Below are 57671 nucleotides of genomic sequence, written 5' to 3'. Positions count from 1 at the left end.
CCCACGGTGTCACCTCGAACTGTGTGAACCCCGGCTATGCGCGCACCCCGCTGGTCGAGCGGCAGATCGCCGACCAGGCCCGCGCGCACGGCATCCCCGAGGAGCAGGTCGTGGCCACGGTCATGCTGCGGGACAGCGCGGTCGAACGGCTCGTCGAACCGGAGGAGATCGCCGAGGCGGTGGCGTATCTGTGCGCCCCGCAGGCGTCCTTCGTGACCGGCACCTCGCTGGTGCTGGACGGTGGCTGGACCGCGCACTGAGCCACCGTCCGGCCCCACCGGCCGAGTTGTCCACAGGTCTGACGGGGCGGCCGCGGGATGAGGAATCCTGAGACCATGTCCCGCGATCACGTGCAGTCCACCGAGCCCCCGGTTCCCGGTCCGACAGTGCCGGACCGGGCCCGCCCTGACGACCGTTCTGCGCACGGCAGTGCCGAGACGCCGTTCCTGGAGCTCCTGGCCCGGGGCGCGTCCGCCGAGGCCTACGAGCAGCCGGTGCTCCTGGCCCGCGCCGAGGGACTGCCCGCCGAGCGGATCGCCGCCCTCGAACAGGCCAGGCGGCTCGCCCTGCGCGTCCGCTCCGACCTGGAGGGGCGGCGCCGCAGGGAGGCCGAGCTGTCCGCGCTCTTCGAGACCGCGCACGACCTGGCCGGACTGCGCGACCTGGACGCCGTGCTCCAGGCGATCGTGCAGCGCGCCCGCTCGCTGCTCGGCACCGACGTCGCCTACCTCAGCCTGAACGACCCCGCCCGGGGCGACACCTACATGCGGGTCACCGAGGGCTCGGTCGCGGCCCGCTTCCAGCAGCTGCGCCTCGGCATGGGCGAGGGCCTGGGCGGCCTGGTCGCCCAGACCGCCCGCCCCTATGTGACCGACGACTACTTCCGCGACGACCGCTTCGAACACACCCTCACCATCGACACCGGCGTGCGGGACGAGGGACTGGTGGCCATCCTCGGGGTGCCCCTCATGCTCGGGCACACCGTCATCGGCGTGCTGTTCGCCGCGGACCGGCGGGCCCGGGTCTTCGAGCGGGAACAGGTCGCCCTGGTCGGCTCCTTCGCCGCGCTCGCCGCGGCGGCCATCGACACCGCGAACCTGCTCGCCGAGACCCGCTCGGCCCTCGCCGACCTGGAGCGCGCCAACGAGATCATCCAGGACCGCAGCGGGGTCATCGAACGCGCCTCCGACGTCCACGACCGGCTCGCCGAACTCGTCCTGCGCGGCGGCGGAGTCCATGACGTGGCCGCCGCCGTCTCCCAGGTCCTGGACGGCACCGTCGAGTTCACCGAGGCCGCCACCGCCCCGGCCCAGGCCCTCGAGGCGTCCCGCGCGGAAGGACACGCGGTGCGGCACGGCCGCGACTGGATCGCCGCCGTGGCCGCGGGCGACGAACTCCTCGGTGCCCTCGTGCTGCGCGGCCACCCCGGTCTGGACCCCGTCGACCAGCGCACTCTGGAACGCGCCGCCATGGTCACCTCGCTCCTGCTGCTCGCCCGCCGCTCCGCCGCCGAGGCGGAACAGCGCGTCCGCGGCGAACTGCTCGACCACCTGCTCGACGCCCGTGACCGTGACCCGCGCCTGCTGCGCGAGCGCGCGGCCCGGCTGCACGCCGACCTCGACGCAACGCACGCCGTCCTCAGCGCCCGCCTGGAGGGCGCCGCCGCCGACGCCGACGAGGAGGCGGACGCCCGTCGGCGCCTGTGGGCCGCGGCGTCGCACCTCGCGGCGACCCGCCATGGTCTCGCCTCCGCGCGGGACGGCGGTACCGTCCTGCTGCTGCCCCTGGCCCCCGGTGACACCGCCACCGACCTGGCCCGTCGTACCGCCCGGCACCTGGGAACGGCCGTGCACGAGCCGGTCACCGTCGGCGCGTCCGCCCCGGTCGAGCACCTCACCGCCCGCCCCGACACCGTGGCGGCGGCCTACGCGGAGGCCCGGCGCTGCCTCGACGCCCTGCGCGTGCTGGGCCGCTCCGGCGACGGTGCCGCCGCCGAGGACTTCGGTTTCCTGGGGCTGCTCCTGGCCGGGGAGCGGGACATCGCGGGATTCGTCGACCGCACCCTCGGTCCGGTCGTCGCGTACGACGAACGACGCGGCACCGAACTGCTGCGCACCCTCGACACGTACTTCGCCTGCGGTATGAGCCCTGCCCGTACCAAGAACGACCTGCACGTGCACGTGAACACGGTCGCCCAGCGCCTGGAGCGCGTCGGCCGCCTTCTGGGCGACGACTGGCAGAGCCCGGCCCGCGCCCTGGAGATCCAGCTGGCCCTGCGCCTGTACCGGTTCTCGGCCCCGGCGGACCCGTCGGCACCCGGACGGAGCTGACGGGTGGACCTCTCGCGTGTTACTTGTCGGAACGGAAGGATGCCGGGCAACCATCCGTACGGCCGGGAGCTGAGGTAGCGGTGACGACTTTCGAGGAACACGGCACGGTGCACGCCTTCCGGGACGACGCCCTGGGGGAACACGACGCCGTCGGTCTCGCCGCGGCGATCCGGCGGGGAGAGGTGGGTGCCGCCGAGGCCGCCCGGGACGCGGCGGAGCGGGTGCGGTCGGTCGAGGCGAGACTCAACGCGGTCCAGACGCACGCCGACGTCCCGGCGCACGTCGGCGGGGCGGGGGGTGCCTTCGCCGGGGTGCCGACGTTCGTCAAGGACAACACCGACTACCGGGGACTGCCCACCGGCCACGGCAGCGCCGCTTTCACTCCGGCGGCCGCGCGGCGGCACGCGCCGTTCGCCCGGCAGTTCCTGAGCACCGGCGTCACGGTGCTGGGCAAGACCCGGCTGCCCGAGTTCGGGTTCAGCCCCACCACGGAGTACGAGGGCGCCGAGCCCGTTCGCAACCCGTGGAACACGGGCTACTCGGCGGGTGGTTCGTCGGGCGGCAGTGCGGCGCTCGTCGCCGCCGGGGCGGTGCCGATCGCCCACGCCAACGACGGCGGCGGATCGATCCGGATCCCCGCCGCCTGCTGCGGACTCGTCGGTCTCAAGCCCACCCGCGGACGGGTCGTGACCAATGCGCAGGGCCGTCAACTGCCTCTGGACATAGTCTCCGACGGCATCGTGAGCCGTTCCGTGCGCGACACCGCCGCGTTCCTCGCCGCCGCCGAGACGTACTGGCGCAACCCCAAGTTGCCGCCTCTGGGCCTGGTCGAAGGTCCTTCGGGACGGCGGATGCGCATCGGATTCCTGCTGGACTCGCCGAACGGTGTCCCCTCCGACACCACCACCCGGGAAGCCGTCACCGAGACCGTGGTGACACTCGAACGGCTGGGCCACACCGTGGAGCCCGTGGAGTTGGCCATCGACCCCCGCTTCACCGAGGACTTCCTCACCTACTGGGGGCTGCTGTCGTTTCTCCTCGGCGTCACGGGCCGGACCCTCGGCGCGGACTTCGACCGGCGTCGGATGGACGGCCTCAGCAAGGGGCTGCGCGAGGAATACGTCAAGTCCTGGCGGCGTACTCCGGGAGTGCTGCGGCGGCTGACACGTACCCGGGAGGCGTACGCGGCGGCGTTCCGCGGGTTCGATCTGCTCCTTTCCCCCGTGCTCGCCCACACCACGCCGCCGATCGGTCATCTCAGCCCGGCCGTCCCCTATCCGACACTGATCGAGCGGATTCTGGCGTACGTCGCGTTCACACCGGTCAACAATGTCGTCGGTACGCCGTCGATCTCGGTGCCCGCCCCGGGTGCGACGGAGGACGGGTTGCCCGTCGGCATCATGTTCTCCGGTCGTCCCGGCAGTGAACGGACGCTGCTGGAGGTGGCGTTCGCGCTGGAGGCGGACCACCCTTTCCGGCGTATCCAGGATGTGTGAGCGCAGTCGTCGTGCCTGATGCTTTGTCCGTTCCTGATCGATTGAAAGTAATTAGCTTTCCGGACGGGTGATTTACGTCCTGACTGTGTCGAATTCCCGAAATTCGGGATGATGTTCCCTCGTGCCGCGCTAATGTTGGCGGCCGTCGCGGTGTTCGTGGTCGCGACGCCGGGGTCGGGGGAATGCGAGAACGCGTGTGAAAACAATTCTGTTCGTTCACGGAACGGGCGTTCGGTCGAAGCGTGGGCAGGAAGCGCTCGACAGAATCGGGGACGGTTTCCGGAAGGTGCTGCCGGGCACCGTGGTGGAGACGTGCTCCTGGGGAGACGTCCTCGGCGTCGCGCCGGCGGACGGGACCGACGCGCCGGACGGTACGGAACCGGCATGGTCCCCCGACGGTTCCGGGGTCACCTGGTCGGACGCGGAGCGGGCGGTGTGGGCCCGGCTGTACGACGACCCGCTCTACGAGATCCGGACAGCGGTCCTGGGGGTACCCGGTGACGCGTCCGCCACCTTGCCGAGGGCGCTGAATCTGCTGAGGAGCCGCGTACGGGATCTGGCGGACGCCCCCGATGTCGGCGAATTGATTCCGGACGGCGAGCTGAGGGAGCAATTCCGTGAAGCCGTCGCGGAATTGCTGAGCGTCCAGGAGCTTGTCGCGGCCCTTCCCTTTCTCGCCGCAAGGACGTCGCACGACCTGGTCGCGCGGTCCGTCACCTCCGCCTACCGGGATTCATTCGCAGTGCATCGGGCTTCAGCCCGGTGGTGAAGCGAATCTGATGGTCGCGACGCGGAGCGGCGCCGCATCTGGTCCGGTGGAGCCGGACACGGCGGTTCACCGTCTGCGGCGCGGAGCGTCGTGATCGCTTCTCCTGGCGGAGCCGGGCTGTGCTCACACCGGCCGGTTCTGCTGTTCGATGTGCTGCCCGACCACGGTGAGGAGGTGCCGCTGATTTCCTCCATCCGCCTCAAGCGGGCACCAGCGAACACCTTGTGCCGGAACCCGGTCACGAAGACCAAATGCACATGCGTGACGAGAACACAGTGCCGACCAGTTCTGATCTTCTGCATCTCACCCGCAACTCAGGTACGTAGGGTGACGGTCATGCAGCTTCGGTACGGCTTCCGCCTGTACCCGGACACCGGCCAGCAGACCGCGTTGGCGAAGGCGTTCGGGTGCGCCCGCGTCGTGTTCAACGACGCGGTCCGCGCCCGCGAGGACGCCCGCACGGCAGGCGGGAGGTTCCCGAAGATCGGCGAGCTGTCCACGCGCCTGATCACCCAGGCCAAGCGGACAGCGGACCGGTCCTGGCTGGGCGAGGTCTCCGCGGTCGTCCTGCAGCAGTCCCTGCGGGACGCCGAGACCGCCTACCGCAACTTCTTCGCCTCCCTCAAGGGCACCCGCAAGGGCCCGAAGCTGGGCCCGCCCCGCTTCAAGTCCCGCAGGGATGCCCGGCAGTCGATCCGGTTCACCGCCAACGCCCGCTGGAAGATCACTGATGGCGGCCGCCTGCACCTGCCGAAGATCGGCGCGGTGAAGGTGAAGTGGTCCCGCACGCTGCCCGCCACCCCCACTTCCGTCACCGTCATCAAGGACGCGGCCGGCCGGTACTTCGCCTCCTTCGTCATCGACACCGACCCCGCCGTCGACGCTGCCCGGATGCCCGACACCGACCGCACCATCGGCATCGATCTCGGCCTGACCCACTTCGCCGTCCTGTCCGACGGCACGAAGATCGACTCCCCGAGGTTCCTGCGCCGCGCGGAGAAGAAGCTGAAGAAGGCCCAGCGGGAGCTGTCCCGCAAGCAGAAGGGAAGCAAGAACCGGGCCAAGGCCCGCCTCAAGGTCGCCCGCGCCCACGCCGAGGTCGCCGACGCGCGCCGCGAGTTCCATCACCGGCTCTCCACGAAGCTGATCTCCGAGAACCAAGGGATCGCGGTGGAGGACCTGTCGGTGGCGGGACTGGCCCGCACGAGGCTGGCCAAATCCGTGCACGATGCCGGATGGTCGTCGTTCATCAGCATGCTGGAGTACAAAGCGGAACGGTACGGGCGGACCCTGGTGAAGATCGGCCGGTTCGAGCCGACCTCCCAGACCTGCTCCACCTGCGGTGTCAAGGACGGACCCAAACCCCTGAATGTCCGGGAGTGGACCTGTACCGCCTGCGGCACCGTCCACGACCGGGACACCAACGCCGCGATCAACGTGAAGACGGCCGCCGGACTGGCGGCATCGGCCTGCGGAGCGCCGGTAAGACCAGAACCCGTTCTGGCACGGCGCGAAGAAACAGGAAGCCACGGATTCCCGACCGAACCCCGTGCCGCGTAGCGGCACGGCAACGATCGAGAAGGCCGGAATCCCCGGGCTTCAGCCCGAGGAGCAAGTCAAACGAAGGCGTCGTCACCACGGCGGCGTGTCGTGGACGAGGGGATCCCGCCCGAGCGCCTCTCCCCGACCGCCCGCACCCACCTGGCCCGGCTGCGGCTGCTGCAGCGGGAACTGGGCACCGACGGCATGCTGCGCGCCCTCGCCCTGCGCACCACCCCCGCCCCGTTCCCCGGCGACGACGGGCCACGAGACCGGCCGGGCCACCGGGCCGACACACACGGAGAGGTCTGACCGGTGCCCTCGATGGAGACACTGAGGCGTGAGGACCCCAGGCAGATGGGCAGGTTCAGGCTGCTGTCCCGGATCGGCGCGGGCGGATTCGGCGAGGTGTTCCTGGGCCGGGAGGAACCGGGAGGGCGGGAGCGGTTCGCCGCGGTCAAACTCATCCGCACCGACATCGCCGAGTCCGAGCGGCTCAGACCCCGTTTCCACAGCGAGATCGAGGCCGTCGACCGGGCCGGGGGAGAGGGCATCCCAGAACTCCTGGGTGCCGACCCGGACGCCCGCCGCCCCTGGCTGGCCACGCGGTACATCCCGGGCCCCTCACTGCAACAGCTGGTCGACGGCTCCGGCCCGCTGCCCGAGGACACGGTGCTCGTACTCGGCCGCCTTCTGGCGGGCACCCTGGCCGGCCTGCACGGTTCCCGGCTCTACCACCGGGACCTGAAACCGAGCAATGTGCTCGTCACCGCGACCCGTCCCTGGATCATCGACTTCAGCCTCGTACGGCTCGCCGCCAAACCCGGCGTGACCGTCACCGCGGACGCCATGGGCAGCTTCCAGTACGCCGCCCCCGAGCAGGCGAGCGGCCTCGGCCGCGCGCAGGGGCCCGCCGACGTCTTCGCCTTCGCCGCGACCCTGCTGTTCGCCGCCACGGGACATCCCCCCTACAACGGGCACAACCAGTTCGACATCCGGCTGCGGGCCCTGACGGAGCCACCGGACATCACCGGCCTGGAGGCCGGCCCGCTGCGTGAGATCGTCACCGCGTGCCTCCGGTTCACCGACACCGAGCGTCCGACGATGGACGACGTGCGCGCCGCGCTGGTCCGCGCGACGGACGCGGACCGTATCCCCTACCCGCCTGCGGCGCTGAGTGTGTTCAGGCGTCACCTGGACGCGCTGCGCTCCCTCATCGGGCCGTGCGCCGACCGCCTGGCACGGGAGGAGGCGGGAGAACGGGAGAGCGGGCGGGCACCGGACGGGACGAGGGAGCGGGTACGGTCGCGCCCCGGGAGCAGGGCGGACCACGGCCTCGCCCCGACAGCGCCCGCGCCCCCGACAGTGCCCGAGCCCGCGGCGGCACCCGCCACCGTCCCGGTACCCGCACCCGCTGCCGGTGAGCGATGGGTGTGGCACTGCCACGACTGGTTGCGCGTTCCTCCCTGGCTGATGGGGGACATGGTGCTGATCGCCACGGCCGGCGGGGTTCTCTACGGCGTAGAGCACCGGCGCGGGCGGCCCCTGTGGCGCCTGGACCTCGGCGCACCGGTGCGAGGAGGACTGGTTCCGGCACGGGACGCGGTGGTCCTGGGCGCCGCCGACGGAGCGGTGCACCATGTCCGGCTGGCCGAGGCCGGCCCCGCGCACGCACGGCACCGGTACACCGCGGCGGTCCACGCGGTCGGCTGGTCCGGGGCCCTCGGCGACGACCCGGACCGGCTCTTCGTGGCCGAGGGGACCCGCGTGCACGCCCTCGACCTCCGTTCCGGGGACCGCGGTTGGGCCGTCGAGAACGCCGGGGCGGTGACGGGACGGCCGGTGGTGGCCGTCGGCAGGGCGGTTTACTGCACCGACCGCGGCCAGGTGGTGTGCCGCCGGATGGACGACGGGAGCCGGCTGTGGAGTGTGCACCTGCGTGCCGCCGGCCCGGCCGGCGTGACGGCGCTCGACGAGGTCCTCGTCGTACCGGGGGCGGACGGGAGGGTGTACGCGCTCCACCGGGTGACGGGAGAGCACCTGTGGACCGCGCCGGTCGGCGGCACCGTGCACCTGGCCGCCGTCGGATGCGGCGGGGCTGTCGTGGTCGTGACCACGGAAGGGTCGGTGACCGCTCTGGACGCCGGGGACGGCCGCCCGCTGTGGACGACGTCGGTGTTCGGCGGGGCGGCCCCGTGTGCCCTGGACGTCCTCGTGGACGGTTCGGCCGTGTGCGTCGCCGACCAGGGCGGGATCCGGCTGCTCGGAACCCATGACGGCCGTCCGCTGGGGCGCTGGGAACTGCCCTACGTCTCAGGACTGCGTCCGGTCGGGGACGGTCTGATCGCGGTCGGCCTCGACGGCGCGGTGCGCAGGCTGTCCCTGGCCGGCGGGAGGTATCGGGCCGTGAACTGAACTCCGTCATACCCGTACACCATGTGATGTACATGCATATCAGGAACGAGAATGAGAGATTTTGTCTTTTCCTCTGACAGAGGGGTGAGAGTCCCACTACGATCGCTGACGCGTTCTCAGCTCACAGCCCGTGACCGGGGGTTCTGTGGTCCGGGGCGGTGGCGGGGACTGCGGTCCGAGGGGGGAACCGTGAACAGCGACAGGTGGCCGGAGTCCGGACCGGCAGCCGTGAGCGGCGACCCCGCCCCGGCCCGTGGACGCCGCGCGTGACGAGCGTCCGCCGCGACGGACCCGAGCACATCCGGCCACGGCCCCCGGACCTCGGGCACGGCGACGCCACGCAACCCGGCCACTGCCCCGTCTGCTGGTCGGGCGATGCCGGGCGGCGATGTACGGCCTGTGGCTGGGAGCGGACGACGGCGGCCGTCGGGCCGACGGAGCGGGACGCGGAGATCGCCGCCTGCTGGTCCTGGGACATGGCCGCGGCCGTCCTCGCGACCCGGCACCTGACGGCGAGCGGCCGGGCCCACGGTGTGCCGCCCGGTGGCACCGTCGACACCCGCCTGCGCCCCCTGATCCGCCGCGCCCCCGCGACGGTGCCCGGAGGCAGTCCGCGCTCCCCCCGCCCGCTCGGCTCCCTCGACCCCTTCGGCCCGGGTGAGCGGAAGGACGCCGACCCGGGCAGCCCCACCGGCGCTCTGTCCGTGCTCACCGCGCTCGCGGCCGGCGAGTACGACGCGGTCTGTGTCCTCGGGATCTCCGCCTCCGGGCTGGCCCTGCGGGAGCTGGGCCGCTGCCCGCAGGGGACCGGATGGACGCACGACCCCCCGGGCGGTGACGTACGGTGGCCGGACGCCGTGCCCTGGCTGCCCGCGTCGACGACGGAACGCGCCTTCCTGCTGGCCGGCGGCATCGGCGCCGCGCCCCCCTACGGGACCCACGAGGTGCCGCGGGCCACCGATGAGGCGTGGGAGCCCGCCGTCCACCGTGCGCTGGCGACGACGCTGGCCCCCCTGCACGCCGCGCGTGCCCAGGGCCGCGCGGTGCCGCTGATCCTCGTCGGCCAGGCCCACGGCTGGCGCTGGCCGGGCTATGCGGCACAGGCGCTGACGACCAGGGCGCCGGCGGCGGCCCGGATGCTGCTGGACGCCTCCGACACGCGCACCCTGGACGACATCGTGGCGAACGTCTGCCGGCGGGTTCCGCTGCGGCACGGCTACGCCCTGCTCACCCGTCCCGCCCGCGGCGGCCCGCCGGCCCGGCGGACGGCCGCCGAGGCCCGCATCCTCTTCCCGGGCGGTACGACCCTGCCCAGGGAAGGCGAACTGTTCGCCTCCGTCGAGCTGTTGGCGGACACGGACAGGGATGCGGCTACGGGTGCGGACACGGAAGCGGATCCGCGCATCGGTGCGGACACCGGCACCGGTGTCCCCGTCGGCCGGAAGGGGCAGGGCGTCTTCGCCCTGCCGCTGGTGGCGGCCAGGGAAGGAGTCCGGACCGAGGACTGGCCGGTGCTGCGCGCCGCACGCACGAGGGTGCGGCCGGGAGGCCGGACCACCGTCACGGTGGCCCTCGACAGCAACGGGCAACTCCGTTTCACAGAGCCGGAGTTGTTCATCGAGGACCACAACGGGCAGACGCCGTCGCGCTCCGCCGGGGCAGCGGGGCCCGCAGCCGCCGCGGCCGATGTGTTGCTGTTGCTCGAACTCGGCGGCACCGAGGACGAGTTCGAGCACCGCGTCCGCTTCCTGCGGTCGGTGCTCCGGCAACTCGGGAACGCCTTCCCCCCGGACTCCGAGCCCGGCCGCCACGACGCGAGAGGCGCAGCGGGGGCGGGCGGTCCGGAGGGCCGGGGCGAGCCGAAGGGCCTGCGGGTCGGACTCGTCGGGTACGAGGACCACAAGGTCCTTCCCGTGCGCGCGGAACGCGGCGGGGAGTCCGTCCTCAGCCTCTGGGGTCCCGGCTCCGCCGAGGCAGCGGCCGAGGCGGTCCGCCACTTCCCCGTGCGGCCCGTACGCCACGACTACGGTGCGCCGCTCGAGGACGCCCTGCACGAGGCCGCCCACTGGCGGCACTGGCGCGACGGGGCCCGGCACCTACTGCTCGTGCTGGCCCGCAGGCCGCCCCACCCCGCCCGTCAGCAGGCCGACCTCAGCCTGCCCTGCCCCGGCCGGCACGACTACGAGAAAGCCCTGGACCGGCTGCGTACGGTGACCTGCCCCGACCTGACCGTCATCGGCGTACGCGACACGGCGGGCGTGGACACCTCCGCAAGCTGGCGGCCCAGGACCCGTGAGCGGCTCCGGCAGATCTGGCGCGCCCTCGGCCGCGACCACCTGTTCACCCTCGGGACACACACACCCGACGACGTCGCCTCGTGCGTCAACGGTGCCCTGGGCCACCCCGCCGAAGCCCTCGGGTTGCTGACCGACCCGGCCACCGGACCGGCGGTCCGCGGACCCGCCCACCGCCACGGCGCGCGACTCGGTTCGCCGGCGGTACCACTCAGCCAGAAGGACAGTGAGCACGATGACTGAACAAGATCCGGACGAGACCCGGTTCCCACCGTCCCTGTCGTCGGCGGGCCGCTTCCGGGAAGCCGGGTCGGCGCCGATGGAACACCTCTGGCGATCCGAGATCCGTGCCGCACCGGTCGAGCAGGACGAGCGCGCGGAGAAACCCGATCAGCACGGGGAGATCGAGGAGGCCGAGAACGAGCCGGCCCACGCCGCACCCGTCGAGTTCGCCCCCGCCCCGCAGACCAGGGAGGTGTCGACCCGGATCGGCGTCTGGGGCTCCCCGGCCTCGGGCAAGACCACGTTCCTGGGCGCCCTCCGGCTCGCCGCGCTCGACCCGGCCGGGCCGTTCGGCCGCTGGCAGGTGGTGCCGTCCGACGACGTGTCGGAGAGGTTTCTGGTGGAGACGGCGCGGAAGCTGGCGATCGACAAGGTCTTCCCCCCGGCCACCCAGGCCGTGCGCCCGTACGCCTGGCGCTTTCGCGGCGACCTGAGCGGTACCGCCTTCGGCAGGCGCCGCCTGTGGCGCAGGCGGCCCGCGAACCGGCTGGAGTTCGAGCTGAGCGTGCTCGACGTGCCCGGCGGCGCCTACGAGGATCTCAGGAGCGACGGCATCGCCGCCCGGAGCATAGATCACCTGGCCAGGGCACAGGGGCTCGTCTATCTCTTCGACCCGCTGCGCGAGGCGCAGGACAGCGACTCGTTCGCCTACCTCAACGGCACCCTGACCCGGATCACCCGGCTCTGCATGCAGGAGAACCGGCTGGACGGACCCTATCTTCCGCACCATCTCGCCGTGTGCCTCACCAAGTTCGACGATCCGGAGGTCTTCGACCGGGCCCGGCGCGGAGGCTGGACCGACCTCGGCCCGAACGGCGTGCCCGTGGTGTCCGACCCCGCCGGTTTCTTCGACTGGCTCGCCGACGACCTGCACGGCAGCACCATGCGACTGGTGGGGCAGGCCCTGCGCGCCAACTTCCATCCCGCGCGCCTCCACTTCTTCACCACCTCGGCGATCGGGTTCGGCACCATGCCCGGCGGATCCATCGACCTGCGCCGCTTCGGGAACGTCAATGTCGTCGACGGGGGGTACCGCATCGTGGGCCCGCTCCGCCCGTACAACGTCATGGACCCGCTGGTGGCCCTGCTGCTCGGCATGCGGAACGGGGGCCGGCCGTGAACGACGCGTTCACCGTGAAGGCCTGGTGGGCCTGGTACAGCAAACAGGCCGGTTCGCTGGACGAGTACGACGTGCTGCGCTGCACCGGGGGAGCACGGCGCCGCGCCACGTTCTCCGACTACATCACCGACGCCAGTCTCGGCAACCCGCCCTCCGCGGCGGCCACGCGCGACCGGCTGCCCTGGGCCTCCGTGGTGGGCCTGTCCTTCACCGACCAGCAGTGGACGGGCGTCTCCGTGATGGAGTCCTCCCCCCTGCGCGACGGCGCGAACCGGGACATCACGCCGACGCGCTACGTGCTGCTCGAATCCGCCGAACTGGTGCGCCGACGGACGGAGTACGTCACTCTGTGGGATGCCGTGGCCTCCCTGCGTCTGCCGCCGGAGCACGACGAGACCATCCCGTTGGAGGTGCCCGCCCCGGCCGACAACGGCCTGCTGGAGGGCCTGGAGACCATCGCCGACCATGTGCCCGGCACCGCCGGCGACAGCGATCGGCGGCGGGCCGCGGCCGTGCACTGGGCCGCGGCCGTGGCCGCGCTCCTGCTGCAGGGCGGTCCCGTCGTCATCACCGGCGGCGGCTCCCTCGGCGCGCGGGCCCGGCTGGCCGTGTTCGACGCGATCGTCGGCTTCCTGCCGTACGGGGTGCGCAGCGGGCTGGCCGTGGGCAGCTGCGTCGACGGCGGTGACGAGCCGCACACCCACCTGGCCTTCGGACCGGCGCACACGCCGTCCGCCCGCTGCGTCGAACTGGGTGCCCTCCCGCAGGTTCCGGCCGGCGCCCCGGAGGAGTACCGGCGACGGCTCTCCCGCCTGGTCGAGGGCCTGGGATTCGACGCGGTCACCGTCGGTCTGCGCGAGTTCGACGCCTCCGTCGCACCGACCGACCCGGGGGCCGTCCTGGGCGTCCTCGACCGGCTCGACCCCTTCCGCGCCGCGGTGCACGCCGTGGAGGCCGGGGAGCAGTCCGTGCAGCTGGTGACCAGAGGACTGAACAGCCTGACGGACGGCGAGGAAACGGACTCCGAGGGCTTCCTACGGCTCGTCAGGTGCGGGATCGACTACGCCGTCGAACCCGGGGGCCGGGAGGTGCACGACGCGCTGAGCCGTCACTGGGTGCACGAGAAGACAGGACCGCGGGTCTCCGCGCTGATGGCGGAGGCCCTGCTGAACGTGGTGCTGAGCGGTGTTTCCGCCGCCGCGGACAGCACCTCGTGCCGCGCCAGGCTGGACGAGCTCTGGCGGCTGGTCGAACTGCGCCGCAAGGAGGCCGAGGTGCTGTGGCTGCTGCCCGGCAGCGGGGAACCGGCCGACGCCCAGCGCCTGCGGTACGCGGCCGACTGCCTGTGCCTGCTGGGCCCGGGCAGGGCGGCCGACGGCCGGGCCGACGCCGTGCGCGTGCTCCGGGACACGCGCCGGCTCACCCTCGCGGTGCTCCTGCGGGAATCGACCGACCCCATGCGGCTCGCGGGCTGGCTGGCCCTGCTCGAGCCCATCGCGCACGAGGCCCCCGCCTGGCTGCGGGCCTGGGCGGTGCTGGCGGTGGGCGAACGGAAGGAGGCGGCCCTCGTCGAACCGCGTCCCACTGCCGAGGACGCCCTCCACGTGCTCACCGCCACCGTCCGTTCGGGACAGCCCGACTGGACGGCCGAGGCCGTCCGGTGGCTGTGGCCGCAACTGTGTTCCGTCGCCGCCGGACGAGGGGAGAGCGGACCAACGGGCGACGACGGAGCCACCTCCAGGCTTTCCTTCCGGGGCCGGGGCGGATCTCGGAAACCCCCGGTCCAGACCCCGGCGCGCCCGGGCGACCCCGCGGGCCCGGGCCGGCCGGACGCGCGTGGCACCTTGCGGACCCTGCTCGCCACGGACATGGAGGTGTGGCAGCACTGCCGGGCGCGGGCCGACGTCCTGAACTGCCTGCTGGGTGCCCCGGCCGCCGGGCCGCCGTGGCGGGAGTCGGCGTGCCACGCCTACGCACAGAGCCTGCACGGCATCCTCCGGGGCGAGGAACTGGCGCCCTTCCTGGCACTGCTCGTGAGGGAGCTCGCCACGCCGGTACTCGGCGAACCCTGGGGCAAGGAGGGCGAGTCCACCGTGCTGACGGCCCTGCTGCGGGTGCCGGACGAGGCGGCCGCGGAGAAACTGCGCCGCCGCGTCGACGCCCGGAACGAGGCATGGCGGCGACGGCAGGCCGCCCTGGAGACGGACCGGGCCGTCCAGGCCCGGCGCCTCGCCGATCAGGAAGCCGCCCACAACGCCCGACTGCGGGCCGCCCGCCAGGCACAGGAGAACCAGGCCGTGCACCGGGCCGCCCGGGAACAGCACACCGGGACCGGGGCCGGCTCCGAGGCCGCCACCGGGACCGGCGCCGGTGGGGCGGCGGCCGCACCCCGCGAAGGCCGCGGGCGCCCGCCCGTCATCGGCACCGGCAACCGGACCGGCGACGCACCCGACCCACTGGACGTCCTCGCCGGGGCCGTCCGGCAACTCCGCTCCCCCCGGGACGTCGCGGTGGCGTGGGCGCCCCTCACCCTCGACCTGGCCTCCGGCGCGGGCCGCCGGGCACTCGAACTGACCGGCCGCTGGTGGGAGAGGGCCCCGGAGAAGGAACGTGACGCGCTCTTCGGCCACCTGGAACGCACGCTGCTCACCGATCACCAGTGCAGCGTCGACCTCACCGCGGACATCCTGCACGAGATCAGAAGCCTGATCATGGCCGGCCACGCCTCCGGCCACAGCGGCGGCGGATGGCTGGCCGGGCCGGTGTTCCGGGAGGCGAAGCGGGAGCTCAGGGACTGCCGCCACCGGGTGCGTGAGCTGCGGCGGATACGGCTGATGTCCGTCTTCAACCTGGCACCGAGAACGCCGCGCAAGCACAAGAAGTGGAACAGAGGGAGCAGCGACCGATGAACGACACCCTCACCCGGCCCGCCCGGCGCGCACTCGCCGCGGCACTGGCCACCTCCTTCCTCGCCCTGGGGCCCGCGCTGGGCCCGTCCGCCCCCGCGCGGGCCGCGGACGCCGGTGATCTGGAGCAGTTCCTGGACACGGTGGTGGGCACCCGCGGGGCCAGCTACGCGATCGCCGTCGACACCTCGCAGTCCATGGCGAACGGCGGCTCGTACGCGAAGGTCCGAGCGGTGCTCCCCACCTTCCTGAAGTCCCTGCACCCCGAGGACCTGGTCTGCCTGATCCCCTTCAGCGACGGTGCGCGCACCTGCGAGATGGTCTCCCGCGACGAGGCGCTCGCGGAACTCGACGAGGCGCTGCCCGCCACCCCCGACGGTTCCGCGTCGAACTTCGGGCGCGCCTTCGAACAGGCGCTGGACGGCCTGCAAAGAGCCGGCACCGACGTCGGCGGGGTACTGCTGCTGTCCGACGCGCAACTGCACGCACCCGACGACACCAGGTACCGGGACTTCTCCGCGAGCGGCTGGTCCGCCCTGCGCAAGCAGGCCTCGGGACTGCCCGCCGACCGCACCCTGACCGGCTACGGAATCGCCCTGGCCCCCGGCGCCGAGGTCGAGGACGTCCTGGCCAAGGTGTTCCCCGGCTACCGGATGCTGGACGAGTCGGGGTCCCGGACCCGGGCCGCGATGACGGCGGCTCAGGACGACACCCGCCTGCGGCAAGCCGCCCTCGCCGTGGCCGGGGACCAGGGCAAGGGAGTGTCCGTCTCGTGGCCGGACAGGCCGGAGAACGGGCCGGTGCCGGCCGGATCCGACCTCCGGGTACGGCTGACCGCCACCACCGACGCGCTGCCCGTGCACATCGGCGACCTGCGGATCGAAGGGCTCCCCGAGGGCGTCGAGCCGGTCGGTGAGCTGCCCCGCTCGGTCGACCTCAAGCCCGGGGAGTCCCGCGACATCGACCTCGCACTGAGCTCCGTCACCGCTCATCGCAAGGGGTGGGGGAGCGGCCCCCGGGCCGAGACCTGGCACCTGTCCGTCGACGGCCGGGTGAGCACGCCGGTGGCGCGGGCCGCCGAGCGGTTCGTCGACCGGCCGGCCCGGCTGGCCGCGTCCCCCACCGGGGGATCCCTGGCGGTGCGGAGGACGGCACAGGTCTCCGTCGACCCGGTGCGCTGGGCCGCCCTGCTGGGGGCCCTCCTGCTGGCCCTCGCCCTGGTGACCGTCCTGCTGTTGCGCCGGTACCGCCCGGTGCGGGGCCTGGTGTCCGCCGAAGGGGTCGACGCCCGGCACCAGGTGAAGATCCCCTTGCAGGGGCGCCGTGAGGTCACCGCGGACCTCTCACCGCTGCTGGAGAGCAACGGATCGGTGAGGATCAGGAGTGTCCCCGGACCGCTGCGCGAGCAACCGCCCATTCTCCTGCGCTGCCGTACCGCCGACCGGCCGGAACGCGAGATCGTCTGTTCCCCCGGCGGGACGGTGCTGTTGTGCGGCATCGAGTTCCACTACGTGCCCCCGCCCACGCAGCGCGGTTGAACGGAGCGCTTTCCCGGCGGCAGCCCTGGGCGAACTCCGCCGCCGGGCGGCCCACGCCGCTTCGCCGGGTGGTGTGGCACCACGGCTCATCCGGGTGATCCGCACACGGCTCAGCCCCGAGGCCGTCGGCTCCGCGACATGCGCGGCATCGGCGGCCTCGGGGCTGTTCGGTTCGCCCGCTCAGGAGCCGCCGTCGCGCTCCCAGTGGTAGAAGCACTGCGCCATGGCGTCCTTGGGACTGCGCCACGTCGCGGGGTCGTACGGGCTGACGTACGCCTCCAGCTGCTCACTGATGCCGCGGAACTCGGGATGCCCGGCCACCTTCGCGATGGCGGGTGCCGGGTCCTGCTCGGACTCGATGAGGTGCAGATACAGGTCGTCACCGAACTGGAAGAGCCTGCGGCGGTTCACTCCGATCAGGTGGGGGAGTTCGCCCCGGTCGGAGGCGGCGAACACGTCGGCGATCCGCGGCGCCGAACCGGGCGCCATACGGGCGACGATGAGTGCGTGGTGCATCGACGGTCCTTTCCGGGTGGGTCGACGGTCAGCCGGACGTGACGGACGCGCCCCTGTGGTCGCGGGCGGCCTGCTCGATCCGGTCCCGGATGAGCGCCATCTGCGTACGCGAGTTGCGGTTGATGTTGTCCGTCATCCAGTCGTCGTCGACCGGGGCGTCGGGCTTCATCGCGAAGTCCTGGGTCCAGCGCATCCGGACGCCGTCCGGGAGCTCCTCGTACTCCCACAGGATGTCCATGTGGGCGAAGGGCCCCGTTTCGACGCGACGGGCGCGCACACTCCGCGTGGCGCGGTCGGGGGTGCGCTCGGAGACCCAGCTCCACACCTTCCCGTTGTCGTCCGGGTGCATGGTCAGCCGGAACGTCGTGGTGTCCCCCTCGCGGGAGAGCACTTCGACGGAGGCGTACTCGCTGAACAGCTGCGGCCAGTTCTCGAGGTCGTTGGTCATCTCCCAGACGAGGTCGAAGGGAGCGTCGATGGTGATGCTGTTCTCGGTGTGTCCTGTCACTTCAGGCTCCAGCCTTGAGGGTGCTGTTGACGAGGTCGAGGAATTCCCGGGGCGTCCTGCAGCGCTCCGAGTCGGGGGGGAGCGACCCGCTGTACCGGTTCTCCAGCTCGCCGACGATGCCGAGCAGGCCGAGCGAGTCGAGGCCGAAGGAGTCGAAGGGGGACTCCGCCGCCTGCCTGAGTTCCGCGGGGTCCACGGTGATGCCTGCCGCCTTCTTCATCAGGGCGGCCAGTTCGTCGAAGGTCACTTCGGTGGTGATCATGGGTTGTCTGCTCCTTTCCCGCCCGGCACTACCGGACGGATTCGCCACCGCGACGCACGACCAGCGCCGCGTTGGAGCCCATCAGTCCCCTGCTGAGAACGAGGGCCGTGCGCAGCTCGGCGGGCCGAGCACGCGACATCACCAGGTCGAGGTCGTGGCAGATGTCGAACACGTTGGGTGTGGGAGGCACCTGACCGTGTTCCATGGCGAGCACCGCGGCCACCGTGTCCAGCACGGGCGCAGCGCAGTGGGCCCGGCCGAAACCGGTCTTGGGCGCCGTGACGGGCACCCGTGTGCCGTGCGTGCCGAGTGCGTCGGCGATCGCCAGCGCCTCGGCGCGGTCCGCCTCCGGGACCCCCATGGCGTCGGCGAACACCACGTCGATCTCCTCCGGGGCCGCGCCCGCCTCGTCCAGGGCGCCACGGATCGCACGGGCCAGCCCCTCCCGGGACTCCTCCCAGCGGGACGCACCGGTGAAGGTGGCGGCATGGCCGGCCACGGTGGCCCGTACCGGCGCCCCGCGTTCGCGGGCGCGTTCCTCGTCCTCGACGACGAGCAGGGCGCCACCCTCGGCGGGCACGAACCCGCAGGCGTCCGAGGTGAACGGACGGTAGGCCAGGTCCGGGTCCTCGGCGGTGCTGAGCTCGGGGTAGCCGAGCTGGCAGACCATCGAGTAGGGGGCGAGGGGTGCCTCCGCGGCGCCGACGATCATCGTGTCGGTGCCGCGCCGGACCGCCCCGGCGGCGTGCGCGAGGGAGTCGAGCCCGCCGGCCTCGTCGCTCGCCACCACCCCGCACGGGCCCTTGAAGCCGCCGCGGATGGAGATCTGGCCGGTGCTCGCGGCGTAGAACCAGGCGATGGACTGGTACGGACCGACGAACCGCGGGCCCTGCCCCCAGAGTTTCTGCAGTTCTCGCTGTCCGAACTCGCCGCCGCCGGAACCGGCCGCGGTGACCACGCCGATGGAGAACGGCTCCGCGGGATCTCCGCTGCCGAGCCCGGCGTCGTCGAGGGCGAGGGCGGCCGCCGCCATCGCGAAGTGGCTGAACCGGTCGGTCTGGACCAGGAAGCGGTCCTCGATGAGGGCCGCCGCGTCGAAGGCCCTGACCTCGCCCGCCACCCGCAGCGGCAGATGTCCGCAACCCTCGCGGGTGATCCGGTCCAGCACGCCGACGCCTTCGCTGACGGACTTCCAGTAGGCGTCGGTCCGCAGTCCGTTGGGCGCGATCACACCGATGCCGGTGACGGCCGCACGGCGGGGGCGCGGAGTGCGCTGAGTACGCTGAGTGCTCATCGGGTCCTCCCACCCGGCCCGGTCAGCAGCACCGCGGACTGGAAACCGCCGAATCCGCTGCCGACGGAGAGCACGTTCCTCAGCCTCCGCGGACGGGCGGTGCGCGGCACGTAGTCCAGGTCGCACTCGGGGTCGGGGGTCTCGTAGTTCGCCGTCGGCGGTACGACCTGGTGCTTGAGGGCGAGCACACAGGCGACCACCTCGATCGCGCCGATCGCGCCGAGCGAGTGCCCCACCATCGACTTGATGGAGCTCATGGGCGTCTCGTGGGCGTGGGCGCCGAGGGACCGCTTCACCGCGGCCGTCTCGTGCCGGTCGTTCTGCCGGGTGCCGGAGCCGTGCGCGTTGACGTAGTCGATCAGTGTGGGGTCGAGACGGGCCTGGTCGAGCGTGCTGTCGATGGCCCGCGCCATCTCCAGGCCCTCGGTGGTCAGACCGGTCATGTGGTAGGCGTTGCCGTACGTGGCGTACCCGCTGATCTCGCAGTGGATCTCCGCGCCGCGGGCCCGGGCGTGCTCGTACTCCTCGAGGACGAGCACCGCCGCGCCCTCGCCCATCACGAAGCCGTCGCGGCGGGCGTCGAACGGCCGGGAGGCGTGCTCCGGGTCGTCGTTGTTCGGCGAGGTCGCCTTGATGGCGTCGAAGCAGGCCATCGTGATCGGCGAGATCGGGGAGTCCGACGCCCCGGCGATGCAGACGTCGGCCCGGCCCTCGGCGATGGTGTGGAAGCCGTAACCGACCGCGTCGAGGCCGGAGGTGCAACCGGTGGAGACGGTCTGCACGGGGCCCCGCGCGCCGAACCGCTCGGCGACGACCGAGGCGAGGGTGCTCGGCTGGAACGCCATGTGCAGTTTCGGGTCGGCCTGCCGGTGGTCCACGTCCCAGCGCTTGCCGTGTTCGCTGACCTGCACGTAGTCGTGCTCCAGCCGGGTGGTGCCGCCCACCGCGCTGCCCAGCGACACCGCGGTGCGCCAGGGGTCGTCGGTGGCGACGTCGAGCCCGGAGTCGCGGACCGCCTCGGTGGCGGCCACCGCGGCGAACTGGATGTACCGGTCGGCGTGCTGGCACAGCTCCGGGTCGAGACCGTGGGCGAACGGGTCGAAGTCGCACTCGGCGGCTATGCGGGAGCGAAGACCGCTCGGATCGAACAGGGTGATGCCGCGGGTCGCGGTGCGGCCGGCTGCGAGCAGATCCCAGAACGCCGTTGCTCCGGTGCCGCCGGGAGCGACCACACCGATACCGGTGACGGCCACTCGCCGGGTCATTTTATGGCCCCACTGCGATCGGCCGGCCGGTCCTGACCCGGCCCGGACGCAACCGGCCCGCCCACGGTCAGCTGGGGACCGGCCGCGGAGCCGGCGTTCTCCTCGGTGTCGACGTGACCGAGACTCGGGTGCGGGGCGAGCGGACCCAGGTGGAACACCATGCGGGCCTCGGCGTCGGAGACGTTGCGGAAGCGGTGCCGCATGTCGATCGGGATCATCAGCCCCTGCTCGGCCCGGAGCGCGAACGGCTCCCCGTCCAGGTCGACTTCGAGGGCGCCGCTGACGACGTAGACGAACTCCTCGGAGTACGGGTGGTAGTGCTCGCCGATGCGCTCCCCGGGCTGGATGATGGCCAGCCCCATGAAACCGCTGGTGGAACCCACCGTGGCCGGGGTGAGCAGGGTTCTGAGGTCGCCCCCGCGCCGTCGGTTGGGCTCCGTCTCGCTCAGGTCCACGATGCGTGGATGCTGTTTGGACATGGTTGGTACCTCCGGGTGTGGCGGGGACGTCCGGGCGCGCGGGCTGCGGACGTCCCCACGGTTTGCCGTCAGGAATCCGCCGCGCTGCGGTCGGTGACGGGCAGCATGTCGGCGTGCGACAGCAGCCGGTTGATGTTGCGTTCCGAGTCCAGCGGGCCCTCGACGCCGACTGCGGCGCCGTCCAGGAGCCGCTCCAGCTCCGCCGCCTTCCCCGCTCCCTTGATGCCGAGCGCCGCGAGGGGGTCGAGGTCGAGGTCGCCGGTGACGTCGATCAGACGGACCACGACGTTGTCGCGATGGAAGAGGGTGCTCGAGTACACCGGGCCGTCCGGTTCGTCGGCCGCGGCCTCGTCCTGGTGGGAGAGGAACCGGGCCAGTTCCTCCCCGCGGCCCGCGACGGCCGGGTAGTACAGCGCATGCCGCCGCAGACCCGCGGGCCGGGGCCCCTCCCTGTCGACGTGGTGCACGGCGGGGAGCGCGGCCCTGGTGAAGAACACCCGCATGGAGCCGGGATCGCTGAGATCCCGGGCATGCTCCAGATAGGGGTTGATGGCTTCTTCGGTCGCTCGGGACTCGGGCTGGTCGGCCACGTGGCGCAGCGCCGTGGCCAGGTCGCCCTCCACCTCCATGGCCCGCACCACGCGGTTGCCGTGCATGAACACGGAGGTGCGGCGCAACCGCGTGTTGTTCTCCAGCGCGGCCTTGGGGAACGCGTATCCGGCCAGGTGCTCCGCGACCTTGGACTCGGTGCCCGGCTTGACGGTGAAGGTGAGGGCGTGCCGGGCCACGCTCTCACCGACGCGGGCCTGTGCCTGGAGGTCCTCGGCGGCCTGCCCGGTGAGCGGTCGGCCGTTCCGCATCTCGCGCAGGACGCTGTAGCGCATCGACCGGGTGTCGCGGACGCAACTGTGCAGCGGGCGGACGGTCTCGATGTGCTCCTCGCTGTTCACCCAGGCGAGGAAGGGCGGGGCGCTCTCCCACTCGCTGGTGATGAGCCACTGCGAGGGGTTCTCGATCGACTGGCAGAGCTGGTCACTGATGTGACCGGGGACGGACGCGATCATGCTGCTCATGTGCTCGTACGCGTCGAGGAACTGCTCCTGGGCCCCGTCGTACAGGTCGAGCATCAGGGTCACCCGCAGCCTGGAGCCGTCGAACGCCGACTGCGGTATGCGTCCCGCCATACGGCCCGTCGTGCGGTCCGTCGTGCGTCCCGTGGTGGTCATCCGGCGCACCTCTCCTCTTCTTCACGGAAGGTTCTTCACTGGAGGTCGGGAACGGCCGCGGCATCCGAAGGTCCGGGGTCGCCCTGCATCGATCGTCGACGCGTCCCGTGATGTGCGCGAGCGCCACGGGGCAGGTGGGTGAACCCCGCGTCAACCGGGTGCCGGCAGGACGCGGAACGGCCTGTACCGGGCATGGATCCAACATCCTTTTCCATGCCCGTCGCGGGCGACGCTGGAGGCAGTTCAATGAACCGTTCGGAAACGGCCGACGAGATCGGCCAGCGCACGCCCGTCCTGATCGTCGGCGGTTCCCTGGTGGGCCTGTCCATGTCCGTGTTCCTGGGACGTCTGGGGGTGCCGCACACGCTCGTCGAACGTCACCCGGGCACGTCGATCCACCCACGCGGGCGCGGGAACAACGTGCGCACCATGGAGCTGTACCGGGTGGCCGGAGTCGAGCAGCAGATCAGGGAGGTCGCGTCGGTCCTCGCGGACAACCACGGGATCATGCAGACGCCCAGCCTGGTGGACGGCGACGGCGAGTGGCTCTTCAAGGAGATCGACCCCGGCGGCGGACTGGCCCGGTTCAGCCCCGGCGGGTGGTGCCAGTGCAGCCAGAACGACCTCGAACCGGTGCTCCTCGCGCACGCCCGCGAACTCGGCGGCGATCTGCGCTTCGCGACCGAGATGATGTCGTTCGACCAGGACGGCGACGGTGTGACGGCACGGGTCAAGAGCCGGGAGACCGGCGAGCACACCACCATCCGGGCGGACTACCTGGTCGCCGCGGACGGCCCGCGCAGCCCTGTCCGGGAGCGGCTCGGCATCGGGCAGAACGGACCGGGCGACCTGTTCCACAACGTGAGCGTCACCTTCTCCTCCCGCGGCCTCGCGAGCATCGTCGGCGACCGGCGGTTCATCCTCTGCTACCTCACCAACCCGGAGGCCGACGGGGCGCTGCTCCCGGTCGACAACGCCGAGAACTGGGTGTTCCACGCCCCCTGGCACCCCGAACACGGCGAAACCTTCGAGGAGTTCACCGACGAGCGGTGCGTCGCCCACATCCGGCGGGCGATCGGAGCCCCCGACCTCGACGTCAAGATCACCGGCCGGGCCGCGTGGCACGCCGCCGAACGGGTCGCCGAACGCTACGCCGACGGCCGGGTGTTCCTCGCCGGTGACTCGGCCCACGAGATGTCGCCCACCGGGGCGTTCGGTTCCAACACCGGCATCCAGGACGCGCACAACCTGGCCTGGAAACTGGCCGCCGTCCTCGGCGGCTGGGCGGGACCCGGACTGCTGGACTCCTACGACGCCGAGCGTCGTCCGGTCGCGGAGGCGACCAGCGCCCGCGCCTCGAACCGCTCGGTCGAGCACAGTCACCCCGGCTACACGCCCGCGGCGGGCGCCGGCAGCAAAGGCCCGAAGGGCGGAATCCTCAACGTGGCGCTGGGCTACCGCTATCCGCGGGGCGCGGTCCTCGGCGGTGACCCGGCGGCGCCGGTCGTCCCCGACGGCCTGCAGCTGGCGGGGGAGCCCGGCAGCCGAGCCCCCCACCTGTGGCTGGACCGCGCCGGCGCCCGCGTCTCCACCCTCGACCTCTACGAGCGGTCACTGGTGCTGCTCAGCTCCGAGGACGGCGCCTGGCACACCGCCGCGGAGCAGGTGGCGAAGCGCCTGCCGGTTCCGCTCGACTCGTACCGGATCGGCAGCGGTCCGACCGCGGACCTGACACCGGACGCCGATGTGAACTGGGCACAGGCCCACGGCGTCACCGAGGAGGGCGCGGTTCTGGTCCGCCCCGACGGGTTCGTGGCGTGGCGCTCCGGAGGGGCCGTTCCGGACGCCGCGACGGCGCTGCACGACGCCGTCGCGGACATCCTGGCCCGGCCACGGGACTGACGAGGGGTGTGGAGCGGGGGCGTCAGGCTCCTCCGACGCCGCCCTGCCGCCCCCGCTCCGCCTTGGCCTGGTGCTGTTCGAACCGCTGGACCGCCGGACCGTCGTCGTTCCACGGCCACGGGGTCACCGTGCCCTGAAGCGCCTGGAACACCGGGTGCGCGTCGGCGGCCCGGCCGGCCGCGCACAGCGCGTACGCCAACACGTTCAGATCCGCCTGGGCCGCCGCGTGCTGGAAGAATCCCGGCTTCGCCCAGAGGGAGGCGGCCTGCTCCAGTGAGGCCGCGATCTGTCCGCCCTCCCACAGCTGACCTGCCGTCATGGCCCGGACACCGCCCTGCGCCACCAGTCCCTGGTACTGCCGCACGGCCGCGGTCACCTCGATCGCGACGCACGGCGCGTTGGCCGGTATACGGGCGCGCACCACATCGATGAAGTCGAGGACGGCCGCACTCGAACCGCCTTCCTCCGGCGACAGATGGGCGAGCATCTGCAGATACGCCTCGCGGTGCCAGCGGTCGCGTCCGGTGGCCTCCCGCCAGATGGCGTTGACCTCGCTCTGCGCGTACCGCTCGATCCGGGCCATGCCGAGCAGGGTCACCCAGGGCAACGGATCCGCCGGATTCAGCTCCGCGGCCCGATGGCACTGGGTCACCAACTGCCCCGCGTCCTCCAGGTGCCTGTCCCGCAGGCCGCGGACCAGGCCGACCCTGGAGTGGAACACCAGCGCGTCGGGGTTCTCCGGTTCCTTGGCCAGCCAGGCGGACGCCAGCTTTGACCCCGATTCGACCGTCGAGTCGGCCAGTACGGAGACACGGTGGCCGCGTCGGTCCCAGTCGTCCCCGGTCTCCTCGAGAAGCGTGGCGACGAGTGTCACCTCCGCCTGCTTGACGCTCCCACCGCGCTTGTTCAACTGCTTGAGGACGCGCGTGAGGTCGGCGTCGTCGAGGGCGGGGACGATTCGGGGACGTTTACTGGTACGACTGCTGAAGAGGGACATGCCCGCAGACTAGGAACTTTATTGGGCGGGGCAACCGGTACGAGGCGATCGTTACCGATCCGGCCCTCTGGGGCACACCGTGGTCCATCAGACGGGCACATGGGGTCCGAGCAGGGCGAACACCGGCGGGGCGGGGCCGGACCGCTCGCCGGCCCCGCCCCGCCCTGTCTGTTCGTCCGTCGGTCAGGGAGCCGGGGCCGGGAAGGTGGGGTACTCCACGCCGGAGACGTACTGGACGACCCGGACGACCTGGCAGGAGTAGCCGAACTCGTTGTCGTACCAGAGGTAGAGGATCGCGTTGTCGCCCTCGACCTTGAGGGCGCCGGCGTCGACGATCGACGCGTGCCGCGAGCCGATGAAGTCGCTGGAGACCGCGTCGGGGGCGCTGATGAAGTCGATCTGACGCTTCAGCGGCGAGGTGAGCGACACGTCGCGGAGGTGGTCGAGGACCTCGGCACGGTTGGTCGCGCGGCCCAGCTGGAGGTTGAGGATCGCGATGGACACGTCCGGTACGGGGACCCGGATCGAGCTGCCGGTGATCGTCGCCTCGAGGTCGGGCAGCGCCTTGGCGACGGCGGAGGCGGCACCGGTCTCGGTGATCACCATGTTCATCGGAGCGGAGCGGCCCCGGCGCTCGGACTTGTGGTAGTTGTCCAGCAGGTTCTGGTCGTTGGTGAACGAGTGGACGGTCTCCACGTGGCCGCGCAGCACGCCGTACTCGTCCGCCATCGCCTTCAGCGGCGGGACGATCGCGTTGGTGGTGCAGGACGCGCAGGACAGGATCTGCTCGTCCGGCTTGAGGGTGTCGTGGTTGACGCCGTGCACGATGTTGGGCACGTCGCCCTTGCCGGGGGCGGTCAGCACGACCTTGTCGATACCGGGGCGCAGGTGCTGCGAGAGACCCTCGCGGTCGCGCCACTTGCCGGTGTTGTCGATGAGGATGGCGTTCTTGATGCCGTACGCCGTGTAGTCCACCTGCGCCGGGTCGTCGGCGTAGATCATCTTGATCGTGTTGCCGTTGGCGACGATCGTTCCGGCCGCCTCGTCGACGGTGATCGTGCCCTGGAACTGGCCGTGCACCGAGTCGCGGCGCAGCAGCGAGGCCCGCTTGACGATGTCCTGCTCACCGCCTCGGCGGACCACGACGGCACGGAGCCTGAGGCCGTTGCCCGAGCCCGACTTCTCGATGAGCAGGCGGGCGAGGAGACGGCCGATGCGGCCGAAACCGTAGAGGACGACGTCGCGCGGCTCACGGCGGTCGATCTTGTTGGCGCCGGTGGCGCCTGCCACGGCCTCGGCGGTGAACTCCGCCACCGACAGTCCCCGCTCGTCGGTCCGGTAGGTCGCGGCGAGCAGGCCGAGGTCGATCTGGGACGGCCCGAGGTCGAGGGTGGTGAGGGCCTGGAGGAACGGCAGCGTCTCGGTGACGGAGAGTTCCTGGCCGGCGATCTGGCGGGCGAAGCGGTGGGTCTTGAGGATGGAGACCACCGACTTGTTCACCAAGGAGCGGCTGTGCAGCAGGACGGTGACGTCCCGCTCGCGGTGCAGCTTCCCGATGATCGGGATCATCGACTCCGCGATTTCCTCGCGGTGCTTCCAGTTGGTGAACGAGTCTTCGTTGACAGTCACAGGATTATCTTTCGAGCTAGGCGGCGCTCATATGATAACCATGCGGGTCAAGGGGCTCTCAGGGGGTGTCCTTCCGGCCTCTCGGGGTGTCCTTCCGGCAGGGTTGCGTCCCGCGCGATCGGGTACGCGTGCAGGACCGTGCCCGGAGCGGATCTTGTCCCGATCACCGATCCGGTCCGGTCCGTACGACCACCGCTACGAGGGAAACAGCCATGGAGACACCCGCGCACGAGAACAACGGACCCACGCCCGCCCAGCGGGCCCTGGACGCTCTCTCGGAGAACACCGAGGACACGGCGGCTCTGGACGCCCTCGCCAACAGTGACGTACTGATCCCCGTGCCCGACGACACGGGCGACGAGACGGCCGCCGACCCCGGCGCCGTCGCGCTGCCGGTGATGGAACAGCCGGACGGCATCCAGGTGGTGCCCGTGTTCACCTCGGAACTGGAGATGTCGGGCCTGCTCCCGTTCGTCTCCCGCTACCGTCTGGTACCGCTCGGCGCCCTGGCCGCGCAGTGGCCGGCCGACGAGCTGTCCCTCACCATCGACGGCAGCTCCGAGCACCGCCTCACGTTGACGTCCGAGGGAGTCCGCACCCTGCTGGCCCGCCCCTAGACGAGTCTTTCCGCGCACGTTCAGTGGCCGCAGGCGGTCAGTGAGCGGCTGACCGCCTGCCCGGTCCGGAAGTCGGGCCGGACCACGGCGGCGGCGCCAGGACCGGATACCCCAGGTTCAAGGGTGTCGGGCACTTCGACACCGTCACCTTCCCGAAAGACGGCGACGGCTGCCGCTGGGACTCCAGCCCGCACGATGCGCAGACCCGCGTCCGCCTCCAGGGTGTCGGCCACGTCCGCGTGCACCAGCACCGCCCGGTGCGCGGCCGGGTCAAGACGGCCGGCAGCAAGCGGGAAGGAGGGCGCAGGTACCTCGTCCGCGATCGCGACGTGATCGCCCATGAGCGGTCCAACGCAACGGGCATGACCCGCGCCCCGCAGCACCTCCCGCGCCTGCCCCTCCTGCGGGCACACCGCGCAGGAGAGCCGCGCCACCCGGGCGAAGTTCGCATGCACGGCGAAGCCCGCGCGTTCACGCGTGGGTGGAGTCACACCCCTGCCGGTATCAGCCATGGCTCCCGGCCCGAGGAGGCTTGTCTCTTCGATCAGGAGACAAACGACACTGAATTGCTTAAGTCGGATCAAAGTAGGATGGGGCGGTCGCGTCCGTACGCGCGTAGTCGCTTTCCCCGACCGAAGCACGGAACCCTCCTTCATGAGCAGGACCGCCGAGACAGAAGGCGCACTGGAAACCCGCGGCATCGAGCAGGTGCCCGATCGTGAGCGCACCGCCAGAACCCGCGAGCTGTTCCCCACCTGGGTCGGCGCCAACATCAGCGTGCTGCTGCTCACCATGGGCGCGAGCCTCGTCGTGGCGTATCACCTCAATCTCTGGCAGGCGCTCGTCGTCGCCCTCGTCGCCCCTGCCGTGTCGTACGGCCTGGTCGGGCTCATCGGCATCGCGGGAAAGCGCGGCGGGGCGCCCGGCATGGCGCTGTCCCGGGCGGTCTTCGGGCAGCGCGGCAACCTGCTGCCCGGCTCACTGATCTGGGTGGCCCGCTGGGGCTGGGAGACGATCAACGCGGTGGTCGGCGCCTACGCGATGCTCACCATCCTGCACATCCTGTTCGGCCTGAAGGCGAACAGCGCGCTGGACATGGTGATGCTGCTGGTGTTCGTCGTCGCGACCTTCGCGATCTCCGGGCTCGGCATCAACGCCGTGCAACGGTGCAACAAGTACGCGACCTACCTCTTCGGCCTGTTCTCGGTCCTGGTCCTCGCCCACCTGATCGTGGACACCGACTGGCCGAGGGTGTTCGCCCACTCCGCCGGATCGACGGCCGCGGTGATCACCGGTATCGGCATGATCGCGGCGGGTGGTGTCAGCTGGATCCCGTCGGCGCCGGACTTCACACGTTATCTGCCGCGTACGGCCTCCGCCAGGGCGATCGTGGGCACCTCGATCGGCGGCGCCGGCATCGTCGTCCTGCCGATGGTGCTCATGGGCGTGGTGATGGCGGCCTCCGTGCCGGACCTCGCCTCGGCCGCCGACCCGGTCTCCTTCCTCGGAGAGATCCTGCCGACCTGGATCGCGGTGCCGTATCTGCTGATGGCTCTGATCGGCATGCTGCTGATCAACGCGATGTCGATGTACTCGGCCGGCTTCACCGCGCAGACGCTCGGCTTCCGGGTGCCGCGCCACTGGGCGGTGTCGGTCAACGCCGTGATCTCGCTGGTCTTCGGCAGTGTGCTGATGCTGGTGGCGTCCGGCTTCATGGGTTCGTTCATCGCTTTCCTGTCGCTGCTCGCGGTCGCCTTCTCCGCCTGGGTCGGCGTCTTCGGCGCGGACATGCTGCGGCGTACGGAGTACGACGGGCGGGCCATGGCCGACACCACCCGCGCCAGCGCTTACTGGTACCGGGGCGGCTTCTCCCCTGCCGCGGTCACCGCTTGGGCGACCGGCCTCGCCGCGGGGCTGATGTTCACCACGTCCGCCTGGTTCACCGGCCCGCTGGCCCGGAACAACGTCATCGGCGAGTACGGCCTCGGCTGGATCGCGACGATTCTGATCTCCGGCCTGCTGTACCTGGCGCTGCCCAAGCCGCCGGTGCCGCCTCGAGCGGCGGCCGCAGCGGAGCCCGTCGAGCAGCCCGAGCCCCTGGGCGTCTGACGCGTCCCGACCGCTTCCCTCCACCGCGGGTGGAACTCCCTCAGCGAAAACGCCTGGCCCGCCCGGCCTCGGTACTGATCCTCTGTTCCCACCAGTCCGCCGGGTTCGAGTCCTGGCGTACGACAGTGGGGGATCGGTGCTGGTGCGCTCGCCGGGTGCCCGCTTCCTCCGCGTGCCGGCCGACAGAGATCCGGAGGGCGAGAGGCGGACCAGGTGCCGGCCTTCCTGCGCGAGATCGCCCTGCTGCGCCCATCTCGATCTGATCGCCTCCGGCGCCGAGCAGCCGCGGACGGCCGAGGAGCACCGGGAACAGATCCGGCTCCGGCTGCGGATCACCGAGGAAGCCGCTCTGCGAGTCCTGGGGATCGGCGGCGGGGACCCGGGCCCTTCCCTCGGCACCGCGCCGGGAGCTACCCCATCTCCTCCAGCGCCTTGCCCTTCGTCTCCTTGACGAACTTCAGGACGAACGGGATGGAGAGCGCCGCGAAGAACGTGTAGATCACGTAGGTGCCGGAGAGGTTCCAGTCGGCCAGCGACGGGAAGCTCGCGGTGATCATCCAGTTGGCGATCCACTGGGCGGAGGCGGCCACGCCCAGCGCGGCGGCGCGGATCTTGTTCGGGAACATCTCGCCGAGCAGCACCCAGACGACCACACCCCAGGACAGGGCGAAGAAGAGGACGAAGAGGTGGGCGGCGACCAGGGCGATCAGGCCCTGGGTGGCCGGCAGCTTGCCGTCGACCAGCGGGTGCGAGAACGCCCAGGCCTCCAGGGCCAGGCTGACGACCATGCCGGAGGAGCCGATGAGTGCGAGCGGCTTGCGGCCGATGCGGTCCACGAAGATCATCGCGATCACGGTGCCGACGATGTTGATGATCGATGTCGTGAACGAGTAGAGGAACGAGTCCGTCGGGTTGATGCCGACCGACTGCCACAGCGTCGCGGAGTAGTAGAACGCGACGTTGATGCCGACGAACTGCTGGAACGCGGACAAACCGATGCCGATCCAGACGATCCGCTTGAAGAGGAAGCTGCTGCCGAGCAGGTCCCTGAAGGTGGACTTGTGCTCGCGCTTCATGGCGTGCTCGATCTCGGCCACGCGGGCGTCGAGGTCGACGCCCTTGCCCTCGACCTCGGCGAGAACCTCGCGGGCGCGCTCGCGGCGGCCGACGGAGAGCAGGAAGCGCGGGGACTCGGGAATGACGAAGGAGAGCATCCCGTACAGCACGGCCGGGACGATCATCACGCCCAGCATGACCTGCCAGGTCTCCAGGCCGATCAGGTTGCCGCGCTGGTCGCCGCCGGCGGCGTGGAGCAGACCCCAGTTGACCAGCTGGGAGGTGGCGATGCCGACGACGATCGCGGCCTGCTGGAAGGAGCCGAGCCGGCCGCGGTAGGCGGGCGGGGCGACTTCGGCGATGTAGGCGGGACCGATGACCGAGGCCATGCCGATGGCGAAGCCGCCGACGATGCGCCAGAAGGCGAGGTCCCACAGGGCGAAGGGCAGGGCCGAGCCGACGGCGCTGATGGCGAACAGGGTCGCGGCGATCTGCATGCACCGGATGCGGCCGATGCGGTCGGCTATGCGGCCCGCGGTCGCGGCGCCGATGGCGCAGCCGATCAGGGCGATGGCGATGACCTGGGCCAGCTCCGCGGATCCGATGCCGTAGCGGCTCCGGATGGCCTCGACGGCGCCGTTGATCACGGAGCTGTCGTAACCGAAGAGGAAGCCGCCCATGGCGGCCGACGCCGCAATGAAGATGACGTGCCCGAGATGTTCGGGATGAGCCGTACCGGCTCCTGGCCTGGGGGCCTGCTCTGTGCTGGTCACGTGTGCTCCTCGGGCGCACCGGCAACGCTGCCGGAGTGGGGTCAGCCCTTCCAGGCGAAACCTGAAGGAAAAAGCAACGCTGCAGAGACCATGTCTTCATATATCGAAGTCAACATCCTTGCTGTTGCGAGATTTCACCGCCCGCCGAGTGGGCTTGCGTTCAAATGGTGCATTCAGTTATCGGACATGATCCGACTACCCCGAAGTCGCGGAGGCACGCGGGGTCCGTGGCACAGGAGTTCCCGGGCAGCGGGGCCCCGGCCCGGGCCCGTGCTTCGGCTGGACGAGTCGTTCCGAATGCCTGTGGGTGTGCAGGCGTACCGCCGCCGCGGCCGCCCTGTGTGGCGGCGGCTATCCGCCCAGCGCGCGGGTGAGGGCCGCGCGCTGCAGCGGCAGTACCTCGGCGTGCAGGTCGCGGCCCTTTCGGGTGAGCGTCACGTACACGCCCCGCCGGTCCTCCGCACAGACGCTCCGGGCGACCAGGCCGTCCTTCTCCAGCCGGGCGATGAGACGGGACAGCGCGCTCTGGCTGAGATGGATCCGTCCGGCCAGGTTCTGCACTCTGCACTGCTCGCCCTCCGCGGGCGGGGAGGCCACCAGGATGTCGAGCACCTCGAAGTCGGAGGCTCCCAGACCGTACGGATGCAGCGCGCGGTCGATCTCGCCGAGGGTGCGCGCGTGCACCGACAGGATCTCCCGCCACCGCTCCTCGAGCCGCGAGTCCACCGCCTCAGCTGCCATAGGTGAACGGTAGCACTCGTTGGTTTTTCAACGACCTTGTGCGTTCCCGCCGGTGGCCGGGGACGGCGTGCTACGTCGACTCGCGCTTCACCGGTTCCGTCGGGAGGATCACCGCGGCCGGGTCCTCGCCGCCGATCCGGGCCGGCAGGACCCGTACCGTCCCGGTGCTGATGCGGTCTCAGGGTCGGCGGATCGTGGTGAGGCCAGGGCCGGTGGCGACGGCGGCCGGGGAGTCGTCGAAGCCGCCGACCGCCACGTCCTCCGGTACCCGGCGCCCGCACGGCGCAGCGCCGTCAGCACCGCCTGCGCCGTCAGATCGGAGACGGTGAGCCGCTCGTCGGTCTCGATGCCGGCCTCGGCGAGCACCTCCTGGTACCCGGCGAGGCGCTCCACCCCGCCCGGGGTGCCGAGCGGTCCCGTCACCACGCTCACCCTGAGCCGGCCCCGGGCCGGCAGAGGACACACCATGTCACGGGCGCCGTCCCGGTCGTCCGCGGTCACGTAACTCACCTTGGAGCCCCACCCGATCGGCTTGCCGCACGCGACCAGCGGCACGCCGGTCGCTCGCAGCTCCGCGGCCACCGGATCGCCCGAGTGACTGGAGACCGGCAGTACCCCGTCGACGTGCCCCGCGGTGCTGTACCGCACGATGCGCCGCCGTTCGTCCTGTGTCCCGGCGATCACCAGCAGCAGCGGAACGTTGAAGTCGGGGTCCTCGAAGAACCGCTCCTGCGGCTCCGTCAGCAGGAAGCCCATCGAGTCCGACCGGCCGGTGATCAGTGAGCGGGCGTGCCGGTTCACCACGTATCCGGTTCTCCGGATCGCGGAGTCGACCGCTTCCGCGGCGGCCGGGCTGACGTAGTGGCCGCCGTTGAGCACGCGTGAGACGGTGCCGTGCGAGACCCCTGCCTCACGCGCCGCGTCGTGGATCGTCGGCGGCTTGCACCTGCCCCGGTGTCGCTCGTGGTCATGACTTCACGGCCCCGGACAGCAGCTCCAGGCTCCAGGACCGCTGAACGACCAGGAAGAGCGCGACCAGCGGGAACACCGCCAGGAACGCACCCGTGACCACCAGGGTGCACAGCGCCGGGGTCGGCTCCCTGCTCGAGGAGCGTGTACAGGCCGAGCGTGATCGGGAACTTCTCGTCGTCCCGGGCCGGCAGCAGGTACTGCGGGACGGTGAGGATCACCGGCGGCACCAGCACACCCGCGAGCAGCACCCTGGACAGCGTGGCACGGCCCCGGAAGCGGTAGACCGCCAGTGCGGAGCTGCCCATCCACTGCAGGTAGGCGCCGTCGCGGTACGCGCTGAGGTCGGACAGGTTCTCGGTGAAACCGGTGCCCGGCCAGAACGTGAACGTGGAGAACAGCTCACTGCCGGACTTGGTCGACGCGATGACCACCCGGGCGCCGACAGCAGGCAGTACAGCGCGCCGGGCAGCAGCGCCCGACCTGGGAACCGCGACCGCGGCGAGCACGCTCACCGACGGCGGCTTCGAGGCCGACGGTTCAGGCGCGGCCGTCCCCGACGGCTGGCCCGAGTACTCCGAGTACTCCGAGTACGGCGACACCGCCGCCTCGTACACCGAGCCCGGCGGCCGTGGCGGCGTGGTTCCGCCACCGGTGAGTTCGTGAGTCCCTGAGTCGCGGCGGGGCCCGGTCGCACGCACGGTGCCTGTGCGGCCGGGCCCTTTCCCTCGAGGCGATGTGCTGTTCGACCGCCTTGTGGCCAGGGGGCCGACTCTCGGACAAGGTGCCGGAGCGCATGACACGGGGGCTCCGGTCGCGGGACAGTGGACGTGCCCGGAGAGGACGCCGGGGCGGAGGTGGACGGCATGCTGAGGACTCCCGCCGACGGGACCCGACTGCGCATCCTGACATGGCTGAGAGAGCCCGGCCACGCCGCACACGGAGTCACCGCGGAAGCCGTCGCCGCCCGGTTCGGCATGCCCCACCCCGTGGCCCTCGGCCATCTCCGGCTGCTCACGGCCATCGGCCTGCTGCGCACCAGCCACGTCGCCGGCCGCCCGTACCACCGGCGCGACGAGGTACGGATCGCCGAGGTCGCGGCGGTGTTCGAGAAGGGCTGGCGGCGCACGCCACCGCGCGACGACCACGGCAGCGTGAAGTGACCCTCTCGCGCCCCAGGCGTTAGGGTGGCCTTCGGCCGCGAGCACGTCTCGTGGCGCGGCGGTGGGGCCCGCCGTACCCGAACCGCGGCACGCCGCCAACGGTCCCTACTTGTGGAGGCGCGCGCCCGCACGTCCGGGCCGCTCGACGAGTAGGAGACGTACGCCGTGACAGCCCCGCCCACCGAGGTTCTCCGCGGACGCCGCCCCGCCCGGCGTGCCACCGCTCCCGTCGTCGCGGTGGTCGCCCTCGGCGGGGGAGCAGGCGCCACCGCCCGGTACGCGGCCTCCCTGTGGTGGCCGACACCGGCGGACGGGTTCCCCTGGACGACCCTGGGGGTCAACATCACCGGCTGCGCCGTGATCGGCGTGTTCATGGTGATCATCACCGAGGTCCGTGCCGCCCACCCCCTGGTCCGCCCGTTCTTCGGCACCGGAGTCCTCGGCGGGTTCACGACCTTCTCGACCTACGCCGTCGACGGCCGGAACCTGTTCGACGGCGGCAGCCACGGCCTCGCCCTCACCTACCTCGCCGTCACCCCGCTCGCGGCACTCGGCGCCGTGTGGGCGGCCGCGTCCGCGACCCGTCGCGTTCTGAACAGGAGGCAGCCATGACAAGGCTGACCGGCGGTGTGCTGCGCCTGACCGTGTTCATCGGAGAGAACGACACCTGGCACCACCGGCCGCTCTACTCGGAGATCGTCCACCGGGCCCACGCGGCGGGACTGGCGGGCGCCAGCGTCTTCCGCGGCATCGAGGGATTCGGCGCCTCCTCGCTCGTCCACACCTCCCGGCTGCTGTCCCTGAGCGAGGACCTGCCGGTGGCGGTGGTCGTCGTCGACACCGAGGAGCGGGTACGGGCCTTCCTGCCCGAGCTCGACGCGCTCGTCACCGAGGGCCTGGTGACCCTCGACGCCTGCGAGGTGGTCCGGTACCCGGGCCACGAACGCCCTCCCGGCCCTCCCGCCGCTCCCGGGACGAAGGGCGAAAGGCCGTGAACTGGCTGCTGGTCGTCTTCGGCGCCGTCATCGGGGCACCCCTGCGCTACCTCACCGACCGCGCGGTGCAGTCCCGGTACGACTCGGTGTTCCCCTGGGGGACCTTCACGGTGAACGTGGTCGGCTGCCTGGCGCTCGGCCTGCTCACCGGCGCGGCGGCGGAGGGCGCCGCGAGTTCGCACCTCCAGCTGCTGCTCGGAACAGGTCTGTGCGGCGCCCTGACCACGTACTCCACCTTCTCCTACGAGACCCTCCGGCTCGCCGAGGCGGGGGCCGTCCGCCATGCCGCCGTGAACGTCGTGGCGAGCGTCGCGGTCGGCCTGGGCGCGGCGTTCGCCGGCGCGGCCCTGGCCGACGCGCTGTGGGCGTGACGGACGTCCCGGCCGCTTCCGCCGCCGCGCATGCGGACCGCAGCCCCCTCAGCGGGCCTCGCGCAGTGGTTCCCCCACGCTCCTGAGGTGGCGCAGCGCCGTGCCGTACGAGGCGAACAGCCCTGTCCGGCAGTACGGGATGCCCAGTTCCGCGCAGTACCGCTCGGTGATGACCTGGGCCCGGCCGAGGGCGGGCGTGGGCATGCTGGGGAAGAGATGGTGCTCGATCTGGTGGTTCAGCCCGCCCATGAAGGCGTCGACGAACACACCGCCCCTGACGTTGCGGGAGGTGAGGACCTGACGGCGCAGGAAGTCCAGGCGCGTCCCCTCCTCGATCATCGGCATGCCCTTGTGGTTGGGGGCGAACACCGAGCCGAGGTAGATCCCGAACAGACCCTGGTGGACGGCGAGGAAAGCGAGCGCCTTGCCGGGGGAGAGCACCGTGAACAGACCACCGAAGTACACGGCGAAGTGGGCGACGAGCAGCGTCCCCTCCAGCACCGGCCGCTTCACCGACGGGCTGCGCAGCGCCCTGAAGCTGCTGAAACTCAGATTGAGACCCTCCAACGTCAGCATCGGAAGGAACAACGCCGCCTGGTGCTTTCCGATGAACCGCGCGATGCCCTGGGCCCGGCTCGCCTGGCGTCGTGACCAGACCAGGAGGTCGGGGGCGACATCCGGGTCCTTCTGCTCGTGGTTGGGATTCGCGTGGTGGCGGGTGTGCTTGTTCATCCACCAGCCGTAGCTCATGCCCAGCAGCACGTCGGCCACCAGCAGACCACCGACTTCGCTGGGACGCCGACGGGAGAACACCTGGCGGTGCGCCAGGTCGTGCGCGGCGAGTGCGAGCTGCCCGAAGACCACGGACAGGGCCGCCGCGACGAGCAGCTGGCTCCAGCTGTCGCCCAGGAGGAGGAAGGCGGTCACACCTCCCGCGAGTGCGAGGGCCAGGGCCCCGAAGCGCAGGGTGTAGTAGAGCGGGCGGCGCCTGAGCAGCCCTTCTGCGGCTATGCGCCGCGACAGTTCGGCGAAGTCGCTCCCCTTCTCGCGGTCGCGTGTGGGCGGGGTTTCGGTGAGCACCGTTGGGTTGGCCATCACTTGAGTATGTGAACGGTTGCCCGGCCGCAGAATGATGTCGCCCCCCGGGACGAGGGGGTGGGTAGCCCCACCGCGAACACCGGGCCGCCCCCGCTTGACAGCCTCCGCGTTCGCCCGCACGATCACTTCCGTGAACCTGTCAGACAGCCAGACAGGTGGGGCGGGGCCGCGGCGCGTGAGCGCGATGGAAGCGGTTCTCTCCCACCTTCGCGACGCCATCGAGCGGGGCGCGTACGCGATCGGCGACAAACTTCCCTCCGAGGCGGAGCTGTGCCGCACCCTCGGGGTCTCCCGGCCGGCGCTGCGCGAGGCCCTGCGGGCACTGCAGACCATGGGCCTGACCGTGTCCAGGACCGGCAAGGGCACCTTCGTCGTGGCCGATGCGGTGGGAGAGCCCACGTTCGGCGACTACGCGGCCGGTGACCTGCTGGAAGTGCGCCGCCACGTCGAGCTCCCGGTCGCCCGGTACGCGGCCCGGCGGCGCACCCCCGAGAACCTCGACCTGCTGAACCACCTGCTGGACCGGATGGACCGGGAGACCGACACCACCGCGTGGGTCGCCATGGACACTCTTTTCCACCTCGCCGTGGCCGAGTCCACCCAGAACCCGGTGTTCCGCCGGGTCATCGAGGAGATCCGGGACGCGCTGGCCCGCCAATCCGCCTTCCTGAACCAGCTGGGGGACCGGCGCGAGCACTCCAACCGCGAGCACCGGGCGATCGTGGAGGCGCTGACCGACGGCTCCGAGGACGACGCCCTCGCGGCAATGTCCCACCATCTCGACCGCGTCGAGACGACTCTCGCAGCCATCGTCCGCCCGCCGGGCGCGCACACTTCCACGGACACCACCACGGAAGACCGATCCTGAACCACCACGGAAGACCGATCCTGATGAACATCCCTCCCCCCGCAGCCGCACCCCCGGTCCGCGAACCCCTCCACGCCCCCGTCGCCCACCTGGTCCGCGGCGGGGTCGTCGAGGGCGTCCACTACGGTTCCGTCGTCGTCCTCGGCGCCGACGGCGAGGTCCGGCTCCGGCTCGGCGACATCGAGGCCGCCTGCTACCCGCGCTCCGCGCTCAAGCCCGTCCAGACCGTCGCCATGGTGCGCGCCGGACTGCCGCTCGACGGCGAACTGCTCTCCCTCGCCGCGGCCAGCCACTCCGGCGAGGAACGCCACCTCGCCGGTGTCCGGCGGGTCCTCGCGGGCGCCGGACTCACCGAGGACCACCTGCGCAACGTCCCGGACCTGCCGCTCGGCCCGGCCGTGCGGGACGCCTGGGTGCGCGACGGTCGCCCGCCCTCCCGGCTCGCCCAGAACTGCTCCGGCAAGCACGCCGCCATGCTGCTCACCGCGAAGCTCAACGGCTGGTCCCTCGACGACTACCTCGAGCCCACCCACCCTCTCCAGCGGGCGATCGCCGCGAGCGTCGAGGAGCTCACCGGGCAGCGCGTCGCCCGGGTGACCGTCGACGGCTGCGGCGCGCCCCTGTTCGCCGTCTCCCTGCACGGACTCGCCCGTGCCGCCGCCCGCGTCATCACCGCCGCGCCCGGCACCCCCGAGGCCCGGGTCGCCGACGCGCTGCGAAAGCACCCCGAGATGGCCTCCGGTTCCGGCCGGGACGTCGCCGCCCTGATGCGGGCCGTTCCCGGGCTGCTCGCCAAGGACGGCTACGAGGGCGTCCAGGTCGCAGCCCTGCCCGACGGCCGTGCCGTGGCCGTGAAGATCTCCGACGGCGCGGGCCGGGCACGTGTCCCGGTGACCGCCGCCGCCCTCGCCCGGGCCGGTGTCGACCCGGCCCTGCTCACCGGATTCGCGGGCGAACCGCTGCTCGGCGGCGGCCGCCCGGTCGGCGACGTCCGCCTCACACCCGCGCTCGCCCCGCTCGCCCGGTCCGGTGCGCGGTGAGAGGTCCGCGCGGGCGGGGGATCACCCCGATACGGCCGGACCCCACCTGAGCCGCAGGAACAGTGCCACGCCCGCCGCGCCCAGCAGCGCGGTGCACGTGATCGTCCACGCCACCGGCCGCTCCGGCCCGGCGTCCCGTACCTCGGGTGCCGAAGCCGGGGTCGGACCGGCCGCGGGCCGGCCCCGGGGCCCCGGCAGCGACGTGGCCCGCAGGGCGTCCAGCGACCCCACCGGATCGACCCGGCCGGACGCCTCGAACCCCCAGTCCAGCAGCGCGCGTGCCTCCTCGTACACGGTGTGCCCGCCGCCCGACCGGGGGTTGAGGACCGTGGCCACGAGGGTGTGCCCGTTCCTGCGGGCGGCCGCCACGAGGGTGTTGCCGGCATTGCTGGTGTAGCCGTTCTTGATCCCGACGAGGCCGGGGTAGCGATCCACACCGTCGGCGCCGGTGAGCAGCCGGTTGGTGTTGAGGATTCCGTACGATCCGCCGTCACGGCCGGGGAACATCGCTTCCACGCGGGAGCAGTACCGTGCGAAGTCGGGGCTGTGCAGTCCCGCCCGGCCGAAGACGGCCAGGTCGAACGCCGAGGACACCTGGCCGGGAGCGTCGTAGCCGTCGGGCGACTTCACCCAGGTGTCGTGGGCACCCAGGGCGCGGGCCTTTTCCTGCATCCGCTCGGCGGTGACCCGCCAGCCGCCGTTGAGCGCGGCCAGGACGTGCACGGCGTCGTTGCCGGAGCTGAGGAAGACCCCGTTCCACAGGTCGGAGATCCGGTAGGTGTGGTCCTCGGCGACCCCGACGCGGCTGCTGCCGGGGCCGACGTCCGCGAGTTCCTCCTCGCTGACGGTGTGCCGGAGGCCGCCCGGCAGGACGGGCAGCACGGTGAGGGCGAACAGGGTCTTCAGCGTGCTGGCGGGCGGCAGCCTGCGGTGCGCGTCGTGTGCCGCGAGCACCTCGCCGGAGTCGGCGTCGGCCACCAGCCACGATCGGGCGGACAGCTCCGGGACCTCGGGTGCTTCGGCGCGCGGGCGCACCTGTGTGCCGGAGCGGTACAGCAGTGAGTCCGGCGCGGCGCGTGCTCCGGAGCCGGCCCGCGGCGCGGGGTTCGGACGCGTACCGGCGGTCGCCGCGGCGGGTGCGAGCGCCAGCAGGCCCACCGTGCAGAGGGCGCAGGTGGACACGGCAGCCCGCGAAGTAAATCCGATAGCCATACGGCAAACGTAGGAATGGAACCCTGGAGGGCCGTGGTGACCGGGCCGGAGGCCCTTCGCGAGCACCCGGATGCCGCACGCCGTCACGTCGGCCGGCCGCCGGGCAGGGTCGGCCGGACGCGCCGGAGGAAGGTCGCGTTGTCGGGGGTCTCCCGCATCCGCTCCAGCAGGGTTTCCAGGCCGGCCGCCTGCCCGTCCCGGGGCCGCAGAACCCGCCGCAGGCCGCGTGCGGCCGTCAACTCCTCCGGGGTGAGCAGCAGTTCCTCGCGACGAGTGCCGGACGGGACGATGTCGACGGCCGGGAACAGCCGGCGGGAGGCCGCTTCGCGGCTCAGCCGGAGCTCCATGTTGCCGGTGCCCTTGAGCTCCTCGAAGTAGAACTCGTCGGCGCGGGAGCCGGTCTCCACCAGGGCCGAGGCGAGAATCGTGAGCGAGCCGCCTTCCTCCGCCTTGCGGGCGGCGCCGAAGAACCGCTTCGGCCCGATCAGCGCGGACGTGTCGACCCCACCGCTCATGGTGCGGCCACCGGAGGGCGCGGCGTTGTTGTACGCCCGGCAGAGCCGGGTCAGCGAGTCGAGCAGGACGACGACGTCCTCGCCCGCCTCGACCAGTCGTTTGGCCCGCTCGATCACCAGCTCGGCGAGAGCGATGTGCTGTTGCGCGGGCCGGTCGAAGGTCGAGGCGTACACCTCGCCGCGCACCGAGCGCCGCATGTCGGTGACCTCCTCGGGACGCTCGTCGAGCAGTACGACCATCAGCCGGCACTCGGGGTGGTTGCCCGCCACGGCCGCCGCGAGCTGCTGGATCAGGACGGTCTTGCCGGTCTTCGGCGGGGCCACGAGCAGACCGCGCTGCCCCTTGCCGACGGGCGCGAGGAGATCGACGAGGCGCCCGGCCGGACCGGACGCGGGGTGCTCCAGGCGCAGCCGCTCCCGCGGGTGAAGCGGTGTCAGGTCCCCGAAGTGTGGTCGGTGGCGCAGCACGTCGGGCGTACGGCCGTTGACCCGGGCCACCTCGGTGAGACCGCACCGGTCGCCGCGCAGCCCCTCGACGTGATCGCCCTTGCGCAGGCCGTGTCGGCGGACCAGCACGGGGGAGACGGCGGGGTCGGACGGGGAGGGCAGGCAGGTGCCGGCCCGTAGCTGCGCCTTCCCGGCCGCGTCGATGTCGAGGACACCGCTGACGGGCCGGGGCTGCTGGTGGGCGGAGGGGCGGGGGAGTGCGGTGGTGGTCACGGAGGTCGGACCTTTCGTGGACGACGGGGGGGAAGCACATGCGGCGGAACGGACGTACGAAGAAAAAAGGGGGAACCGTGCCGGAGTGTGCGTCTGCAACCCCGGGCTGTGGGAAACAGCACCTCGGCCGTGGCGATGAAGCCCTGCTCACGAGGTGGTGTGGAAAGCCGGACGGCCGGTCGGAAACGACGGGCGGATCGGCGAACCGATGAACCGGTGGAAAGGAGAGAAGAACGAAAGAAGAAAGAGAGGAAAGGCACCGACGCCTGCGGTGTGCGTGGAGGCGCTGAACGGGTGCTGCCGTCAAGGTACCACGGGGCGCGAGAGCGCGGTCGAGGGCGACGGTGTACGGGCCGGAGAGCCGGAGAAGGGCCCGCCGGGACGGTCGGCGGGCCCCGGGGCGAAGCCGGTCGGGCGATTCGGCGGTGCTCCGCCCTTCCCGAGTGCGCTCAGACCAAGCGGTCCCGCTCCTCACGCGCGATTTTCTCGAACTGCGCGCCCATGGCGGCCGCGAGTGCCTGCGCGCCGGACAACGGGCGCACCATCACGGTGAATTCGTCGATACGGCCGTCGTCGTCGACATGGATGAAGTCGCAGCCCTCGATCTCGCGGTCACCCACCCGCGCGGAGAAGACGAGCGCGTGGTCGCGGCCGTTCACGTCGTTGATCTCCCGGAGGTACCGGAAGTCCTCGAAGACCTCCGCCACCGCGCGCAGGATCGTCGCCGTGATCGGCTTGCCGGTGTAGGGCTTGAAGACGACCGGGCTGGTGAAGACGACGTCCTCGGCCAGCAGCGCTTCGGCGGCGTCCATGTCGTGCGCCTCGACAGCCTCACGGAATGCCCGCATCACAGCTCCTCACATCAACGGATCGCACAGGTGCGCACGAGGCTAGCTCCTCGGCCCTTCGGGCAACGCCTGGGTCTAGGCTGATCCGATGTTCAGCCCCGAAGGCCCGCGTCTGCGGGAACTCGCCGTCCAGGCGTTGTCGTCCGTGGAGCGCGGCTACGACCTCCTCGCGCCGAAGTTCGACCACACCCCTTTCCGTACGCCCGACTCGGTGCTCGACGCCACCGCCGGGATGCTGCGGAGGCTGGGGCCGTTCGACACGGGGCTCGATCTGTGCTGCGGCACCGGTGCGGGCATGGACGTACTGGCGCGGGTGTGCCGTCGAAGCGTCACCGGCGTCGACTTCAGCGCGGGCATGCTCGCCGTCGCGCGCGAGCGGACCCGGCCCGGGGGACCGCCGGCCGGTCATGTGCGGGCGGACGCGCGGGCGCTGCCGTTCGGGCCCGCCTTCGATCTGGTGGTGAGCTTCGGGGCGTTCGGCCACTTCCTGCCGCGCGAGCTGCCGGAGCTGTTCGCCCAGGTCCACCGCGTGCTGCGGCCGGGGGGACGGTTCGCCTTCCCGGTGGTCGCTCCGCCCCGGCCGGGCTCACTCGCGTACTGGATGCTGACGGGCTTCGACGCGGTGATGCGGGTGCGCAACGCGGTGTGGCGCCCGCCGTTCGTCATGTACTACCGCGCCCTCCGCTTCGGCGACCTCCGGCGCGAGCTGGACCGGGCCGGATTCCGGGTCGAACTCCACCCGCTGCCCGATTTCGGGCAGCGGCCGGACGGCAGCCCCCGGGTCCGCCTGGTCGTCGCCCAGCGGCCCGAGGAGTAGCCGGGGCGTGCCCAGGTCGGCCTTGTCGAGCAGAAACGCTACGCCGACCAGGCAGCGGCCGAACCAGTGAACCTGAAACCACGTCACCCCGCCCTGACCAGCCATTCAGCCTCCCCCGCGGGGCGGGACAACTTAGGGTCGACATCATCGGCGATTCGGGATGTACCGGATGTTTCGGGCGCTGTGCCCCATGCTGGGTCGTGCTGTGTCCACCCCCACTCGAGGCCCTTTCGGGCAGGGGTGGGTGCGTGTGCGACCGACCGGAGGGCCATGTTCAGTCAGGAACGTAACCGTCAGACTTCTTCTCAACCCCGCCGCGCCGTACTCGGTGCCGGGATCGCCGCCGTGGGATCCGGCCTGCTCGCCGCCTGCTCGGACAGCGGCCACAACCGCACCGACGGTGCTCCGGGCGCCGAGCCCGCGCGTTCCGCCCCTCCGCGGGACGGCACGCAGGCACCGCCCGCAGAGACTCCGAGTTCCGAACGGCCGACACGGGGGCTGACCCTCACGGCCACTCCCAGCACGGTCGACCTGGGGGGCGGACAGACCGTCAGGACATGGACGTACAGTGACGAGCTGCCAGGCCGCGAGGTCCGCATCACCGCAGGGGAAACGCTCAAGCTGACCCTGAACAACCATCTGCCGGACGCCACCACGGTCCACTGGCACGGCATCGCCGTGCCCAACGACATGGACGGCGTGCCGCACGTGACGCAGCGGCCGATCGCCACGGGCAAATCGTTCACGTACCGGTTCCAGGTTCCGGACCCCGGCACATACTGGTTCCACCCGCACCTGGGCCTGCAAATCGACAGGGGCCTCTACGCGCCACTGATCGTGGACGACCCCCATGAGCCCCTCTCCTACGACCGGGAGTGGGTCATCATGCTCGACGACTGGCTCGACGGGGTGAACGGCTCGACCCCGGAGGAGGTGTTCGCGCAGCTCCGCAAGGGCAAACCCGCAATGGGGCACGGCCCGGGGCACGGCGAGCAAGAGCGTGACGCCCCGCCTTCCCGCCCCCGGGGAGGGATCGACGTCGGGCACGGGCCGCCCCTGGCCCATGCGCCGGGTCACGGGGACGACTCTTCGGAGCCACCGCAGGGAGGTAAGGGCACCTACCGGGTGATGAAGAGAGCCTTCAGCAGGCTGCTCGGCGGTCACGCGGGCAACGTCGACCACCCGTACTACCTGATCAACGGGCGGACTTCGGTCGACCCCACGCAGTTCAAGGCCAAGCCCGGCGAACGCATCCGGCTGCGCATCATCAACGCGGCCGCTGAGACGGCGTTCCGGGTGGCGCTCGGGGACCACCAGCTCACCGTCACCCACAGCGACGGCTTTCCCGTGCAGCACCACAAGGTCGATTCGCTGCTCCTGGGCATGGCCGAGCGGTACGACGTGCTCGTCACCGTGAAGAGCGGGGTCTTCCCGTTCACCGCGCTCGCCGAGGGGAAAGGCGGGTCGGCGATGGCCGTCCTGCGCGCGGGCAGCGGCGCTGCGCCGAAACCGTCCGCGCGTCCGAGGGAGCTGAACCGGAACGTGCTGGTTTCGGCCGGGCGGCTGCAGCCGCACGAATCCGTGGCCCTGGACCGGCGCGAACCCGACCGTCAGATCAAACTCATCCTGACCGGCAGTATGAAGAAATTCGACTGGGGCATCGACCACCGGCCCTATTCGCCGGACCGCATTCACAAGATCGAACGTGGTGAGCGGGTGCGGTTGGTCGTCTTCAACGGCACGGACATGTGGCATCCCGTCCATCTGCACGGCCACACCTACGGCCTGGCCGACACCGACTCCCCCGGCGCCCGCAAGGACACGTCCGTGGTGCTGCCGCACCACAAGCTGGTAGCCGATCTCGACGCGGAAAATCCAGGGCTGTGGATGCTGCACTGCCACAACATCTACCACTCGGAGTCCGGAATGATGACGACGCTCGGCTACCAGTAGCCGAGCGGCTGCCCCGTCGGGGAGGCCGCGTCACCGGGCGAAGCCCGTGGCGGAACCTGCCGACGGCGAAAGGGCCGGCTCGGAGGAGGGGCTTCTCCTCCGGGCCGGCCCTTTCGCCGTTCCGGGCGCCGTGCCACACGCATGCCCTCACGTCCGCTCGGCGTGAGGTTCCCCCGCTGGGCGGGAGAAGCCGACCAACCGGTCAGCAGGCGCCGGCCGGTTCGGAGGTCCGGCAGACGTTGTTGACGAACTTGTTGTCCTTCCCCTTCTCGTCGCGGGTGACCAGGTCCGCCGGGCCGTTGCCCAGTACGAGGTTGTCGCGGACGGTGTTCTGATCGTTGGAGACGCCGTCCATGCTGCCGAACACGACGATCCCGCCGGAGTACGGGGAGTCACCCACGTTGTCGTGGACCGCGTTCTGCGTCACCAGCACCTTCTCCGTACCGACGAGGACGATGCCGACCCCCTGGAGGTGGGGCAGGCGCGCGGAGGCGGGGCAGTACTCGTTGTTCTCGTAGACCGCGTTGCGGCGGACGGTCAGGTCGCCCACCGTGCGCGGCAGCACGACGAAGACACCCGCGCAGTTCCCGGTGACGACGTTGTGCTCGACGGTGAGGTTCCTGAGCCGACGGGTGGTCATGCCGATCCGGTTGCCCGTCAGGCGGTTGCCGCTGATCACCGTGCCACGGGAGTCGAGGGTCTTGCTCTCCGCGTCGGCCTCGAACACGTTGGCGGTGTAGAGCCCGGCGTCGCCGTTGCCGCTCGCGGTGTTGTAGCGGAACGAGGCGCGGGTGGAACGATCCTGCGCGATGCCCCACTGACCGTTGTCCCGGGCGGTCACCCGGCGGACCTCCAGCTGGTCGGTGCGCGTGGCCGAGACACCGTTCCTCTTGAACCCTTTGACGGTCAGCGACTGGATCCGTGCCCCGGCGACGGGGTTGTCGTCCGTGCCGGTGACACAGATGCCGTCCCCCGCCTTGGCGCACGCGCTTCCTGCCTCCTCGTCCTTTCCGGGCACGATCACGGTCTGCTCGCCCGCGCCCCGGAGGGTCAGCGGCTTGGTGAGCGTGACGCTTCCGCGGTAGGTGCCCCGCGTCAGGACGATGGTGGCTCCGGGGGCGGCCGCGTCAACGGCCTCCTGGATGGACTGGTCCGGACGGACCACTTGCTCGGATCCGCTGCGGGCGGAGGCGGCCGGCGCGAGGGCGCCCAGGCCGACGACGAGGGGCGCGATGGCGCAACTAAGGCACGTGACTTGGTATTTCCTCATGATCCCGACGTTATGGGCGCCCCCGCAGCGCCGCCACTCTTGGCGACCATATGGATACGGAAAGGAGCCGATCGGACCTGTTCCCCGGCTCCGTCGCCGACTGCCCGGCCGGAACAGGGGCACGGCGTGGACAGGGGCAGGGGCCGTGATCGAACGGCGCACCGGCCCCGCGCTTTCGCGAGGTCAGACGTACGAGCGCATCCAGCGGAGCTTGGCCGCCTCCTGGAAGGGGCCGCCGCCCTCGTGGTCGTTGAAGTCGTACACCTCGATGGACTTGTCGTCGTGCGTCCAGGCGTTGAAGGCCGCGAAGACCGTCGAGGGCGGGCAGGTCTGGTCCTCGAGGGCCGCCGAGAACAGCGCCGGGGCACGGCCGCGGGCGGCGAAGTGCACGCCGTCGAAGTAGGACAGGGTGCGCAGGGCGTCCTCGGTGCGGCCCCGGTGCGTCCTGAGGAAGAGACCGATCTCCCGGTACGGATGCCGGTCGGTGAGCGTCGCGGCACGCGGGAAGTCGCACAGGAACGGCACGTCCGGGGCGACGGCCGCCAGGTCCGGGACCAGACCGCCCACCGCGAGGGCGACTCCGCCGCCCTGGCTCGCGCCGACGGCCGCGGTACGGGCCGCGTCGGCCAGCGGGTGCGCACGGGCCGCCTCCACCGCGCGCACCGCGTCCGTGAACACCCGGCGGTAGTAGTAGTTCTCGGGTGCGTCGATGCCACGCGTCATGAACCCGGGGTACGCCGGCGCGCCGCCCACCGGGTCCGCCGTACCACCGCCGGCGCCCCAGGCGCTGCCCTGGCCGCGGGTGTCCATCACGAAGTGCGCCCGGCCCGTGGACGCCCACAGCAGATGCTCGTGGGGCAGACCGCGGCCCCCGCCGTAGCCGATGAACTGCACGACCAGCGGCAGCGGTTCCTCGGCCCCGGCGGGCAGCGTCAGCCAGCCCTTGACCGGGTGGCCCCCGAAACCGGCGAACGTCACATCGAGGACCCGCACCGTGGACAGGCCGGTGTCGACCGGCTCGAAGCGGACGTCCAGGTCGTGCTCGCGTGCCTCCGCGAGCGTCTTGGACCAGAACGCGTCGAAGTCCTCCGGGGCCGTGGACGCGCTCCGGTACTCGCGCAGTTCGTCGAGCGGTAGGTCGAACAGGGCCATGGGGGACCGCCTTTGTACGGAGACAGTACGAAGCGATCACACCGTACGTGGGCCGCGGGAACAGTCGCCAGAGCACGTGCGGGACTCCGTCCGTGCCCGACGCGAGGAAAGAGGCACACAGGTAAAGAGCGCGGAAAGCGCTTGTGCCCGCCGGGGCCGCCGCAGGACGGCGGCCCCGGCGGGGCACGGGTCAGCCGAAGCGCTCGATACGGATCCGGTCCACGGGCTGGCCGGCCGCGACAAGCAGCCTGGAGGCGTGCTCGGCAAAGGAGTTGGAACCGCACACATAGGCTTCCCACCCGTCCTCGGGAGCGTCGGCCAGGAGCGGTGCCACATGTGCGGCCGTCATGCGTCCCACGGCCACGCCCTCCGGCGCGCTCCGGGTGAACACGGGCAGGGTCTCCGCGCCGAACTCACCCCGGTAGATCAGCTCCTCGGGGCTGCGCGCCGACACCAGCAGCCGCAGGGGCAGTGACAGGTCCCGGGCCCTGTGGTGCCGCACCATCGACATCAGCGGGACCACACCCGAGCCGGCTCCCAGCAGCAGCGCGGGCCGGTCGCCCGGCCAGGCGAAGAAGCCGCTCAGCGGGCCGCGCACCTCGACCCGGTCGCCGGGCCGGGCCACCGAGTGGAACCAGCCCGAGACCTCGCCACCCGCCACATGGTCCAGGGTCACCTCGATGTGGCCGGAGTCGTCCGGTGCGGACGCGATCGAGTAGTGGCGCTGAGCCACATAGCCGTCCTCGGCGGTCAGCCGCAGCAGCAGGTGCTGACCCGGCACGTGTCCCGGCCAGCCGGGCACGGCGAAGCGGAAAGTCGCGGCGCGTGGGGTCTCGCGGCGGATCCCGGTCAGTGTCGCCGTCCGCCACACCGAGGCCGTCTGCTCGCTCACGCCGATGCGTCCGGGTACGGCGAACCGCGTCGGCGGGGTGAACCGGGCGGGCGGAGCCGGATCGTTCGGCCCTCGTGGCAGTGTCAGTCGCTCAGTCACCGGAGTACCGCTGTTCCTCCCAGGGATTGCCGCGCGCGTGGTAGCCGTTGCCCTCCCAGAAACCCGGCTCGTCGTGGTCGAGGATCCGCAGGCCCGCGATCCACTTGACGCTCTTCCAGAAGTACAGGTGCGGCACGATCAGCCGGGCCGGGCCGCCGTGCTCGGGCGGGATCGGCCGACCGTCGTACTCCCGGACGATCCAGGCCCGCCCGCCGGTCAGGTCGGCTAGCGGCAGGTTCGCCGTGTAGCCGGTGTGCGAGTAGGCGACGGCATGGGTGGCGGACCCGTCGGGCCGGACGAGATCCATGAAGGTGTCCAGGGAGACGCCGCCGAACCGCACCCCGAACTTCGACCAGCCCGTCACACAGTGGATCGCGCCCTCGTACGCCGAGGCCGGCAGGGCGTGCGCCTGCTCCCAGTCCCACGTACGGGGCTCGGCCACCAGCCCGTCGATCCGGAACGTCCAGTCGGCGGGCGCGAGGTCGGGGGTGACCTCGGCGGACAGCACGGGCCATTCGTCGCCCGCGTCGTACTGGCCGGGTGGCAGGCCGGGACGGTCCGCGCGGGGGCGGCCGGTGAAGCCGCGGGTGATGTTCACGTGATCGGCGATTCCGTTGCGAGTGGTGCTCAGATGGTTCTGGTGTTTCAAATGTTCTCCGGCTTCAACCGTACGGGGTGCCGGAGAACACCCGCACACCGATCTCGCCTGCCGGTCCCCGACCGTACCGCCGGTCTCGGTCCCGCCGCACCGTGTGCACCGCGCCGTACGGAAAACGCCGTACGACCGGCAGCGTCGTCGGGTAGTGTGGCGACCCGGCTGCGGACGGTCCCAGCCGTCGACGGCCCAGGGAGGTGGGACCCATTACCGCTGTGTCAGGTCGGGTGCTCCCACCTCGAAGCGACGCGGATCACCCGCAGTAGGTGACCGCGGGAGCGCCCTTCGGCTCTTGAAAGGCCCTTGCCGCCATGCCGTCCCCGTCTCCCTCGCCCGTCCCGCAGTCCTCCCCCCGGTTCTCTCCCGCCGGGCCGCCACCCGCCCCGCCTTCCGCGCCCGCCGCCCGGGACTCCGTCGTCGCCACGCTGCGCGCCGCGGGCTGTGTCTTCGCCGAGGACGAGGCCGAGCTGATCCTCACCGCCGCGCACACCCCGGACGAAGCGACCGCGATGGTCGAGCGCAGGGTGTGCGGGCTTCCGCTCGAACTCGTCGTCGGCTGGGCCGAGTTCAGAGGCCGACGGATCGCCGTGACCCCCGGTGTCTTCGTGCCCCGGCGCCGTACCGAGTTCCTCGTGACGCAGGCGCTCGCCCAGGCACCCGACGCGACCGTCGTCGTGGACCTGTGCTGCGGTTCGGGCGCCGTCGGCGCGGCGCTGGCCGACGGGCTCGGCGCGGTCGAACTGCACGCCGCCGACATCGACCCGGTAGCCGTGCGCTGTGCCCGCCGCAATGTCGCGGACGCCGGCGGCCAGGTGCACGTCGGAGACCTGTTCGAGCCGCTGCCCGCAGCGTTGCGCGGCCGGGTCGACATCCTCGCGGCCAATGTGCCGTACGTGCCCAGCGGCGAGATCGGTCTGCTCCCGCCGGAGGCCCGCGACCACGAGCCGCGCGTCGCACTCGACGGCGGCACGGACGGACTCGACGTGCTGCGCCGGGTGGCCGCCGGAGCCCCCGACTGGCTGGCGCCCGGCGGGTGCCTCCTGGTCGAGACGAGCCGCCGGCAGGCTCCCGCGGCCGCCGCCGTCCTCACCGGTGCCGGACTGCGGGCCCGTCGGGCCACATCCGAGGAGGAGTACGCCCATGTCGTGATCGGCGTCAGACCGTGGGACGGCCCGCGCGTTCCGTACCGCCGGGAATCGTCGCGCGGGCGATGAGCAGGGCCACGTCGTCGAAGTTGTCGGGCTCGTGCAGCGTGCGCAGCAGCAGGTCGCACATGTCCTCGAGGGAGCGGTCGGGGCCGTGCAGCAGCGTGAGCAGACGGCCGAGACGTTGGTCCAGCGGGTGCCGGCGAGTCTCGACGAGGCCGTCGGTGTAGAGCACCAGCCGGTCGCCCGGCTCGATCCCGACGACGGTCGTGGAGAACTTGACACCGCCCACGCCCAGTGGCACCCCGGTGGGCAGATCGAGCAGTTCCGGGGTGCCGCCGACCCGTACCCGTACCGGCGGAAGATGTCCCGCGTTGGCGATCAGGCACCGGTGCTCACGGGGGTCGTGGACGGCGTAGACACAGGTGGCGATGGCATCCTCCAGACCGCCGACGATCCGGTCGAGGTGCTCCAGGAGCACCGCCGGATCGAGGCCGAGCGAGGCCAGCGTGTTCGTCGCCGTGCGCAGCCGTCCCATGGTGGCCGCCGCCGGGATGCCGCTGCCCATCACGTCTCCCACCACGAGGGCCGTCCTGCCGCCGCCCAGCGGGATCACGTCGAACCAGTCACCGCCCACCTCGCTGGTGCTGCCCGCGGGCTGGTAGCGGGAGGCGACCTCGAGACCGCCCGTGACGGGCGGATGGCTGGGCAGCAGACTGCGCTGCAGGGTGAGCGCGGCGTCGCGGGCGCTCTGGTACCAGCGGGCGTTGTCGATCTGCACCGCTGCGCGGGCGGCCAGTTCCCGGGCCAGCAGCAGATCGTCCTCGTCGAACGGCCTCGGATTGCCGGTGCGCTTGAGGTCGAGCGCGCCCAGCACCTCGCCGCGCGCGATGAGCGGCACTGCCAGATACGAGTGCACACCCGCCCGGCTCAGCAGTTCGGTCGCCTGGGCGGAGCGGGCGATGCGGGTGAGGTGTTCGTCCTTCACCTGCGGCAGCATCACGGGCAGGCCGGTGCGTACGCACTCGGTGACCAGCCGGTCCGGGCCGTACCGGGCCACCTGGCCCGGCGGATCGGCCGCCCGCAGGGCGTCGTCCGAGCCCGCGCCCGCGCCCCGGACCGCCAGCGCCCGGATCATCGCCGGTTCGGCCGGGGCGAGGGTGCTGCGGTGGCCCCGGACCACCGCGTCCAGCAGATCCACGGCCGCCACGTCGGCCAGTTCCGGCACGGCCACGTCGGCCAGCTCACGGGCCGTACGCTCCAGGTCCAGGGTGGTGCCGATCCGCACCGAGGCGTCGGCGACGACGGCCAGCCGGCGCCGGGCCGTCTCGGCCTCCACGGCCGCCCGGTACTGTTCGGTGATGTCCACCACGGACACGGCCACGCCCAGCACCGAGCCGAGCGCGTTCTCCAGCCGGTAGAGCGAGACCGCCCAGGCGTGGTCCACCTCGGGATCGGCCGGGGTCCGGCCGATCATGGACTGGTCGACGACCGGTTTCCCGGTGTCCAGGACCCGGAGCGCCGCGGCCTCGACGGCGTCGGCGTCCAGCCCCGGCAGCACCTCGCGGACCGTGCGGCCCAGATGGTCGTCGGCCGGCATGCCGTTGATCTGTTCCAACGCCGGGTTGACCGAGACGTACCGCAGACCGGTGTCCAGTACGGCCAGCCCGATCGGGGACTGGGCGACGATCCGGGTGGACAGCGCCACGTCCCGCTCCATCCGGCGCACGGTCGACTGGTCGACCGCGAGGCCGAGGGCGTAGACGGCGCCGCGGTCGTCCGTCAGCCGCATGTTGCGGAACTCCACCATCCGGGTGCCGCCGTCCTTGCGTCGGATGGGGAAGGCCCCGGCCCAGCTCTGCCCGGTGCGCATGACGTCGGAGAACAGCTCGACCACCAGGTCCAGATACCGCTCGTCCACCATGATCCGCGCGGCGTACCGGCCCAGCGCCTCCTCGGTGCTGTAGCCGAACAGCTCCTCGGCCTGGGGGCTCCACAGGACGATCCGCCCCTCGGGGTCCAGCACCACCGAGGCCACACGCAGCACGTCGAGCAGCCCGCTGGGACGGACCGGCCCCGGTGCCGCCCCGTCGCCCTCGACCAGGGGTGACTCGGCTGAACTCATCGCACGCCCCGCCTTCGCCGATTCTCACGGCACGCCGTCGCGGTGCCGCCATCCCTTGTTCTACCGCGCGTGGGGGCGATTTTCCGCCGCTCCGACCGTCTCCTGCCACCTTCTTCCTCTCATCCGGCGGGCGCCCCGCGATCTCCCGGGCACGCCGGTGGTGCGCGGGTAGTGCCCCCGCGCGGGCGGTGTTTCCCTGGGGAGGGGAGGGGAAGCCGGTGTGGCGACGAGAGGAGCGATCACGATGGGCAGTGAACGAGCGCACCCGGAATCCGTCTCGGTCGAGATCAGCGGGTGCGACAAGCATGACGCGCGGATCGTCTTCGACACGCTGTGCGCGTGCTACACGTCCGACCGGTGCTCCGACGACGTACCGGAGAAGTTCCACGAGACCCGCCCGATGGTGTGGCTCGGCACGTTCGACGTAGCCGCCCCGCAGGAGGGCGGCGCCCGCCCGGCCCGGCTGTCGTCGTCGGTCGACGCCGACGTGCACGGCGGCTACTGGGCCGTCGACCGGTTCCGCACCACCCTGGACTCCCTGTTCACGGTGCACGATCTGAGCACGGTGTCGGGCGACCAGGAGGAGGAACTGCACATCCGCCTCGAAAGCCGGTGACCCGCCGGGGCGCGGCGGCGCACACGGACACCCCCGACGGTCCTTGCGCCGCCTGCTCACCATGCCCTCCGTCATGTTTGTGCAACTAGTTGCACAAACGGGTGCGCGTCCTCTACAACAGAGGCACCACACCGCGCACGGAGGGCCCGATGAGCCGATACCCGCACCTACTGACCCCCCTCGACCTGGGCTTCACGACCCTGCCCAACCGCGTCCTCATGGGGTCCATGCACATAGGCCTCGAGGAGGTCGAGGGCGGCTTCGCGCGCATGGCCGAGTTCTACGCCGCCCGTGCCCGCGGCGGCGTGGGCCTCATCGTCACCGGTGGCATCGCACCCAATGACGAGGGGCGGGCCTTCGAGGGCGGCGCGAAGCTCACCACCGACGCGGAGGCCGAGCAGCACCGGACCGTCACCGAGGCCGTGCACCGCGAGGGCGGGCGGATCGCCCTGCAGATCCTGCACTTCGGCCGGTACGCCTACCACCAGGACCTGGTCGCCCCCAGCCCGCTCCAGGCGCCGATCAGCCCCTTCGCACCCCGCGAACTCACCGACGCCGAGGTCGAGCGCACCGTCGACGACTACGTCCGAGCCGCCCGCCTCGCCCGGCAGGCCGGCTATGACGGCGTCGAGATCATGGGCTCCGAGGGTTATCTGATCAACGAGTTCATCGTCGAGCAGACCAACCGGCGCACGGACCGCTGGGGCGGCTCGTACGAGAACCGGACGCGCTTCCCCCTCGAGATCGTCCGCCGGGTGCGCGAGGCGGTCGGTGAGGACTTCATCGTCATCTACCGGCTCTCCATGCTGGACCTCGTCCCCGGCGGCTCGACCCTGGACGAGGTGATCGAACTGGCCCGCGCCGTCGAGGCGGCCGGCGCCACGATCATCAACACCGGCATCGGCTGGCACGAGGCCCGCATCCCCACCATCGCCACCTCGGTACCCCGCGGTGCGTACACCTGGGTGACGAAGCGGCTCATGGGCGAGGTCTCGGTCCCACTCGTCACCACCAACCGCATCAACACCCCCGAACTCGCCGAGGAACTGCTCGCCGAGGGACACGCCGACATGGTGTCGATGGCCCGCCCGATGCTCGCCGACCCCGATTTCGTCGCCAAGGCCGCGGACGGCCGGTCCGAGGCGATCAACACCTGCATCGGCTGCAACCAGGCATGCCTGGACCACACCTTCAGCGGACAGATCACCTCCTGCCTGGTCAATCCGCGTGCCTGCCACGAGACCGAACTGGTGCTGTCACCAACCAGGCACCGCAAGCGCGTCGCGGTCGTCGGCGCCGGTCCGGCCGGGCTCGCCTGCGCCGTCAGCGCCGCCGAACGCGGCCACGACGTCACCCTGTTCGACGCCGCGAGCGAGATCGGCGGCCAGCTCAACGTCGCGCGGAAGGTCCCCGGCAAGCAGGAGTTCGACGAGACCCTGCGCTACTTCCGTACCCGGCTCGCCGAACTGGCCGTGGACGTACGCCTGGACACCCTGGTCACGGCCGACGACGTCGCCGACCACGACGAGATCGTCGTCGCCACCGGCGTCAGCCCGCGCGTGCCCGACCTCCCCGGCATCGACCACCCGAGCGTGCTCGGCTACCTCGACGTGCTGCGCGACGGCGCCCCCGTCGGCGACCGGGTCGCGATCCTCGGCGCGGGCGGCATCGGCTTCGACGTCGCCGAGTTCCTCACCGACGGCGGTGACAAGGCGCACGAGCACCCCGAGACGTACTTCCGTCAGTGGGGCGTCGACATGGACCACCGCACGCCCGGCGGTCTCACCGCACCCCAGCGGCCCGCCCCGCCGCGCACCGTCCACCTGCTCCAGCGCAAGACGTCCAAGGTCGGCGCGGGACTCGGCAAGACCACCGGCTGGATCCACCGCACCGAACTCCGCCACCGCGGCGTCACCATGGTCCCCGGTGTGCGCTACGACCGCATCGACGACGCCGGTCTGCATGTCACCGTCGACGGCGAGAGCACCATTCTGGAGGTGGACACGATCGTCCTGTGCACCGGCCAGGAACCGCGCCGCGACCTGTACGAGGAACTGGTCGCCGCCGGACACGCCGTCCACCTGATCGGCGGTGCCGACCTGGCCGCCGAACTGGACGCCAAACGCGCCATCAAGCAGGGTACGGAGCTGGCGGCAGCCCTGTAGAGCGGAGCATCCCGTCCCTAGGATCGATCCCATGTCACTCCCGCACGCCATCCTCACCGCCCTGCTCGAGAAACCGTCGTCCGGGCTGGAGCTGACCCGGCGCTTCGACAAGTCGATCGGCTACTTCTGGTCCGCGACGCACCAGCAGATCTACCGCGAGCTGGGGAAACTGGAGGCCGAGGGTCTGATCCGGGCGCTGTCCGCCGAACAGCCCGCCCGCGGGCAGAAGAAGTCCTACGAGGTCCTGCCGGCGGGCCGCGCCGAACTGGCCCGCTGGACCTCCGCCTCGCAGGACCCCAAACCGCTCCGCGACGCGCTGTTGCTGCGGCTGAGGGCGGCGGCGGTGGTGGGCACCGGGGGGCTCGAGGCCGATTTTCGGCGCCACCTGGAGCTGCATGAAAGGCAGTTGGCGGAGTACAAGGACATCGAGCAGCGCGACTTCCCGCCCGGCAGGGACGGCAGGGAGGACCGGCTCCGACATCTGGTGCTGCGGGCCGGCATCGACCTGGAGACCTTCTGGACCCGGTGGCTCGAGCACGCGCTGACGGAGTTCGCGGAGCTGCCGGACACCGAGCGGGCAGGGCGGAGCGAGCGGACCGGGCGGGCCGAGCCGCCCGGCTCGCCGGGCTCCGCCCCCACGGATCCGTCCGACTCCGGGCATGCGGAACCGGACGGACCGGGCTCCGGAGGGAAGTGACGCCGGCCGCCCGACCGGAGCGCGTCGGACGTGATGGCGGCCGGCGCCGTCTCAGAGGCGGTTCGGCTTGCCGCGCCGCCGCAGGTACCAGACCGTGGCGAGGAGGCCGGTGCCGACCAGCGCGCCGCCGGCCACCAGTGTCACCGTGCCGTAGTCCGTGGAACCGCCGCCGACGCCGCCCAGCACCCCGCGGGTCGGCGAGGACGGGTCGGAGACCGCCGGGCTGGGAGCGGGATCGGCGACGACGACGGACTGCGTGCCCGCGGTGGTCCCGTTCGAGCACATCACGATCACCGTGTGGGTTCCCGAGCGGACGTCCGACCAGGCGGCGGACTGTCCCGAACCGGTCCCGGACAGCGCCACCTGGCGGCCCTGGGAGAAGTTCGACTGGCTGCCGTCGAGCAGCGAGGCGGTGCCCCAGCTGCCGTTGAGCTGGGCGCACGCGGTGGTGGTGACGGAGACCGTCGAGCCGGTGGTGCTCACGGAGATCCCGGGACCCGAGGCGGCCGGGCCCGCCAGGGTCAGGGGCAGCGCGGCGGCGGCTGCCACGGTCAGACCGGAACGGAGCAGTGGCTTCGAATAGCGCATGTGAACTGCCTTCCGGCGGCACGGCCGGCGGTACATCCCTTGCGCCGCCGAGGATCGGGGAACGCCCGTGCCGTCACGGGCCCAGCCAATGCGCACCCGCCCCGCGGCGCATTCCGGCCGCCGCCGGGCAGGTGACGACTGCCGTCGCCCGGACGGAGAGGGGGCTCAGCGGCGCGAGCCCGTCGTCACCGTGCGCTCCGCCGAGAAACCACCCCAGGTCCCGTCCGGCAGCTTGGCCCGGATCCGTACCCGATGGGTGACCCCCGCCTCCTCGCCCGCGTAGAAGCTGTACGTCGCCCGGTCGCGCGGCGCGTCCCCTCCGTAGACGAGTGAGGTGGCCGCGCGGCCGTCCAGCCGCACCTCGTACTCGGTGATCACCCCGTCCACGCGCGGCGGCACCCAGCTGAGGTCGATGTGGTACGCACCCTCGGAGCGGTGACTCGTGGCTCGGAAACCGGTGGGCGCCGTGGCGCGACCGTCGTCACGGCCCGGTGTGGTGAGGCGGACCGGGGCACCGGCGGGGGAGAGATGGTCGGCGGCGTCCCGGGCCCGGACGGTGAAGCTGTAGCGGGTGCCCGGCCGCAGCCCCGTCACCACGGTGGCGGTCTGGCCCCCACCGACGCTGTGGATCTTCGTCTCTCCCTGGTACACCTCGTACGAGAGCACGCCCCGGTCGTCCGCCGAGGCCGACCAGGACAGCTGCACCGCCCGGCTGCCGGCCGCTGTGCCGCGGACGTCCGTGGGGCGGCTGGGCGCGGACCGGTCGGCCGCCGCGGCCGCGGGTGTCGTCGCCCGGACCTCCCGGCTGCGCGGTCCGAGCCGCCCGCCCGTGTCCCGCGCCCGCACGGTGAAGGCGTACGTGGTGGCGGGCCGGAGCCTGGTGACATCCACCATGTGTTCGGAACCGGGTACTTCCTTGACCTTTGTGGCGCCCCGATACACCTCGTACCGGCTCACCTCGGCACTCGCGGCGGTGACGGTGTTCCACATGACATGCACGCTGGTGGCGCTGCCGGCCTCGGCCGTGACACCCGTCGGAGCCCCGGGCGGCCGTTCACCGTCGTTCCCGCTTCCGTTCCCACCGCAGGAGACGATCAGCAGGAGCCCACCGCAGAGCGTGCCACGGAGCACCCCGCGCAGCGCGCCACGTCGGCGCGGGGGCACGGCAACAGGAACGCCTCGCACGGCTCTGCCTCCCGAAGGGCACAGGAAACGGTGAAATGGTCCGTACCAATATGGCGTGGCTGACGCGGCCACATCAAGAGGGTGTGGTGGGGTCCTGTGAGGGGGCCGAGGGTGCATCGTACGGTCCTGTCCCGGTGGCCGCGGCACCACTCCGGGATGAGATCGGCCGAGTGCTCGGCAGTGTCCCCTACGCGAAGCCCGCACACCGTGAACCCTGTCCAGGTGCTCATACCGGCCGTGGCCGGCGTCTCCCTGTTCGCCCCGGCGACGCTCCACGACACCTCGTCCCAGGCCCGCACGGAGCAACCGGTCGTGCAGCAGGAGAACATCGTCGGCGCTGACGGCGCTGACGGCGCCGTCAGCGCCGACCGCCCGCGGGGCGGACGGAGGGGGGTGGACCCCCCCCCCCCCGGCAACCCCCCACGCGCCCCGGAGGGAGCCGCCCCCACC

General features: G+C 71.8%; 48 protein-coding genes and 4 pseudogenes (1 of these 52 running past the window's edge). 28 read left to right on the top strand and 24 right to left on the bottom strand.

Annotation, left to right across the window (positions count from 1 at the left end):
* The 11 genes and pseudogenes from AB0I73_RS01715 to AB0I73_RS01665 all read left to right on the top strand — a co-directional run.
* A pseudogene (locus tag AB0I73_RS01715) lies at positions 1–260 on the top strand (3-hydroxybutyrate dehydrogenase); it begins 549 nt to the left of the window's first position.
* 75 nt (positions 261–335) lie between these two features.
* Positions 336–2330, top strand: a complete 1995-nt coding sequence (locus AB0I73_RS01710; protein WP_363032687.1) for a GAF domain-containing protein — start codon at positions 336–338, stop codon at positions 2328–2330.
* A gap of 80 nt (positions 2331–2410) precedes the next feature.
* Positions 2411–3826, top strand: coding sequence for an amidase (locus AB0I73_RS01705; protein WP_363032685.1), 1416 nt, complete (start codon positions 2411–2413; stop codon positions 3824–3826).
* A 301-nt stretch (positions 3827–4127) separates the two neighbouring features.
* Positions 4128–4595 carry a hypothetical protein gene (locus AB0I73_RS01700; RefSeq protein WP_363032683.1) on the top strand — a complete coding sequence of 156 codons (468 nt, stop codon included), beginning with the start codon at positions 4128–4130 and terminating at the stop codon, positions 4593–4595.
* A gap of 336 nt (positions 4596–4931) precedes the next feature.
* Positions 4932–6155, top strand: a complete 1224-nt coding sequence (locus tag AB0I73_RS01695; RefSeq protein WP_363032681.1) for an RNA-guided endonuclease TnpB family protein — start codon at positions 4932–4934, stop codon at positions 6153–6155.
* Between the two features lie 90 nt (positions 6156–6245).
* Entirely contained in the window at positions 6246–6446 is a 201-nt protein-coding gene (locus AB0I73_RS01690) for a hypothetical protein (RefSeq protein ID WP_363032679.1), read from the top strand.
* Positions 6447–6491: 45 nt separating this feature from the next.
* Positions 6492–8549, top strand: coding sequence for a serine/threonine-protein kinase (locus tag AB0I73_RS01685; RefSeq protein WP_363032677.1), 2058 nt, complete (start codon positions 6492–6494; stop codon positions 8547–8549).
* Positions 8550–8815: 266 nt separating this feature from the next.
* Positions 8816–11086, top strand: coding sequence for a hypothetical protein (locus tag AB0I73_RS01680; protein ID WP_363032675.1), 2271 nt, complete (start codon positions 8816–8818; stop codon positions 11084–11086).
* Entirely contained in the window at positions 11079–12245 is a 1167-nt protein-coding gene (locus tag AB0I73_RS01675) for a hypothetical protein (RefSeq protein WP_363032673.1), read from the top strand. Before AB0I73_RS01680 ends, AB0I73_RS01675 begins: the two co-directional genes overlap by 8 nt.
* Positions 12242–15154, top strand: coding sequence for a hypothetical protein (locus tag AB0I73_RS01670; protein ID WP_363032671.1), 2913 nt, complete (start codon positions 12242–12244; stop codon positions 15152–15154). Before AB0I73_RS01675 ends, AB0I73_RS01670 begins: the two co-directional genes overlap by 4 nt.
* Complete coding sequence (locus tag AB0I73_RS01665; protein ID WP_363032669.1) at positions 15151–16689, top strand: VWA domain-containing protein; 1539 nt, start codon at positions 15151–15153, stop codon at positions 16687–16689. The genes AB0I73_RS01670 and AB0I73_RS01665 overlap by 4 nt, the downstream gene beginning before the upstream one ends.
* Before the next feature lie 180 nt (positions 16690–16869).
* On the opposite strand, the gene AB0I73_RS01660 is transcribed toward AB0I73_RS01665, so the two are convergent.
* The 7 genes from AB0I73_RS01660 to AB0I73_RS01630 all read right to left on the bottom strand — a co-directional run bounded on the left by AB0I73_RS01660 (position 16870) and on the right by AB0I73_RS01630 (position 22197).
* Positions 16870–17205, bottom strand: a complete 336-nt coding sequence (locus AB0I73_RS01660; RefSeq protein ID WP_363032668.1) for a TcmI family type II polyketide cyclase — start codon at positions 17203–17205, stop codon at positions 16870–16872.
* Between the two features lie 28 nt (positions 17206–17233).
* Positions 17234–17713: an SRPBCC family protein gene (locus AB0I73_RS01655; protein WP_363032667.1), complete on the bottom strand. Its 480-nt coding sequence runs from the start codon at positions 17711–17713 to the stop codon at positions 17234–17236.
* Between the two features lies 1 nt (position 17714).
* Complete coding sequence (locus tag AB0I73_RS01650; RefSeq protein WP_109382202.1) at positions 17715–17975, bottom strand: acyl carrier protein; 261 nt, start codon at positions 17973–17975, stop codon at positions 17715–17717.
* A 28-nt stretch (positions 17976–18003) separates the two neighbouring features.
* Positions 18004–19269, bottom strand: a complete 1266-nt coding sequence (locus AB0I73_RS01645; RefSeq protein ID WP_363032665.1) for a ketosynthase chain-length factor — start codon at positions 19267–19269, stop codon at positions 18004–18006.
* Positions 19266–20534 (bottom strand): beta-ketoacyl-[acyl-carrier-protein] synthase family protein, encoded by a 1269-nt coding sequence (locus tag AB0I73_RS01640; protein WP_363032663.1) that lies wholly within the window; start codon positions 20532–20534, stop codon positions 19266–19268. The genes AB0I73_RS01645 and AB0I73_RS01640 overlap by 4 nt, the downstream gene beginning before the upstream one ends.
* Positions 20531–21013, bottom strand: coding sequence for a cupin domain-containing protein (locus tag AB0I73_RS01635; RefSeq protein WP_363032661.1), 483 nt, complete (start codon positions 21011–21013; stop codon positions 20531–20533). Before AB0I73_RS01635 ends, AB0I73_RS01640 begins: the two co-directional genes overlap by 4 nt.
* A gap of 68 nt (positions 21014–21081) precedes the next feature.
* On the bottom strand, positions 21082–22197 hold the full coding sequence (locus tag AB0I73_RS01630; protein WP_363032951.1) for a SchA/CurD-like domain-containing protein: 1116 nt from the start codon (positions 22195–22197) through the stop codon (positions 21082–21084).
* 288 nt (positions 22198–22485) lie between these two features.
* On the opposite strand from AB0I73_RS01630, the gene AB0I73_RS01625 reads away from it, so the two are divergent.
* On the top strand, positions 22486–24141 hold the full coding sequence (locus AB0I73_RS01625) for an FAD-dependent monooxygenase (protein WP_363032659.1): 1656 nt from the start codon (positions 22486–22488) through the stop codon (positions 24139–24141).
* 22 nt (positions 24142–24163) lie between these two features.
* On the opposite strand, the gene AB0I73_RS01620 is transcribed toward AB0I73_RS01625, so the two are convergent.
* Together AB0I73_RS01620 and AB0I73_RS01615 are read right to left on the bottom strand one after the other, a co-directional pair.
* Positions 24164–25138 carry a hypothetical protein gene (locus AB0I73_RS01620; RefSeq protein ID WP_363032657.1) on the bottom strand — a complete coding sequence of 325 codons (975 nt, stop codon included), beginning with the start codon at positions 25136–25138 and terminating at the stop codon, positions 24164–24166.
* Between the two features lie 183 nt (positions 25139–25321).
* On the bottom strand, positions 25322–26767 hold the full coding sequence (locus tag AB0I73_RS01615) for a glyceraldehyde-3-phosphate dehydrogenase (RefSeq protein ID WP_363032655.1): 1446 nt from the start codon (positions 26765–26767) through the stop codon (positions 25322–25324).
* Positions 26768–26979: 212 nt separating this feature from the next.
* Between AB0I73_RS01615 and AB0I73_RS01610 the strand changes: the two genes are divergently transcribed.
* The 3 genes and pseudogenes from AB0I73_RS01610 (at position 26980) to AB0I73_RS01600 (ending at position 29493) form a co-directional block, all read left to right on the top strand.
* On the top strand, positions 26980–27384 hold the full coding sequence (locus tag AB0I73_RS01610; RefSeq protein ID WP_109382194.1) for an SseB family protein: 405 nt from the start codon (positions 26980–26982) through the stop codon (positions 27382–27384).
* A 56-nt stretch (positions 27385–27440) separates the two neighbouring features.
* Positions 27441–27701 (top strand): annotated as a pseudogene (locus AB0I73_RS01605) (hypothetical protein); the annotation flags it as partial.
* 337 nt (positions 27702–28038) lie between these two features.
* Complete coding sequence (locus AB0I73_RS01600) at positions 28039–29493, top strand: cytosine permease (RefSeq protein WP_363032653.1); 1455 nt, start codon at positions 28039–28041, stop codon at positions 29491–29493.
* Positions 29494–29903: 410 nt separating this feature from the next.
* On the opposite strand, the gene AB0I73_RS01595 is transcribed toward AB0I73_RS01600, so the two are convergent.
* The 4 genes and pseudogenes from AB0I73_RS01595 to AB0I73_RS01580 all read right to left on the bottom strand — a co-directional run.
* Positions 29904–31322, bottom strand: a complete 1419-nt coding sequence (locus tag AB0I73_RS01595) for a sugar porter family MFS transporter (RefSeq protein ID WP_363032651.1) — start codon at positions 31320–31322, stop codon at positions 29904–29906.
* Between the two features lie 351 nt (positions 31323–31673).
* On the bottom strand, positions 31674–32063 hold the full coding sequence (locus AB0I73_RS01590; protein WP_109382191.1) for a MarR family transcriptional regulator: 390 nt from the start codon (positions 32061–32063) through the stop codon (positions 31674–31676).
* Positions 32064–32133: 70 nt separating this feature from the next.
* A pseudogene (locus tag AB0I73_RS01585) lies at positions 32134–32993 on the bottom strand (LacI family DNA-binding transcriptional regulator).
* A 37-nt stretch (positions 32994–33030) separates the two neighbouring features.
* A pseudogene (locus AB0I73_RS01580) lies at positions 33031–33507 on the bottom strand (hypothetical protein); the annotation flags it as partial.
* A 391-nt stretch (positions 33508–33898) separates the two neighbouring features.
* Here AB0I73_RS01580 and AB0I73_RS01575 point away from each other — a divergent pair.
* The 4 genes from AB0I73_RS01575 to crcB all read left to right on the top strand — a co-directional run bounded on the left by AB0I73_RS01575 (position 33899) and on the right by crcB (position 35561).
* Positions 33899–34195, top strand: coding sequence for a helix-turn-helix transcriptional regulator (locus tag AB0I73_RS01575; RefSeq protein WP_363032649.1), 297 nt, complete (start codon positions 33899–33901; stop codon positions 34193–34195).
* A gap of 165 nt (positions 34196–34360) precedes the next feature.
* A complete protein-coding gene (locus AB0I73_RS01570) occupies positions 34361–34807 on the top strand; it encodes a CrcB family protein (RefSeq protein ID WP_363032647.1) in 447 nt (148 codons plus the stop codon).
* The gene (locus AB0I73_RS01565) at positions 34804–35190 is read left to right on the top strand and encodes a DUF190 domain-containing protein (protein ID WP_363032645.1); all 387 of its coding nucleotides are present in this window, start codon (positions 34804–34806) and stop codon (positions 35188–35190) included. The genes AB0I73_RS01570 and AB0I73_RS01565 overlap by 4 nt, the downstream gene beginning before the upstream one ends.
* On the top strand, positions 35187–35561 hold the full coding sequence (gene crcB, locus AB0I73_RS01560) for a fluoride efflux transporter CrcB (RefSeq protein WP_363032643.1): 375 nt from the start codon (positions 35187–35189) through the stop codon (positions 35559–35561). Before AB0I73_RS01565 ends, crcB begins: the two co-directional genes overlap by 4 nt.
* 48 nt (positions 35562–35609) lie before the next feature.
* Here the strand turns inward: crcB and AB0I73_RS01555 are convergent, their stop codons facing one another.
* Positions 35610–36656: an acyl-CoA desaturase gene (locus AB0I73_RS01555; RefSeq protein ID WP_363032641.1), complete on the bottom strand. Its 1047-nt coding sequence runs from the start codon at positions 36654–36656 to the stop codon at positions 35610–35612.
* 133 nt (positions 36657–36789) lie between these two features.
* On the opposite strand from AB0I73_RS01555, the gene AB0I73_RS01550 reads away from it, so the two are divergent.
* Together AB0I73_RS01550 and AB0I73_RS01545 are read left to right on the top strand one after the other, a co-directional pair.
* Positions 36790–37527 carry a FadR/GntR family transcriptional regulator gene (locus tag AB0I73_RS01550; protein ID WP_363032639.1) on the top strand — a complete coding sequence of 246 codons (738 nt, stop codon included), beginning with the start codon at positions 36790–36792 and terminating at the stop codon, positions 37525–37527.
* Positions 37528–37550: 23 nt separating this feature from the next.
* On the top strand, positions 37551–38567 hold the full coding sequence (locus tag AB0I73_RS01545) for an asparaginase (protein ID WP_363032637.1): 1017 nt from the start codon (positions 37551–37553) through the stop codon (positions 38565–38567).
* A gap of 21 nt (positions 38568–38588) precedes the next feature.
* On the opposite strand, the gene AB0I73_RS01540 is transcribed toward AB0I73_RS01545, so the two are convergent.
* The 3 genes from AB0I73_RS01540 to AB0I73_RS01530 all read right to left on the bottom strand — a co-directional run bounded on the left by AB0I73_RS01540 (position 38589) and on the right by AB0I73_RS01530 (position 41862).
* A complete protein-coding gene (locus AB0I73_RS01540; protein WP_363032635.1) occupies positions 38589–39779 on the bottom strand; it encodes a serine hydrolase in 1191 nt (396 codons plus the stop codon).
* 83 nt (positions 39780–39862) lie between these two features.
* On the bottom strand, positions 39863–41014 hold the full coding sequence (gene rho / locus AB0I73_RS01535; RefSeq protein WP_363032633.1) for a transcription termination factor Rho: 1152 nt from the start codon (positions 41012–41014) through the stop codon (positions 39863–39865).
* Positions 41015–41463: 449 nt separating this feature from the next.
* A complete protein-coding gene (locus AB0I73_RS01530; RefSeq protein WP_363032631.1) occupies positions 41464–41862 on the bottom strand; it encodes a nuclear transport factor 2 family protein in 399 nt (132 codons plus the stop codon).
* A gap of 88 nt (positions 41863–41950) precedes the next feature.
* Between AB0I73_RS01530 and AB0I73_RS01525 the strand changes: the two genes are divergently transcribed.
* Together AB0I73_RS01525 and AB0I73_RS01520 are read left to right on the top strand one after the other, a co-directional pair.
* On the top strand, positions 41951–42679 hold the full coding sequence (locus tag AB0I73_RS01525; protein WP_363032629.1) for a class I SAM-dependent methyltransferase: 729 nt from the start codon (positions 41951–41953) through the stop codon (positions 42677–42679).
* Between the two features lie 270 nt (positions 42680–42949).
* Positions 42950–44632, top strand: coding sequence for a multicopper oxidase family protein (locus AB0I73_RS01520; RefSeq protein WP_363032627.1), 1683 nt, complete (start codon positions 42950–42952; stop codon positions 44630–44632).
* 202 nt (positions 44633–44834) lie between these two features.
* Here the strand turns inward: AB0I73_RS01520 and AB0I73_RS01515 are convergent, their stop codons facing one another.
* The 4 genes from AB0I73_RS01515 to AB0I73_RS01500 form a co-directional block, all read right to left on the bottom strand.
* Positions 44835–45902 carry a right-handed parallel beta-helix repeat-containing protein gene (locus tag AB0I73_RS01515; protein WP_363032625.1) on the bottom strand — a complete coding sequence of 356 codons (1068 nt, stop codon included), beginning with the start codon at positions 45900–45902 and terminating at the stop codon, positions 44835–44837.
* Positions 45903–46085: 183 nt separating this feature from the next.
* Positions 46086–47054: an acetylxylan esterase gene (locus AB0I73_RS01510; RefSeq protein WP_363032623.1), complete on the bottom strand. Its 969-nt coding sequence runs from the start codon at positions 47052–47054 to the stop codon at positions 46086–46088.
* A 190-nt stretch (positions 47055–47244) separates the two neighbouring features.
* Positions 47245–48027, bottom strand: a complete 783-nt coding sequence (locus AB0I73_RS01505; protein ID WP_363032949.1) for a ferredoxin reductase — start codon at positions 48025–48027, stop codon at positions 47245–47247.
* Between the two features lie 10 nt (positions 48028–48037).
* On the bottom strand, positions 48038–48643 hold the full coding sequence (locus AB0I73_RS01500) for a sulfite oxidase-like oxidoreductase (RefSeq protein ID WP_363032947.1): 606 nt from the start codon (positions 48641–48643) through the stop codon (positions 48038–48040).
* A gap of 368 nt (positions 48644–49011) precedes the next feature.
* Between AB0I73_RS01500 and AB0I73_RS01495 the strand changes: the two genes are divergently transcribed.
* Positions 49012–49914 carry a putative protein N(5)-glutamine methyltransferase gene (locus tag AB0I73_RS01495; protein ID WP_363032621.1) on the top strand — a complete coding sequence of 301 codons (903 nt, stop codon included), beginning with the start codon at positions 49012–49014 and terminating at the stop codon, positions 49912–49914.
* On the opposite strand, the gene AB0I73_RS01490 is transcribed toward AB0I73_RS01495, so the two are convergent.
* On the bottom strand, positions 49856–51970 hold the full coding sequence (locus AB0I73_RS01490) for a SpoIIE family protein phosphatase (protein WP_363032619.1): 2115 nt from the start codon (positions 51968–51970) through the stop codon (positions 49856–49858). The genes AB0I73_RS01495 and AB0I73_RS01490 overlap by 59 nt on opposite strands.
* Positions 51971–52214: 244 nt before the next feature.
* Here AB0I73_RS01490 and AB0I73_RS01485 point away from each other — a divergent pair, with 244 nt between their 5' ends.
* From AB0I73_RS01485 to AB0I73_RS01475, 3 genes are all read left to right on the top strand, one after another.
* The gene (locus AB0I73_RS01485; protein WP_109382174.1) at positions 52215–52586 is read left to right on the top strand and encodes a hypothetical protein; all 372 of its coding nucleotides are present in this window, start codon (positions 52215–52217) and stop codon (positions 52584–52586) included.
* A 149-nt stretch (positions 52587–52735) separates the two neighbouring features.
* On the top strand, positions 52736–54751 hold the full coding sequence (locus AB0I73_RS01480; protein WP_363032617.1) for an NADPH-dependent 2,4-dienoyl-CoA reductase: 2016 nt from the start codon (positions 52736–52738) through the stop codon (positions 54749–54751).
* A 31-nt stretch (positions 54752–54782) separates the two neighbouring features.
* Positions 54783–55448: a PadR family transcriptional regulator gene (locus tag AB0I73_RS01475; RefSeq protein ID WP_363032615.1), complete on the top strand. Its 666-nt coding sequence runs from the start codon at positions 54783–54785 to the stop codon at positions 55446–55448.
* A gap of 51 nt (positions 55449–55499) precedes the next feature.
* Here AB0I73_RS01475 and AB0I73_RS01470 read toward each other — a convergent pair whose 3' ends face one another.
* Together AB0I73_RS01470 and AB0I73_RS01465 are read right to left on the bottom strand one after the other, a co-directional pair.
* The gene (locus tag AB0I73_RS01470; RefSeq protein WP_363032613.1) at positions 55500–56036 is read right to left on the bottom strand and encodes a hypothetical protein; all 537 of its coding nucleotides are present in this window, start codon (positions 56034–56036) and stop codon (positions 55500–55502) included.
* A gap of 165 nt (positions 56037–56201) precedes the next feature.
* Complete coding sequence (locus AB0I73_RS01465; RefSeq protein WP_363032945.1) at positions 56202–57137, bottom strand: fibronectin type III domain-containing protein; 936 nt, start codon at positions 57135–57137, stop codon at positions 56202–56204.
* 306 nt (positions 57138–57443) lie between these two features.
* On the opposite strand from AB0I73_RS01465, the gene AB0I73_RS01460 reads away from it, so the two are divergent.
* The coding region (locus AB0I73_RS01460; RefSeq protein WP_363032612.1) for a hypothetical protein at positions 57444–57671 on the top strand (228 nt) is incomplete at its 3' end.

Source organism: Streptomyces sp. NPDC050388 (assembly GCF_040655635.1).
GTDB lineage: Bacteria > Actinomycetota > Actinomycetes > Streptomycetales > Streptomycetaceae > Streptomyces.
Note: the sequence above shows the minus strand (reverse complement) of the source record. Positions and strands in the feature narration are given on the sequence as shown.

Coding starts and splice junctions, on each gene's coding strand:
- AB0I73_RS01710 (WP_363032687.1), top strand. CDS start 336: ATGTCCCGCGATCACGTGCAGTCCACCGAGCCCCCGGTTCCCGGTCCG.
- AB0I73_RS01695 (WP_363032681.1), top strand. CDS start 4,932: ATGCAGCTTCGGTACGGCTTCCGCCTGTACCCGGACACCGGCCAGCAG.
- AB0I73_RS01685 (WP_363032677.1), top strand. CDS start 6,492: ATGGGCAGGTTCAGGCTGCTGTCCCGGATCGGCGCGGGCGGATTCGGC.
- AB0I73_RS01675 (WP_363032673.1), top strand. CDS start 11,079: ATGACTGAACAAGATCCGGACGAGACCCGGTTCCCACCGTCCCTGTCG.
- AB0I73_RS01665 (WP_363032669.1), top strand. CDS start 15,151: ATGAACGACACCCTCACCCGGCCCGCCCGGCGCGCACTCGCCGCGGCA.
- AB0I73_RS01660 (WP_363032668.1), bottom strand. CDS start 17,205: ATGCACCACGCACTCATCGTCGCCCGTATGGCGCCCGGTTCGGCGCCG.
- AB0I73_RS01650 (WP_109382202.1), bottom strand. CDS start 17,975: ATGATCACCACCGAAGTGACCTTCGACGAACTGGCCGCCCTGATGAAG.
- AB0I73_RS01645 (WP_363032665.1), bottom strand. CDS start 19,269: ATGAGCACTCAGCGTACTCAGCGCACTCCGCGCCCCCGCCGTGCGGCC.
- AB0I73_RS01640 (WP_363032663.1), bottom strand. CDS start 20,534: ATGACCCGGCGAGTGGCCGTCACCGGTATCGGTGTGGTCGCTCCCGGC.
- AB0I73_RS01635 (WP_363032661.1), bottom strand. CDS start 21,013: ATGTCCAAACAGCATCCACGCATCGTGGACCTGAGCGAGACGGAGCCC.
- AB0I73_RS01630 (WP_363032951.1), bottom strand. CDS start 22,197: ATGGCGGGACGCATACCGCAGTCGGCGTTCGACGGCTCCAGGCTGCGG.
- AB0I73_RS01625 (WP_363032659.1), top strand. CDS start 22,486: ATGAACCGTTCGGAAACGGCCGACGAGATCGGCCAGCGCACGCCCGTC.
- AB0I73_RS01620 (WP_363032657.1), bottom strand. CDS start 25,138: ATGTCCCTCTTCAGCAGTCGTACCAGTAAACGTCCCCGAATCGTCCCC.
- AB0I73_RS01610 (WP_109382194.1), top strand. CDS start 26,980: ATGGAGACACCCGCGCACGAGAACAACGGACCCACGCCCGCCCAGCGG.
- AB0I73_RS01600 (WP_363032653.1), top strand. CDS start 28,039: ATGAGCAGGACCGCCGAGACAGAAGGCGCACTGGAAACCCGCGGCATC.
- AB0I73_RS01590 (WP_109382191.1), bottom strand. CDS start 32,063: ATGGCAGCTGAGGCGGTGGACTCGCGGCTCGAGGAGCGGTGGCGGGAG.
- AB0I73_RS01575 (WP_363032649.1), top strand. CDS start 33,899: ATGCTGAGGACTCCCGCCGACGGGACCCGACTGCGCATCCTGACATGG.
- AB0I73_RS01565 (WP_363032645.1), top strand. CDS start 34,804: ATGACAAGGCTGACCGGCGGTGTGCTGCGCCTGACCGTGTTCATCGGA.
- AB0I73_RS01555 (WP_363032641.1), bottom strand. CDS start 36,656: ATGGCCAACCCAACGGTGCTCACCGAAACCCCGCCCACACGCGACCGC.
- AB0I73_RS01545 (WP_363032637.1), top strand. CDS start 37,551: ATGAACATCCCTCCCCCCGCAGCCGCACCCCCGGTCCGCGAACCCCTC.
- AB0I73_RS01540 (WP_363032635.1), bottom strand. CDS start 39,779: ATGGCTATCGGATTTACTTCGCGGGCTGCCGTGTCCACCTGCGCCCTC.
- AB0I73_RS01530 (WP_363032631.1), bottom strand. CDS start 41,862: ATGCGGGCATTCCGTGAGGCTGTCGAGGCGCACGACATGGACGCCGCC.
- AB0I73_RS01525 (WP_363032629.1), top strand. CDS start 41,951: ATGTTCAGCCCCGAAGGCCCGCGTCTGCGGGAACTCGCCGTCCAGGCG.
- AB0I73_RS01520 (WP_363032627.1), top strand. CDS start 42,950: ATGTTCAGTCAGGAACGTAACCGTCAGACTTCTTCTCAACCCCGCCGC.
- AB0I73_RS01515 (WP_363032625.1), bottom strand. CDS start 45,902: ATGAGGAAATACCAAGTCACGTGCCTTAGTTGCGCCATCGCGCCCCTC.
- AB0I73_RS01510 (WP_363032623.1), bottom strand. CDS start 47,054: ATGGCCCTGTTCGACCTACCGCTCGACGAACTGCGCGAGTACCGGAGC.
- AB0I73_RS01495 (WP_363032621.1), top strand. CDS start 49,012: ATGCCGTCCCCGTCTCCCTCGCCCGTCCCGCAGTCCTCCCCCCGGTTC.
- AB0I73_RS01490 (WP_363032619.1), bottom strand. CDS start 51,970: ATGAGTTCAGCCGAGTCACCCCTGGTCGAGGGCGACGGGGCGGCACCG.
- AB0I73_RS01485 (WP_109382174.1), top strand. CDS start 52,215: ATGGGCAGTGAACGAGCGCACCCGGAATCCGTCTCGGTCGAGATCAGC.
- AB0I73_RS01480 (WP_363032617.1), top strand. CDS start 52,736: ATGAGCCGATACCCGCACCTACTGACCCCCCTCGACCTGGGCTTCACG.
- AB0I73_RS01475 (WP_363032615.1), top strand. CDS start 54,783: ATGTCACTCCCGCACGCCATCCTCACCGCCCTGCTCGAGAAACCGTCG.
- AB0I73_RS01470 (WP_363032613.1), bottom strand. CDS start 56,036: ATGCGCTATTCGAAGCCACTGCTCCGTTCCGGTCTGACCGTGGCAGCC.